Origin of the sequence: Pedobacter superstes, from assembly GCF_037622515.1 — a bacterium.
Taxonomy (GTDB): domain Bacteria; phylum Bacteroidota; class Bacteroidia; order Sphingobacteriales; family Sphingobacteriaceae; genus Paradesertivirga; species Paradesertivirga superstes.
In genome coordinates, this window is the sequence record NZ_JBBJCN010000010.1 from 1 (window position 1) to 56,860 (window position 56,860).

At 38.0% G+C, this 56,860-nt stretch carries 64 protein-coding genes; 40 read left to right on the top strand and 24 right to left on the bottom strand.

Going from position 1 to position 56,860, the window contains the following annotated elements:
- The 11 genes from WG906_RS18080 to WG906_RS18125 all read left to right on the top strand — a co-directional run.
- Positions 1-1,730, top strand: a 1,730-nt coding sequence (locus tag WG906_RS18080; protein ID WP_339994278.1) for a heavy metal translocating P-type ATPase, incomplete at its 5' end; no start/stop codon positions are given.
- A gap of 44 nt (positions 1,731-1,774) precedes the next feature.
- Complete coding sequence (locus tag WG906_RS18085; RefSeq protein ID WP_339994280.1) at positions 1,775-2,821, top strand: hypothetical protein; 1,047 nt, start codon at positions 1,775-1,777, stop codon at positions 2,819-2,821.
- Between the two features lie 19 nt (positions 2,822-2,840).
- On the top strand, positions 2,841-3,899 hold the full coding sequence (locus WG906_RS18090) for a class I fructose-bisphosphate aldolase (protein WP_339994281.1): 1,059 nt from the start codon (positions 2,841-2,843) through the stop codon (positions 3,897-3,899).
- 9 nt (positions 3,900-3,908) lie between these two features.
- Entirely contained in the window at positions 3,909-4,475 is a 567-nt protein-coding gene (locus tag WG906_RS18095) for a helix-turn-helix domain-containing protein (protein ID WP_339994282.1), read from the top strand.
- Between the two features lie 27 nt (positions 4,476-4,502).
- The gene (locus tag WG906_RS18100) at positions 4,503-5,057 is read left to right on the top strand and encodes a helix-turn-helix domain-containing protein (RefSeq protein WP_339994283.1); all 555 of its coding nucleotides are present in this window, start codon (positions 4,503-4,505) and stop codon (positions 5,055-5,057) included.
- 125 nt (positions 5,058-5,182) lie between these two features.
- Positions 5,183-7,438, top strand: a complete 2,256-nt coding sequence (locus tag WG906_RS18105) for a heavy metal translocating P-type ATPase (RefSeq protein ID WP_339994284.1) — start codon at positions 5,183-5,185, stop codon at positions 7,436-7,438.
- Between the two features lie 41 nt (positions 7,439-7,479).
- The gene (locus WG906_RS18110) at positions 7,480-8,256 is read left to right on the top strand and encodes an FAD-binding oxidoreductase (protein ID WP_339994285.1); all 777 of its coding nucleotides are present in this window, start codon (positions 7,480-7,482) and stop codon (positions 8,254-8,256) included.
- A complete protein-coding gene (locus WG906_RS19515; protein WP_431844492.1) occupies positions 8,235-8,486 on the top strand; it encodes a 2Fe-2S iron-sulfur cluster-binding protein in 252 nt (83 codons plus the stop codon). The genes WG906_RS18110 and WG906_RS19515 overlap by 22 nt, the downstream gene beginning before the upstream one ends.
- Before the next feature lie 112 nt (positions 8,487-8,598).
- Complete coding sequence (locus WG906_RS18115) at positions 8,599-8,805, top strand: heavy-metal-associated domain-containing protein (RefSeq protein ID WP_339994287.1); 207 nt, start codon at positions 8,599-8,601, stop codon at positions 8,803-8,805.
- A gap of 87 nt (positions 8,806-8,892) precedes the next feature.
- Positions 8,893-9,699: an alpha/beta fold hydrolase gene (locus tag WG906_RS18120; protein WP_339994288.1), complete on the top strand. Its 807-nt coding sequence runs from the start codon at positions 8,893-8,895 to the stop codon at positions 9,697-9,699.
- A 185-nt stretch (positions 9,700-9,884) separates the two neighbouring features.
- On the top strand, positions 9,885-10,358 hold the full coding sequence (locus WG906_RS18125; protein ID WP_339994290.1) for a hypothetical protein: 474 nt from the start codon (positions 9,885-9,887) through the stop codon (positions 10,356-10,358).
- 22 nt (positions 10,359-10,380) lie between these two features.
- Here WG906_RS18125 and WG906_RS18130 read toward each other — a convergent pair whose 3' ends face one another.
- From WG906_RS18130 to WG906_RS18145, 4 genes are all read right to left on the bottom strand, one after another.
- Positions 10,381-10,815: a hypothetical protein gene (locus WG906_RS18130; RefSeq protein WP_339994292.1), complete on the bottom strand. Its 435-nt coding sequence runs from the start codon at positions 10,813-10,815 to the stop codon at positions 10,381-10,383.
- A gap of 8 nt (positions 10,816-10,823) precedes the next feature.
- Complete coding sequence (locus tag WG906_RS18135; RefSeq protein WP_339994293.1) at positions 10,824-11,123, bottom strand: hypothetical protein; 300 nt, start codon at positions 11,121-11,123, stop codon at positions 10,824-10,826.
- 269 nt (positions 11,124-11,392) lie between these two features.
- Complete coding sequence (locus tag WG906_RS18140; protein WP_339994294.1) at positions 11,393-12,634, bottom strand: Y-family DNA polymerase; 1,242 nt, start codon at positions 12,632-12,634, stop codon at positions 11,393-11,395.
- Positions 12,612-13,112 carry a LexA family protein gene (locus WG906_RS18145; protein ID WP_339994296.1) on the bottom strand — a complete coding sequence of 167 codons (501 nt, stop codon included), beginning with the start codon at positions 13,110-13,112 and terminating at the stop codon, positions 12,612-12,614. The genes WG906_RS18140 and WG906_RS18145 overlap by 23 nt, the downstream gene beginning before the upstream one ends.
- Positions 13,113-13,674: 562 nt before the next feature.
- On the opposite strand from WG906_RS18145, the gene WG906_RS18150 reads away from it, so the two are divergent.
- From WG906_RS18150 to WG906_RS18185, 8 genes are all read left to right on the top strand, one after another.
- A complete protein-coding gene (locus WG906_RS18150; protein WP_339994297.1) occupies positions 13,675-14,631 on the top strand; it encodes an HNH endonuclease in 957 nt (318 codons plus the stop codon).
- Between the two features lie 190 nt (positions 14,632-14,821).
- Positions 14,822-15,247: a hypothetical protein gene (locus WG906_RS18155; protein ID WP_339994298.1), complete on the top strand. Its 426-nt coding sequence runs from the start codon at positions 14,822-14,824 to the stop codon at positions 15,245-15,247.
- 656 nt (positions 15,248-15,903) lie between these two features.
- Positions 15,904-16,857, top strand: a complete 954-nt coding sequence (locus WG906_RS18160) for an ArdC family protein (RefSeq protein ID WP_339994299.1) — start codon at positions 15,904-15,906, stop codon at positions 16,855-16,857.
- Positions 16,858-16,886: 29 nt separating this feature from the next.
- Positions 16,887-17,288, top strand: coding sequence for a PcfK-like family protein (locus tag WG906_RS18165; protein ID WP_339994300.1), 402 nt, complete (start codon positions 16,887-16,889; stop codon positions 17,286-17,288).
- A gap of 5 nt (positions 17,289-17,293) precedes the next feature.
- The gene (locus tag WG906_RS18170) at positions 17,294-18,640 is read left to right on the top strand and encodes a PcfJ domain-containing protein (protein ID WP_339994301.1); all 1,347 of its coding nucleotides are present in this window, start codon (positions 17,294-17,296) and stop codon (positions 18,638-18,640) included.
- Positions 18,641-19,104: 464 nt separating this feature from the next.
- A complete protein-coding gene (locus WG906_RS18175) occupies positions 19,105-19,440 on the top strand; it encodes a hypothetical protein (RefSeq protein WP_339994302.1) in 336 nt (111 codons plus the stop codon).
- A gap of 208 nt (positions 19,441-19,648) precedes the next feature.
- The gene (locus WG906_RS18180; RefSeq protein WP_339994303.1) at positions 19,649-20,011 is read left to right on the top strand and encodes a hypothetical protein; all 363 of its coding nucleotides are present in this window, start codon (positions 19,649-19,651) and stop codon (positions 20,009-20,011) included.
- A 567-nt stretch (positions 20,012-20,578) separates the two neighbouring features.
- Positions 20,579-20,824, top strand: coding sequence for a hypothetical protein (locus tag WG906_RS18185; RefSeq protein WP_339994305.1), 246 nt, complete (start codon positions 20,579-20,581; stop codon positions 20,822-20,824).
- Between the two features lie 145 nt (positions 20,825-20,969).
- On the opposite strand, the gene WG906_RS18190 is transcribed toward WG906_RS18185, so the two are convergent.
- Entirely contained in the window at positions 20,970-21,185 is a 216-nt protein-coding gene (locus WG906_RS18190; RefSeq protein WP_339994307.1) for a hypothetical protein, read from the bottom strand.
- 292 nt (positions 21,186-21,477) lie between these two features.
- On the opposite strand from WG906_RS18190, the gene WG906_RS18195 reads away from it, so the two are divergent.
- Positions 21,478-21,888: a thermonuclease family protein gene (locus WG906_RS18195; protein WP_339994308.1), complete on the top strand. Its 411-nt coding sequence runs from the start codon at positions 21,478-21,480 to the stop codon at positions 21,886-21,888.
- 57 nt (positions 21,889-21,945) lie between these two features.
- Positions 21,946-22,407 (top strand): hypothetical protein, encoded by a 462-nt coding sequence (locus tag WG906_RS18200; RefSeq protein ID WP_339994310.1) that lies wholly within the window; start codon positions 21,946-21,948, stop codon positions 22,405-22,407.
- A gap of 344 nt (positions 22,408-22,751) precedes the next feature.
- Here WG906_RS18200 and WG906_RS18205 read toward each other — a convergent pair whose 3' ends face one another.
- Both WG906_RS18205 and WG906_RS18210 read right to left on the bottom strand, forming a co-directional pair.
- Positions 22,752-22,973 carry a histone H1 gene (locus WG906_RS18205; RefSeq protein ID WP_339994311.1) on the bottom strand — a complete coding sequence of 74 codons (222 nt, stop codon included), beginning with the start codon at positions 22,971-22,973 and terminating at the stop codon, positions 22,752-22,754.
- A gap of 324 nt (positions 22,974-23,297) precedes the next feature.
- Positions 23,298-24,317 (bottom strand): PDDEXK nuclease domain-containing protein, encoded by a 1,020-nt coding sequence (locus WG906_RS18210; protein WP_339994312.1) that lies wholly within the window; start codon positions 24,315-24,317, stop codon positions 23,298-23,300.
- 427 nt (positions 24,318-24,744) lie between these two features.
- Between WG906_RS18210 and WG906_RS18215 the strand changes: the two genes are divergently transcribed.
- The 4 genes from WG906_RS18215 (at position 24,745) to WG906_RS18230 (ending at position 28,066) form a co-directional block, all read left to right on the top strand.
- Positions 24,745-25,815: a replication initiation protein gene (locus tag WG906_RS18215; RefSeq protein ID WP_339994313.1), complete on the top strand. Its 1,071-nt coding sequence runs from the start codon at positions 24,745-24,747 to the stop codon at positions 25,813-25,815.
- 1,306 nt (positions 25,816-27,121) lie between these two features.
- Positions 27,122-27,529 (top strand): single-stranded DNA-binding protein, encoded by a 408-nt coding sequence (locus WG906_RS18220; RefSeq protein WP_339994315.1) that lies wholly within the window; start codon positions 27,122-27,124, stop codon positions 27,527-27,529.
- A gap of 7 nt (positions 27,530-27,536) precedes the next feature.
- Positions 27,537-27,836, top strand: a complete 300-nt coding sequence (locus tag WG906_RS18225; RefSeq protein ID WP_339994316.1) for a hypothetical protein — start codon at positions 27,537-27,539, stop codon at positions 27,834-27,836.
- Between the two features lie 11 nt (positions 27,837-27,847).
- Entirely contained in the window at positions 27,848-28,066 is a 219-nt protein-coding gene (locus tag WG906_RS18230) for a hypothetical protein (RefSeq protein ID WP_339994317.1), read from the top strand.
- Between the two features lie 194 nt (positions 28,067-28,260).
- Here the strand turns inward: WG906_RS18230 and traN are convergent, their stop codons facing one another.
- The 13 genes from traN to WG906_RS18295 form a co-directional block, all read right to left on the bottom strand.
- Positions 28,261-29,181, bottom strand: coding sequence for a conjugative transposon protein TraN (traN, locus tag WG906_RS18235; RefSeq protein ID WP_339994318.1), 921 nt, complete (start codon positions 29,179-29,181; stop codon positions 28,261-28,263).
- A 19-nt stretch (positions 29,182-29,200) separates the two neighbouring features.
- The gene (traM, locus tag WG906_RS18240) at positions 29,201-30,382 is read right to left on the bottom strand and encodes a conjugative transposon protein TraM (RefSeq protein WP_339994319.1); all 1,182 of its coding nucleotides are present in this window, start codon (positions 30,380-30,382) and stop codon (positions 29,201-29,203) included.
- Positions 30,383-30,399: 17 nt separating this feature from the next.
- Positions 30,400-30,846 (bottom strand): hypothetical protein, encoded by a 447-nt coding sequence (locus WG906_RS18245; RefSeq protein ID WP_339994320.1) that lies wholly within the window; start codon positions 30,844-30,846, stop codon positions 30,400-30,402.
- A 58-nt stretch (positions 30,847-30,904) separates the two neighbouring features.
- A complete protein-coding gene (traK, locus tag WG906_RS18250) occupies positions 30,905-31,525 on the bottom strand; it encodes a conjugative transposon protein TraK (protein ID WP_431844493.1) in 621 nt (206 codons plus the stop codon).
- 8 nt (positions 31,526-31,533) lie between these two features.
- Positions 31,534-32,589 (bottom strand): conjugative transposon protein TraJ, encoded by a 1,056-nt coding sequence (traJ, locus tag WG906_RS18255; protein ID WP_339994321.1) that lies wholly within the window; start codon positions 32,587-32,589, stop codon positions 31,534-31,536.
- Between the two features lie 13 nt (positions 32,590-32,602).
- Positions 32,603-33,217 carry a hypothetical protein gene (locus WG906_RS18260; RefSeq protein ID WP_339994323.1) on the bottom strand — a complete coding sequence of 205 codons (615 nt, stop codon included), beginning with the start codon at positions 33,215-33,217 and terminating at the stop codon, positions 32,603-32,605.
- A gap of 19 nt (positions 33,218-33,236) precedes the next feature.
- Positions 33,237-33,668, bottom strand: a complete 432-nt coding sequence (locus WG906_RS18265; protein ID WP_339994324.1) for a hypothetical protein — start codon at positions 33,666-33,668, stop codon at positions 33,237-33,239.
- Positions 33,669-33,678: 10 nt separating this feature from the next.
- Complete coding sequence (locus WG906_RS18270; protein WP_339994325.1) at positions 33,679-36,180, bottom strand: TraG family conjugative transposon ATPase; 2,502 nt, start codon at positions 36,178-36,180, stop codon at positions 33,679-33,681.
- A 24-nt stretch (positions 36,181-36,204) separates the two neighbouring features.
- Positions 36,205-36,534 carry a DUF4133 domain-containing protein gene (locus tag WG906_RS18275; RefSeq protein WP_339994326.1) on the bottom strand — a complete coding sequence of 110 codons (330 nt, stop codon included), beginning with the start codon at positions 36,532-36,534 and terminating at the stop codon, positions 36,205-36,207.
- A gap of 5 nt (positions 36,535-36,539) precedes the next feature.
- Positions 36,540-36,785 carry a DUF4134 domain-containing protein gene (locus tag WG906_RS18280; RefSeq protein ID WP_431844494.1) on the bottom strand — a complete coding sequence of 82 codons (246 nt, stop codon included), beginning with the start codon at positions 36,783-36,785 and terminating at the stop codon, positions 36,540-36,542.
- 112 nt (positions 36,786-36,897) lie between these two features.
- A complete protein-coding gene (locus WG906_RS18285; protein WP_339994328.1) occupies positions 36,898-37,677 on the bottom strand; it encodes a hypothetical protein in 780 nt (259 codons plus the stop codon).
- A gap of 27 nt (positions 37,678-37,704) precedes the next feature.
- Positions 37,705-38,277, bottom strand: coding sequence for a DUF3408 domain-containing protein (locus tag WG906_RS18290; RefSeq protein ID WP_339994329.1), 573 nt, complete (start codon positions 38,275-38,277; stop codon positions 37,705-37,707).
- Between the two features lie 20 nt (positions 38,278-38,297).
- On the bottom strand, positions 38,298-39,053 hold the full coding sequence (locus tag WG906_RS18295) for a ParA family protein (RefSeq protein ID WP_339994330.1): 756 nt from the start codon (positions 39,051-39,053) through the stop codon (positions 38,298-38,300).
- A gap of 655 nt (positions 39,054-39,708) precedes the next feature.
- Between WG906_RS18295 and WG906_RS18300 the strand changes: the two genes are divergently transcribed.
- From WG906_RS18300 to WG906_RS18315, 4 genes are read left to right on the top strand one after another with little or no spacing between them, the layout of a single operon-like run.
- Complete coding sequence (locus WG906_RS18300; RefSeq protein WP_339994331.1) at positions 39,709-40,146, top strand: plasmid mobilization protein; 438 nt, start codon at positions 39,709-39,711, stop codon at positions 40,144-40,146.
- Positions 40,131-42,095, top strand: coding sequence for a relaxase/mobilization nuclease domain-containing protein (locus WG906_RS18305; RefSeq protein ID WP_339994332.1), 1,965 nt, complete (start codon positions 40,131-40,133; stop codon positions 42,093-42,095). The genes WG906_RS18300 and WG906_RS18305 overlap by 16 nt, the downstream gene beginning before the upstream one ends.
- A 26-nt stretch (positions 42,096-42,121) precedes the next feature.
- Complete coding sequence (gene mobC, locus WG906_RS18310) at positions 42,122-44,125, top strand: conjugal transfer protein MobC (RefSeq protein ID WP_339994333.1); 2,004 nt, start codon at positions 42,122-42,124, stop codon at positions 44,123-44,125.
- Positions 44,126-44,143: 18 nt separating this feature from the next.
- Positions 44,144-44,476 carry a helix-turn-helix transcriptional regulator gene (locus WG906_RS18315; protein WP_339994334.1) on the top strand — a complete coding sequence of 111 codons (333 nt, stop codon included), beginning with the start codon at positions 44,144-44,146 and terminating at the stop codon, positions 44,474-44,476.
- On the opposite strand, the gene WG906_RS18320 is transcribed toward WG906_RS18315, so the two are convergent.
- Positions 44,451-45,107: a M23 family metallopeptidase gene (locus WG906_RS18320; protein ID WP_339994335.1), complete on the bottom strand. Its 657-nt coding sequence runs from the start codon at positions 45,105-45,107 to the stop codon at positions 44,451-44,453. The genes WG906_RS18315 and WG906_RS18320 overlap by 26 nt on opposite strands.
- 229 nt (positions 45,108-45,336) lie before the next feature.
- On the opposite strand from WG906_RS18320, the gene WG906_RS18325 reads away from it, so the two are divergent.
- Both WG906_RS18325 and WG906_RS18330 read left to right on the top strand, forming a co-directional pair.
- A complete protein-coding gene (locus WG906_RS18325; protein ID WP_339994336.1) occupies positions 45,337-47,352 on the top strand; it encodes a DUF4099 domain-containing protein in 2,016 nt (671 codons plus the stop codon).
- A 59-nt stretch (positions 47,353-47,411) separates the two neighbouring features.
- Positions 47,412-48,890 carry a toprim domain-containing protein gene (locus WG906_RS18330; RefSeq protein WP_339994337.1) on the top strand — a complete coding sequence of 493 codons (1,479 nt, stop codon included), beginning with the start codon at positions 47,412-47,414 and terminating at the stop codon, positions 48,888-48,890.
- Between the two features lie 15 nt (positions 48,891-48,905).
- Here the strand turns inward: WG906_RS18330 and WG906_RS18335 are convergent, their stop codons facing one another.
- The gene (locus tag WG906_RS18335) at positions 48,906-49,232 is read right to left on the bottom strand and encodes a pentapeptide repeat-containing protein (RefSeq protein ID WP_339994338.1); all 327 of its coding nucleotides are present in this window, start codon (positions 49,230-49,232) and stop codon (positions 48,906-48,908) included.
- Between the two features lie 434 nt (positions 49,233-49,666).
- Between WG906_RS18335 and WG906_RS18340 the strand changes: the two genes are divergently transcribed.
- The 7 genes from WG906_RS18340 to WG906_RS18370 all read left to right on the top strand — a co-directional run bounded on the left by WG906_RS18340 (position 49,667) and on the right by WG906_RS18370 (position 53,102).
- Positions 49,667-49,879 (top strand): hypothetical protein, encoded by a 213-nt coding sequence (locus tag WG906_RS18340; RefSeq protein WP_339994339.1) that lies wholly within the window; start codon positions 49,667-49,669, stop codon positions 49,877-49,879.
- On the top strand, positions 49,866-50,084 hold the full coding sequence (locus tag WG906_RS18345) for a hypothetical protein (protein ID WP_339994340.1): 219 nt from the start codon (positions 49,866-49,868) through the stop codon (positions 50,082-50,084). Before WG906_RS18340 ends, WG906_RS18345 begins: the two co-directional genes overlap by 14 nt.
- 9 nt (positions 50,085-50,093) lie before the next feature.
- On the top strand, positions 50,094-51,029 hold the full coding sequence (locus WG906_RS18350) for a DUF3560 domain-containing protein (RefSeq protein WP_339994341.1): 936 nt from the start codon (positions 50,094-50,096) through the stop codon (positions 51,027-51,029).
- Between the two features lie 25 nt (positions 51,030-51,054).
- The gene (locus tag WG906_RS18355; protein ID WP_339994342.1) at positions 51,055-51,432 is read left to right on the top strand and encodes a DUF6876 family protein; all 378 of its coding nucleotides are present in this window, start codon (positions 51,055-51,057) and stop codon (positions 51,430-51,432) included.
- Positions 51,433-51,492: 60 nt separating this feature from the next.
- Positions 51,493-52,209 (top strand): hypothetical protein, encoded by a 717-nt coding sequence (locus WG906_RS18360; RefSeq protein ID WP_339994343.1) that lies wholly within the window; start codon positions 51,493-51,495, stop codon positions 52,207-52,209.
- A 4-nt stretch (positions 52,210-52,213) separates the two neighbouring features.
- A complete protein-coding gene (locus tag WG906_RS18365; RefSeq protein ID WP_339994344.1) occupies positions 52,214-52,537 on the top strand; it encodes a hypothetical protein in 324 nt (107 codons plus the stop codon).
- Between the two features lie 262 nt (positions 52,538-52,799).
- Positions 52,800-53,102, top strand: a complete 303-nt coding sequence (locus WG906_RS18370; protein ID WP_339994345.1) for a hypothetical protein — start codon at positions 52,800-52,802, stop codon at positions 53,100-53,102.
- A gap of 582 nt (positions 53,103-53,684) precedes the next feature.
- Here the strand turns inward: WG906_RS18370 and WG906_RS18375 are convergent.
- Complete coding sequence (locus WG906_RS18375) at positions 53,685-53,906, bottom strand: DUF2188 domain-containing protein (RefSeq protein WP_339994346.1); 222 nt, start codon at positions 53,904-53,906, stop codon at positions 53,685-53,687.
- A gap of 326 nt (positions 53,907-54,232) precedes the next feature.
- Between WG906_RS18375 and WG906_RS18380 the strand changes: the two genes are divergently transcribed.
- Entirely contained in the window at positions 54,233-54,574 is a 342-nt protein-coding gene (locus WG906_RS18380) for a hypothetical protein (protein ID WP_339994347.1), read from the top strand.
- A 4-nt stretch (positions 54,575-54,578) separates the two neighbouring features.
- Positions 54,579-55,583: a type II toxin-antitoxin system antitoxin SocA domain-containing protein gene (locus WG906_RS18385; RefSeq protein ID WP_339994349.1), complete on the top strand. Its 1,005-nt coding sequence runs from the start codon at positions 54,579-54,581 to the stop codon at positions 55,581-55,583.
- Positions 55,584-56,399: 816 nt separating this feature from the next.
- Here WG906_RS18385 and WG906_RS18390 read toward each other — a convergent pair.
- Positions 56,400-56,594 (bottom strand): hypothetical protein, encoded by a 195-nt coding sequence (locus tag WG906_RS18390; protein WP_339994350.1) that lies wholly within the window; start codon positions 56,592-56,594, stop codon positions 56,400-56,402.
- Between the last annotated feature and the right edge of the window lie 266 nt (positions 56,595-56,860).

Genomic DNA, 56,860 nt, shown 5'->3' on the forward strand with positions numbered 1-56,860 from the left:
AGATTAATCCGGGAATGATGACGCTGATAGCTGTAGCCATAACCGTGGCATACATATACAGTACGGCAGTTATTTTTGGCTTGGAGGGCATGGATTTCTTTTGGGAACTGGCAACCCTGATTGATATTATGTTGCTTGGGCATTATTTTGAAATGCGTTCTCAGATGGCTGCATCACGTGCATTAGAGTCGCTAGTGGCACTACTACCTTCAGTTGTTCATATAGAGCGAAATGGAACTGTAACAGACATTCCGTTGAATGAGCTTAAAAAGGATGATACCATTTTAATAAAGCCCGGAGAAAAAATAGCAGCTGACGGAAAGATAGTCGATGGACATTCTTCGGTAAACGAAAGTATGCTAACAGGAGAAAGCCTTCCTGTTGAAAAGCAGAAAGATGACCAGGTAATAGGCGGTTCTATCAACGGAGATGGTTCATTGAAAGTGATAGTTACGGGTGCTGGATCAGAAAGCTATCTTAATAAAGTAATTAACTTGGTTCAGGGGGCGCAGGCAACTAAGTCCTCAACAGAAAACCTAGCAAATACGGTAGCAAAATGGCTAACTTATGTTTCCCTGACTGTCGGTATCACAACGTTCATTTTTTGGTTTAGTAAGGAAGGGGATCTGGCTTTTGCCTTAGAAAGGATGGTGACAGTAATGGTGACATCCTGCCCTCATGCGCTTGGAGTTGCAATACCTTTGGTTGTCGCGATTTCAACCTCTCAGGCTGCTATTAATGGACTTTTGATCAGAAACCGTACAGCTTTTGAAAACTCGAGAAAACTCAGCCTCATAATTTTTGATAAAACCGGAACACTAACAGAGGGTTCGCACCAGGTAAAGCAGGTTATTTCTTTAGATGGGCAATATAGTGAAGATGATATCCTTCAGTACGCTGCTGCTCTACAGCAAAATTCCGAACATTACATTGCCAAAGGAGTCTTAAAAATCTTAAAAGAAAAGGGCCTAGAGCTTTGGGCATCTGAGAATTTTGGATATTTACCAGGTGCCGGGGTTACGGGAATAGTTAACGGTAAGAATATCGTAGCCGGAGGGCCAAACTATTTCAAAAAAGTTAATCAATCAGTTCCAACTATCCCCGCTAAGATTAATCAGGCATCAGAAACCGTGAACTTTCTGGTTATTGATGAAAAACCAGTAGGTATTATCACCCTTGCTGATACCATACGCCCAACATCGAATGCAGCTATTGCAGAACTTAAATCTATGGGAATTAAAACCTATTTACTTACCGGAGATAATGAGCATGTTGCGAAGTCGGTCGCTGATACCCTGGGAATGGATGGCTATTTAGCCAATGTTTTGCCTGATCAAAAGCAGGAAAAAGTAAAAGAATTCCAGGCAAAAGGTGAAATAGTGGCCATGACAGGTGATGGAGTAAATGATGCGCCAGCTTTAGCACAGGCAGATGTAGGTATTGCCATTGGTTCGGGAACGGATGTTGCGGCAGAAACTGCCGACATTATTTTGGTAAACAGCGATCCTCAAGATGTTGTAAGTATGATAAAGTTTGGAAGAGCAACCTATAGGAAGATGATTCAGAATCTTGTTTGGGCAGTTGGTTATAACGTTGTGGCCATTCCATTAGCAGCAGGTATCCTATATCCCTCATTTATGCTTAGTCCGGCAGCCGGGGCTGTTTTGATGAGCGCCAGTACAATCATAGTCGCCATAAATGCTCAATTATTACGAAGAATTTCTATTTAGTATGATAAACAATTATTCCTCCGCCTAATGTTTAAATTTAAGATATGAAAAGAGCCCTTTTTATTTTTCTGATGATTTCGATCTCTACTGTATCTCAGGGTACAGAGAATTTACCTGCAACTATCGCTGAAGGTAAGCAACCACAATTAAGTATAGATACGAAAGGTATTATAAGGATAGCCTTTGGCTTTGAGAATAAGATTTACTGCTCTACTTCGTCTGATAAAGGAGTAACGTTTTCAAAGCCTGCATTTGTAGCCGAAGTTCCAACGATGCATTTAGGAATGACCAGAGGTCCCCAAATAGCCAGTTCGGTTAACTATTCTATAATAAGCGCGATTGATAAAGCGGGCAAAATTTATAGCTTCAAACTAGATCATGCCTTGAAAAAGTGGGCAAAGATTGACTTAGTCAACGATGCTAAGGATTCTGCACCCGAAGCACTAATGAGTATAACAGCCGATAATAAGGATAACTTTTACGCTGTATGGCTGGACACCAGAATGATGGAAAAGAACAATATCTACTTTTCTTCATTATCAGGAAAGGCAACACACTGGAAGAAAAATATTTTAGCTTACAAGGGACCGGAGGGAAACGTATGCGAATGCTGTAAACCAAGTATTGCTGCCAAAGGCTCATTAGTGACGATAATGTTTCGAAATTGGGTCAATGGCTCCCGTGACTTGTATCTGCTTAAGTCTGCCAATCAAGGTAAATCATTCAGTGCGGCTCAAAAGCTTGGTTTGGGAACCTGGAAACTTAAAGGATGTCCAATGGATGGCGGCGGACTTGCAATAGATAATGCAGGCAATATTCATACAGCCTGGAAGCGTGAAGGCTCGGTTTTTTACTGCAAACCGGGAGAAAAAGAAAGAGAGATCAGTACAGGCAGAGGAGTAAGCATAACTACAACTGGTAATAAACCACTAGTTATTTATCAGGATAATGGTGTTGTAAGCTTGGTTTCCTTAGACAATCAAAAATTGTTTACCAATAAAGGAAGCTCTCTGAAATCTCTTGTTCTCCCGGACAATAAAATATTATGTGTTTGGGAAGATGATAATAAAATACGATTCAAAAAAATATAACAATAATAGATCTATGGCTATGAACTACCAAGAAATAACAAACTTGCTCTGCGACAAGGCAGATTACTTGCTGAATTATAAAAGTAAAACTATAGCAAAGGAATTGCTTCATATTCCCTCCCCTCAATTCTTGGACGAGATATTTGCTTTAAGTAATCGAAATCCGCAGGTTTTACGAAGTTTAAGTTCTTTATATAATCATGGCAGGCTAGCCAATACAGGATACTTGTCAATTCTTCCTATTGACCAGGGAATCGAGCATACGGCAGGTTCTGCATTCGCTGCTAATCCTATTTATTTCGACCCCGAAAATATCGTTCGGTTAGCTATTGAAGGTGGTTGTAATGCGGTAGCCACAACATTCGGGAATCTGGCAATGATGTCCCGAAAGTATGCTCATAAGATTCCATTTCTTGTTAAAATTAATCATAACGAATTACTTACTTACCCCACAAAGTATGATCAGATTATGTTCGGCAGTGTAGAAAGCGCATGGAACTTAGGAGCAGTAGCTGTAGGTGCTACTATCTATTTTGGGTCCGAAAATTCAAGCAGACAAATTGTTGAGGTGGCTGAAGCTTTTGAAAGGGCGCATCAGTTAGGGATGGCTTGTATATTATGGTGTTACACCCGAAATAACGGTTTCAAAAAAGACGATGTCAATTACGAAACAGCAGCTGATATTACGGGTCAGGCAAATCATTTGGGGGTTACTATCCAGGCAGATATTATTAAACAGAAAATGCCTGAAAGTAACGGAGGGTTTACCGCAATAAATTTCTCAAAGAGTGATGCGAGAATGTATTCAGAACTAGCCTCTGAACATCCGATAGATTTATGCAGATATCAGGTGGCAAATTGCTATATGGGTAGAGCAGGATTGATTAATTCAGGTGGGGAATCAAAAGGAGAGACAGATTTAGCCGAATCAGTAAAAACAGCCGTTATAAATAAGAGAGCTGGGGGAACGGGGCTAATCTTGGGACGAAAGGCATTTCAACGGCCTTTTGAAGATGGGGTTAAATTCCTTCAAAGCATACAAGATGTTTACTTGACTAAAGAAATTGATTTAGCGTAATAAACGAGCATGGAACTTTATATAAAAAATATGGTATGTGGCCGGTGTATAAAAGTTGTTCAGGAAGAACTCTTAAAACTTGGCTTACACCCGCTTAAAATAGAATTAGGAATAGTAAAACTGGAAGAGGATTGGATTGATCCTGTAAAACAGTCTGATTTAAGTGAGATATTGAATGAACTAGGTTTTGAGCTTCTGGATAGCAGCCGAACTAAGCTTATCGAACAAATTAAAAGCATTGTGATTAATAAAATCTATTATTCTGAAGGTCTCGATGAAAAGGTCAACTGGTCAAAGCTTATCTCCGATAAATGCTTTCATGAGTACAACTACCTCAGTACATTATTTTCTTCTGTTGAGGGTATCACAATCGAACAATTTATCATTAGGCAAAAGATAGAGCGGGTAAAAGAATTTCTTTTTTACGACGAGCTAAATCTCGGAGAGATAGCAAATAAACTGGGATACAGCAGTATCGCCCACTTGTCTGGCCAATTTAAAAAGGTTACTGGTCAGACGCCTTCAGCATTCAAAAAGTTGAGAATGCAAAGAAAAGCAATCGATAATATCACTTAGCTAGTTGAAAGATAATTGACTTAATTTATGACTGAACTTTATATAAAAAACATGGTTTGCAAATGCTGCATACATGTTGTTAAAGTTGAACTTCTAAATTTAGGGTGGACACCTACTCAAGTTGAACTAGGTTATGCGAAGGTTAAAGAAACGTTGAATGATGCTGAAAAAGCGGAGTTGGTCAATAATCTGAAAAAATTTGATTTAGATCTTATCGATACAAAAAGGAGTATTATAGGTGAGAAAATGAAAACCATCATTTTTCAAACGATACACCAGAGTGATTCTCTTTCACAAAAGATGGATTGGTATCACATCATAACAAGTCAACTTCCAGAATCATACACGCAAGAGCGCCTTAGCAGGCACTTTTCCTCATACGCAGGGAAAACCTTAGAAGGGTATATAATAGAGCAAAAAGTGGAACGAGCTAAAGAGCTGATTTATAGAAATGAGCTTCCTTTAGGGATCGTTGCACAAAAACTTGGCTATGCTAGCTTACCCCACTTGTCCAGCCAGTTTAAACAAGTAACTGGTTATACTGCAACTCAATATAAACGTCTGCACAAACACAAAGCTTAATGGGTGTGAAGTGTTTTCCAGGTCAGACATAAACATAAAACCTTTAAATTATATAATTCTTTCACTTAATCCTGTAAAGTTTCCGGGGTTGGGCGGTTGTAGCTTTGTAGAATAAATTGATAATTATGTCAACTACAACTATACTACAACACAAGGAAAAGAGCATAGGTGCTGCAAAAAAGACCTTTCCGTTAACAGGGATGACTTGCGCAGGATGTGCGATCAGTGTTGAATCAATGCTTAGATCTGCTAATGGCGTAATTGATGCGGGAGTTAATTTCGCTAATCAGACTGCCTGGGCTGAATACGATGAGACTAAAACCAATCCCGGTGAATTGCAAAAAGCTATTCGTTCGGTTGGCTACGACCTGATCGTGGATGTCGATGATCCTTCCGCTGTTCAGGAGGAGTTGCAGCTTAAGCACTACAATGAGGTAAAACATAGAACCATTTGGGCATCTATATTGTCTTTTCCGGTATTTATTATAGGGATGTTCTTTATGGATATGCCCTATGGCACATGGATTTCCATGGTTCTTACAGCCCCGGTTCTCTTTTGGTTTGGGAGAAATTTCTTCATTAACGCCTGGAAACAGGCCAAACACGGTAAAGCGAACATGGATACTCTGGTTGCTTTAAGTACGGGAATTGCATTTTTGTTTAGTGCTTTCAACACCATCTATCCGGAGTTTTGGCACAGCAGAGGAATACATGCACACGTTTACTATGAAGCAGCTTCGGTAATCATCGCTTTTATTTCTTTAGGTAAGCTTTTGGAAGAAAAGGCTAAATCCAATACGTCCTCAGCAATTAAAAAGTTGATGGGCTTGCAGCCAAAAACAGTACGGGTTATTCTGGAAGGTGAAGAGCAGGAAATCCCAATAGCCTCGGTTGAAATAGGCAGTGTTATCATCCTACGACCTGGAGAAAAAGTCCCTGTTGACGGGGCTGTTGTTTCAGGTACCTCTTATGTCGATGAAAGCATGATTACCGGAGAACCCATACCTGTTCAAAAGGAAAAGGATGACAAGGTTTTTGCTGGTACCGTCAATCAGAAAGGAAGCTTTCAATTTGTTGCTGAAAAGGTTGGAAGCGATACGCTACTTGCTCATATTATTAAAATGGTGCAGGAGGCCCAGGGAAGTAAAGCTCCCGTTCAGAAGTTAGTCGATAAAATCGCCGGAATCTTTGTTCCGGTGGTGATGGGAATAGCGGTCCTCACCTTTATTACCTGGATGTTAGTTGGAGGTGAAAATGCCTTTACACATGCTTTGCTTACTTCCGTAACTGTTTTAGTTATTGCCTGTCCATGTGCCTTAGGTCTTGCAACCCCAACAGCGATAATGGTCGGAGTTGGAAAAGGAGCGGAAAATAATATCCTGATCAAGGATGCCGAAAGTCTCGAACTAGGGCACAAAGTGAATGCGATCATACTTGACAAAACCGGAACCATCACCGAAGGAAAACCGGTCGTTACAGAAATGATTTGGGATACAGAAGCCGAAAAGAACGAAGATTACAAAAGAATTCTTTTTAGCCTTGAAATACAATCTGAACACCCCTTAGCTGAAGCCGTTGTCAATAATTTGAAAGAAAGCAATATCTCCAGTGTTTCTCTGAGTATGTTTGAAAGCTTGACAGCACGAGGCGTAACCGGAAGCTATGACAATAAAACCTTTTTTGCCGGCAATAGAAAATTGATCGACGAGAATTCGGTTGGAATTGCTCAGTCCTTAGCTGCTAAAGCTGATGAACTACAGCAAAAGGCAAACACAGTAATCTACTTTTCAGATAGTGAAAAAGTATTGGCGGTTGTAGCCATTGCAGATAGGGTTAAAGCTTCATCCAAGGCAGCTATAAAGACCTTGCAGGATATGAACATCGATGTTTATATGCTTACAGGAGACAATAATCAAACGGCAGCCGCAGTAGCAAAAGAAGTAGGGATATCCCAATTTAAAGCTGAGGTGCTACCTTCTGATAAAGCAGATTTTGTTAAAGAGCTACAGTCGAAGGGAAAAGTGGTTGCTATGGTTGGGGATGGAATAAATGATTCTCATGCTCTGGCGCAAGCAGATGTAAGCATCGCAATGGGAAAAGGCTCTGATATAGCCATGGACGTTGCTAAAATCACTTTGATTACCTCAGATCTGCAATCCATCCCAAAAGCTTTAAAACTGTCCAAAAGAACTGTTCAAACCATCAAGCAAAACCTCTTCTGGGCATTCATCTATAACGTTATCGGTATTCCTTTAGCGGCAGGCGTTCTTTATTCCTTCAATGGATTCCTTCTTGATCCGATGATTGCTGGCGCAGCAATGGCATTAAGTTCTGTATCGGTAGTGAGTAATAGCTTAAGATTAAGAGCTGCCAGATTATAGTCATGGAAAATAAGAATCATGTTTGGTACTTAAATGAAGTGGTGCAGGAAACTAACGATACTATCACTATTCGATTTAGCACTGGAGGAAAGCCGTTTCAATTCTTTGCAGGTCAGTTTGTGAATATTGGTCTTATTATAGACGGCGAACTTGTTTCGAGGTCTTATTCCCTTAGTTCGTCTCCAAACGAGCAACATCCTTCCATTACTGTTAAAAAAGTACCAGGCGGTGTGATGAGTAGCTATCTTCTTGATAATGCTCATAATATCTTGGAATGGGATATTGAGGGGCCTTATGGAAATTTTATCTTGAACGAACCCATAATACAAGATAAGTCCTTCTGTTTTCTGGGAGGAGGAAGTGGTATTACTCCCTTGTTTTCTATAATGAAAACCCTTAAGGAAGAAGCTCATTCTCCCCTTCATTTAATCTACGCAAATAGAAATGAGAACGACGTAATTTTTAAGGATGCCATAGAGAAGCTTGTTAATGATGGCAAAGCTAGGGTTTTCCATGCTCTCACAGGTGATGTTTCCTCTGATGCATATGGCGAAGAACTATATAAGGGTCGGTTGAATAAGTTGATTGTTAAAAAACTCATTAAACATAAGTTCACGGACCCTGCTAATGTGATTTTCTACATTTGTGGCCCTGAGAAGTTAATGGAAGTATATAAAGAAGCGGTGATATCGTTGGGTGTACACGAAGAACAGACCTTTTTGGAAAACTTTTCCCTTGAAGACAACAGCACTGATGAAGTACCCCTGCCGAAGGAACTACACGAGGTACTACTGCCGTGTATGAGTCTACGAGCCTGATTGATGTAAAGGCAGGCCAGAGCATTTTGGAAGCTGCCCTCGAGAACGGGCTCCCGGTAAAGTATTCATGTAAGAACGGTACTTGTGGTTCTTGCTGGGGTAGGTATTCAGACGGAGAAGTAAATATGATTAAGAATCACGCCCTGACTAAGGAGGAGGTAGAAGATAACTATATTTTGCTTTGCCAGACTTACCCAATGAACGATGAGGTCACCGTTCACGTAGGCTGAAAAATGCAAGAAATTATATAATTCTTTAAAGGGATTGTATAAAGAAGAAGGGCTGTAGCAGCCGTAAATTTGTATAACAAACAAAAGAGTTTAGACTTAAAATTCAAATAAAATGGAAGCATTAAAATTCAAAACAAATATCAAGTGTACCGGCTGCTTAGCTAAAGTAACACCAGCGTTAAACGAAACAGTCGGCGAAGATAACTGGGAAGTGGATTTGGAAGATCCGAATAAAACACTAACAGTGGTTGCAGATGCATCAGAAAATGAAATAGTGGCAGCTGTGAAAGAAGCTGGCTACGAAGCGGAAAAGGTTTAGGTTAAGTTTAGAAGAAAAGAAAGGCCCTCATTAGAAAGGGTCTTTTTTATTTCCTTCAAATATCTCGTCAAAACATCTCAATTTAAAATGGATATAACACATATAAGGTATTTTGGGGATGATGACAATCTTCTTTTCGCAAGCACTTTGGGATCAGGCCGAGCTATAGTTATGCTACATGGTGGTGGTCCTGACCGTCAAAGTATTATTCCATTCGCAGCCCTGCTGAAGGATAAATACCGAGTGATCTTCCCGGACATCCGCGGTTATGGGGAATCTCATTGCTTTGAAGAAGCAAAACATACCTGGGGTCAATATGCCAACGATGTACTTTCTTTGATTGATTTTCTGAGCCTTGATAGAATTGTAATAAGTGGTATGGGCCTGGGAGCTTCAATTGCTGAAAGATTCGTGATCCTTTATCCGGAAAGAGTGTCAGCTTTAATCCTAATCAGTCCTGAAACTTTGGATAAGGAGGGCGAGGGATCGTCGAACGAGGAAATTGAAATGTTGGAACGATGCAGTCAGGATGCCAGGCAAGACGGATTAATTGAAGCGTGGAAACCTTTTTTGCCTCATCTTGCGCCCTTGATAAACGTCATGGTGCAAGAGGCGATTCCTAGAACAAACGCTGAAAGCTTTGCTGCTGCGATGGCAATTGTACATAGCCGCAGACTGGAAAGTTGGAAGCAATTATCCAAGATCATTGCACCAACACTTGTCATACCTGGGAGCGATGTCAGACATGATTCTAGTATTGGAAGTCAATATTTAGATTTGATTCCAAATTGCTACTTGGGCAACCCTATAGATTGGCAACAAATTCAAACCGTAGATCAATTCGCTGAGCTGGTTGCCCCGCAAATTTTGAACTTTCTTAAACTTCTTAACTGATCAAAAACCTATTTTAGATAAAAATTGCAACAATGACTTTGACACCATTTTTTCGCAAACTAGGACTCACAGCACATATTACTTTTTCTGTCGGTTGGCTTGGTTCTGTAGCAGGCTTTTTGGCTTTGGCAATAGCATGAATTCATAGCGTCGACTCTCAATTTGTACGTTCGTCATATCTATCGATGGACCTGATTGCCTGGGTTATAATAATCCCATTTTGTATAGGATCTTTACTTACAGGAATTATTCAATCTGTGGGAACACAATGGGGACTATTTAAACATTATTGGGTTGTTGTTAAATTAGTGATGACTGTCATCAGCACCATAATTTTACTCGCCCATATGCAACCGATCAGCTATTTAGCGGAAGTCGCATCAAAAGAAGCACTTTCATATTCAGAACTTCGAGGCTTAAGGAAGCAACTAATATTCGATGCGGGGGCAGCTTTGCTAGTTCTATTGGTAACTATAACAATTTCTGTGTATAAACCCTGGGGCAAAACTCCATATGGGTTGCGCAGTAAAAATATAAAAGGAATTGATGGACAAAGTAAAAGGTCGTGGGGATTGTACGTCTTGCTGGGATTGATAACTATATTAATATTGCTTTTTATAGCTACACATTTAGCTGGGGACGGTTTTGGTCATCACTAGGCGCTTAACGCATCATGGTTTTTTAGGGTTGAGTCAAAGGTAATTCCTCAATTATTATAAAATTACCAAAGTCAATATCTTTTTTTCCAAAGCGTTTTACCTTCTCCTCTTTAATCACCTTGTTGTTAATTTTCCAACATATATTCCAATCTGGTTTTGCAGGGAAGATAATTGGAAGAGCCAGTTTCCCTGTATCTTTCTTAAACTTAGGCTTCCATATCCAAGCAGGTGCATGTCGATTGGACATATATGGCTCCACCGACCAAAGCTCAATAGATCCCGTTGCTTTAGTAAGTTTTCTTGGGTTATCATGAGGGACTAATATCTTATACAAATATTTGTCATTGGCAGAATTAAAAGATTCAAAATCCTTTACATCCGGATATTCTTTAAAACCTAATCGCTTCCAGGCTTTTATTGATTTGGAAGGTTGACAGTGTAATTGTACTACCGCCATGCCTTTCTTCAGTAGTTTAGTACACAAGACTCAATTAAAATTCGCCCATAACCCTGCCTTCTGTAACCAACTTTTATCTCGGTTATTCGAATTTCAGTTACACGTTCGTATTCATACCATGTTACAAACCCTATGACCAACTCATTTAAAATAATAATGGCAATTTTATTCTTAGAAAAAGAATCTTCAATACTGCCCCAATTACAGTAAAAACCTTCATGATAGAGCTCTTGCTCCTCAATTAACCAATCTTTGATGTTATCCAGTTGTTTGATGGAAGGCTTGAAGGATACTTTTAATTCACTCATTTTTGAAAATGGTTCTATTGTTGCAGAAAGCTTTAAAATTAGTGTTGGTACATTACAATACTCAATAAAAACCACCTTATAGGCCTGAATAGCGATTTCTGAATTTGTTGGTTAGCATAAGTACCTTATTCCCCCCCCTCTTCTTTGAAAATAAGTCCATTTATTCTATTAGGGTATTGATGAACTCTTATAAAGTGACTCAAGCTGAATTCTAAAATGTGAAAATGTATTTGCGCAGTCAACGACTGCACAAATGTTATTATAGAAAATTAATAAACTTTTGCAATATCTGACCAACTGGTAGTATAGGATGCGCTTAGAAATTCCCTTCTCATATTCCAGGCCTTTTTAAAACCTTCAGCCGCAAGTCTTACGGTTCCATGCCCGTAATGGGCATTCAGCTTGTCTAGCAACTGGCTAACCTGCTTATTTTTCTTACCCTTATACTCTTCAAATAAGTGTAGCTGAATTTCATTTTCAGGGATGAGACCTGTTGCAAACAGTTCTACTTTTAAAAATAAATAACCTTTACAGTAAATCTTTCTTAATCCTGAAACAGCGTGTTTAACCAGCTCGTTTGTATCATTCGCGGGGTGAGGCAGGGCAATTGAAATTCCCGGAAAGATCTGCGGTAGCTCTGTTCGAAATTTGTTTGTGATCAGCCGGACGTTTAATATCGTTGCACAGCTTTTATCCTGCCGTAATTTTTCCGAGAGCCGGTGAGCATAACTCGCGGTCGCTTCTTCTAATTCCTGGTAATTATCCGTGAGCTTACCAAAGGCTCTGGAAGTACATACTCCCTTTTTTCGTTCTGATTTATTTTCAAGATGGATGCTGCTTTTACCCCAGAGTTCATACCACATCCGGGCACCCTGAATTGTCATGGTTGTTTGTATCCAGGCAAGCGGTTTTTCGCGGAGCTGACCCGCTGTTTCAATTCCTTCAAGCAAGAGTTTCCTTAAATATGCCGGTCCTACTCCCCACAGATCATCGATCAAAAAAGCGTTCACGGCTTCCCTAATCTTTTCGTCGGTATCCAGTACGCAAACACCCCCCGTCTTTTTGGCAATTTTGTTCGCCATTTTTGCCAGCGTTTTTGTTGGCGCAACTCCTACGCTTACCGGAATGCCTGTATTCATGATCACGCTATTTCTGATGAGCTTACTGTAATCTTCAAGGTCCTCAAATCCGCTGAGGCCCAGAAAACATTCATCGATAGAATATACCTCAACCTCAGGAGTAAATCTGGCAAGGTTATTCATTACCCTTGCGCTCATATCTGCATAAAGCGTGTAATTTGAACTGAACTTTATAATTTTCCCCTGTGTGAGCCGGTCGATCTGGAACCAGGGGGTTCCCATTCTTATACCGAGATCTTTTGCTTCCTGGCTTCTTGCTATCACACAACCATCATTATTGCTCAGTACAACAATAGGCTTGTTCCGCAGTTCCGGTCGGAACAGACGTTCACAGGAGGCATAGAAATTATTACAGTCTACCAGCGCGAACATGATTTTTAAATTCGATTAGTGAACTATACACTCCTGTTACCACACCCCAGATCAGTACTTCTTCTTTTATCTCGATGGTTTTCTCATTTTCCCTTCCGGTGGTGAAATATTTCTTTTCACCGATGGCCAGTAATTGCCGGGCTTTAAATTTTCCATCGTGCCAGACTACCACAATGTTCCCTCCTCTTGGTTGCACCGATTTGTCTATTATCAGAATGGAACCTTTCTGTATCATAAAGAGGTTCATCTCGTCTGTTTCACTTTCCATAAAATATGTATTGATCGGATCCTGAACAATCCGGTCCAACACGTTTAACCTGTCCTCTTTGTAATCCGCTGCCGGCGACTGAAATCCTGAAACTTTTCCGGCATCTTCTAAAGGTTCAAACTCGATTTTTCGGGGCGTTTCTACATTCCTTAACATATCAATGAAATTGGGCTTTAAAATTACTAATATTTTTAGCAAAAAATCAGCCACCTTCTGTAACAAATTTTTAAGGGGTATGGAATGACCTTGGTTTCTTGTTTTCAGGGCAAAGGATCAAGAAAATAAAAAAAATTATTTTTTTTTGCTACGGAGTGGACTTTTAGAATTTTCCAGACTATATATAGATATAACCGGTTTGGTTATTCTTATGCTCAGGGAAGGATCATAAGATAATTAATTTCTACACCTACCATTTTTGGTAGGTGTAGACTAAGACGATGACGATTTTTTATTCGATTCGGTTTGCGTATTTTTACATCGTACGTACTACAAATCGCACTCCCCGGTAATCACCGGAAAATCGAATCACTGAAATCGAATTCTGAACATTTTAAATCACTCAGAAATGAAAAGATTTGATATTATCACGTTAATCATGGCATTCCTTTCCTTGGTTATCGCGTTTATTGAGCTGTTAATCCAGTTATAATAAACACACACTGAAGGGTTGCCGGTTAGATCGGCAACCCTTTTTTCTTTTTTGCGACTTTTTTCTTTTTTCATCGTTAAAAATATATGGAGTGATCAGTACTCTTATTTAATATTATCAATAATGAACCTTACACGAACAGACGAACGCTTTGCTTTTTTCGAGGGAAATTATCTGCCCGCCTTTCAATATATAGACCAGGGAATAATTAAGTATCTAGGCGATAAGCAAAATAAACAATGCCGCTTTTGCAAAAAGAAATCGCCGGAAACTTCCTTTAGTAACCTCGCTCATGCTATCCCCGAATTCACCGGTAACAAAACTTTGTTTTCGTATTACGAGTGTGATGCCTGTAATGCAAAGTTTTCTACACTTCTGGAAAGCCACATGGCAAATTATATGAACCTCTGGCATACATTTTCGCAGGTAAAGGGTAAAAGGGGCGTTCCGTCTTTTAAAACCGTCAATCAAAAAAAATCAAGAGTTGATATAGGGAGCGATCATATGAACGTCCAGGATCATGCCGGTGATGAGTTTGCTTTTATTGATGAGGAGGCTAAGACCATAACTTTTAAGGCGAATCGTGCCAGCTATTTTCCAATCGCTTTCTATAAGTGTTTAGTGAAAATGGCGCTAACAGTAATGCCGGAAACCGAGATAGTTCATTTTAGTAACACCATTGAATGGATCAACGAGCCCGATCATAATGACAGTCCGTTTAAGATAAATCCTCTCCTGGTATATTATGCATATGCACCGGGAATTCACCCCTTTGGGTGGCCGTCTTGCGGCTTGTTCAAACGAAGAATAAATCACAAGGAAATTGTTCCTTATATGTTTTTTCTTCTCAATTACGGAAATTTTTCATTTCAAATGCATATTCCAGTTTGTTCGATGGATGAACAGTTTCGGGGCACTCCAATGAAGGTAGCAGAATTGCCTACTTATTTAGAATTGAACAATGACGCGGGAATTTTAGCAAGGAAGAAGCTTGACTTAAGTTCCACCAAGCTTGTTAAGGGAGAAGTTGAAACAGTGGTGATGGGATTTGAAAAGTTAACCGAAAATAGGGCCCGATGAGGTAAGTACGCCTGAATAAATTTTTTTTGGGCGTTCCTTCGGACAGGCTCTGCAGGAATTCGCTCCCGCTTCCGTCTTTCGCTTTGCTTCAGACCAGCTTTATAAGCTGCCCCTCCGATCCTTAACGCTTTAACAAAAGTCCAATATAAAAAGGAAAATCTTTTACGTTTACTACCACATTGAATCTATCATGAAACATATTGCTTTACTTGCTTCCCTCCTATTTCTGACAGTTTTTAGTTTTGCTCAGGAATCCGTAAATAACTTCACTGTTAAGGACAATGAAATTATCTGGCAAAAGGTATATGACACTCCCTTATCCTTTCAGGCTTTAACCGATGTGATAAAATCCAGCGGACTTATCAATAACATTCAGGTAGCCGAGAATAAAATTTCAGGCGAGCTTAAACCTATCGATGCGGATTTTAAAGCTGCGGGTTATTCTGAAATGCTTACTCCTATGTATGTTTCCCGAAGTCATATCGCCGGGTTCCTGAACATTGATTATAAAGAAGGCAAATACAGGGTTACCTTAAGCAAAATTGAGCTTACCCAAAATACAGCGACGGGCTCTCTCAGTTGGGGGAAAAATCTACGCTTGATTCTTATGGCTTAAAGAACAGCAAGACGGAGTTTACTAACGGATTCAAAAAATCTCCAAGCATCATTCTGAACTATTCTTTTGATAAAAAATTCCACTTTAAAGCTGAACAGAAAAGCGACTGGTAGACACTATCCATCAGATCTAAATTACCCCTGCTCCCTTCCCGAAATCGGCTAATTTTTATCCCCTTTTTGACTACTGCTGCCGTCCTTCTTCGCCCCGGACGCGCCCTTTAAATCCGGTTGCTTACCTTGTTCTCATCTGTCCTTACAGCAGTAGCCAGCGCTCAATGCAGAATGTCAATTTCCTTTTTAACCGCTTCGCTCCGGGAAATTGCCATACAGCATTTTTAAACCCCATGCTCATTAAAAATTCTGTGTTCGCCCTCCCGGCCAGCTCCTCAAAATGTAGATAAAACTTTTTCTGGTTACCGCTACTCCGGATCCTGATGCACCCTATAATGTAGACGAAATCTTTCAAAACCTTTCTCCAGCTCGGCGCCGGCCGGAATCCTTTTTAGACAAATCAAAACAAAGGGTAAGTAAGGGGAAAAAAAATTTGGGTCGGGTAAAGTTGTTGAGAAATTAGCTATACAAAAACGTATAATTAACTATTCTATTTCGTATATTTACATAACGAAAGAAAGAGACAAAAAAAACATAATACCTATGAAAGCGAACGATAAATTAAACCAACTGGCAGAGCGTGTGACGGGCGAAATAATCGAATTACTTGAAAACGGTATAGTAGCATGGCATAAGCCCTGGACGGCTCACGGGATGCCTCAAAACGTGATAACTAAACGTAATTATGACGGCTTTAATGCTTTTTATCTTAATCTCATAACCATGAGAAAGGAGTATTCGGCTCCGTTTTTCCTCACCTTCAAACAGGCTCAACAGAAAGGCGGACATGTGAAAAAAGGGGAAAAGGGTTATTCTATTGTTTTTTGGAAAATTGATACGGTTTTAAAAGGCGTTACAACCGACGAAGAGACCGGGGAAGAGCAATCTAAATTTGGAAAGCGTTTTACTCCCTTTATCTGGACAGTTTTTAATATTGACCAAATTGAGGGTATTTCTTTTGATACCACCTTTAGGGAAAGAACACCCAACGAAATCATAGATGCCTGCCAACAGTTGGTTGACAATATGCCACATGCACCCCTAATCAGTCATGGAGGTAATGAAGCGTTTTATTCCCCATCCCTTGATATGGTGCAAATACCTGATAGGAATGACTTTAAAAATTCTGAACTCTACTATTCTGTTCTCTTCCATGAATTAATACACAGTACAGGTCATAAAGCTAGACTTGACCGCTTCGCAGAACAGGAAAGCCCTGCCCGTTTTGGAAATGCTGAATATTCAAAAGAGGAATTGGTTGCAGAGCTTGCAGCCGCTTTTCTATGTGCTCAAACAGGTTTAATTAATCAAACCATTCAATCATCAGCAGCCTACATCAAAGGCTGGCTCAAAGCCTTGAAAAACGATAAAAGCCTCATTTTATCAGCAGCTACCAAGGCAGGTAAAGCAGCAAATTTCATTATCGGAAATAATTCAGCCGAAGAAACAGAAACACAGGAAGATGAGCAAGGCACCTTTCAACGTGCCGTTGCATAAACAGATTGAATCAACATCATACCATCACCATGAAATCGACAGACGCATTTAAAAAGACCATCACCGAGCATCTTGAAATAGTTGCTCGGCAAGATTCCCTCTTCGCAGAAAAGTTTAATAACCCGAATAAAAATATTGATGACTGTATCACCTACATTCTGAATACAGTACAAAAAAGTGGTTTTGTTGGCTTTACTGATGATGAAGTTTTCGGAATGGCTATTCATTACTATGACGAGGAATCCATTGATATAGGTAAGGATATTAACTGCCACATGGTTATTAACCACCGCCCTGATCCTACCCTGGAGGAAATTGAGGAAGCTAAAAAAATTGCTTTACAGCAGTTGGTAGATGAACAAAAGAGGAAGCTTACAGCAAAACCGCTTAAAACGAAAGTAGAACTGACTGAAAACCCAACTTTATTTTAATTGCCATGAGACCAAAAACAAGACAGCAACACCGGGTAATAGAATTAAGTTCTAAGTTACCCAACCTAGAAAAAACAGTAACACCTTGGGCGTTTGAAAAAGTCATAAAACATTTAGCCTACCGAAATAAATCCAATACCTCCTGCTTAAGCTGTGGCCATGTGTGGAAGGGTAACGACATACACAAAAAAGATGTTTGTCCCTCCTGCAAACGCAGGGTAACGGTTGAAGATAGCCGGAAAAAGAAACTTTCTCAACTTGTTTACTTCGCAGTTATTGATACCTGTGATGAGTTCCAACTTAACCGATATTTTCAAATGCGTACCTATCATAAATCCGGACAAGAACCACGTATCTATTTACAGGAAATCGTTCAGCAATTTATGAAACCTGATGGCAAACATGAACTTGTTGCCAGAAACAGAGGTGGAATGAGTTATTATCAAAACCACAATTTCAGCGGAGAACTGGAAATCAGAGATAGAACTTACATGCATGGCAAATACAACATTTGGCCGAGCAAAATCTATCCGAAAATGAAATACCTGCCGATTTATAAACGTAACGGCTTTAAAGGAAATTTTGGTGAAAGTACTCCCTTTGATATTTTCAATTACATACTAAAGGACAGCAAAGCGGAAACCCTGATTAAAACGAAACAATATAGTTTGCTCGATGTGAGGTTTTCCTCAAAGTCTGAAAAGATTGAAAAATTCTGGAATTCAATTAAAATCTGCATTAGGAACGGATATATTGTAAAAGATGCCCTAACCTTTCTTGATTATCTACAGTTATTAGAATTCTTTAAGAAAGACCTCTATAATTCAAAATTTGTCTGCCCTGAAAATTTAAAACAGGTACACGATAAACTTGTGGCTAAGAAAAGGAAAATTGACAGGCTTATTCAGATTCAACAGGATAAAGAGTTTGAGGCACGAAGGGCATTAGAAAAACAACGTGAACGGGAGGAAAGAATCAGCCGGATGGATGCCGACCAGCTTGAATACGTTTCTACTAAGAGTTACTATTTCAGACTTCAATTTACTGACGGAGACCTTACAATTAAAGTTTTAGAGAGTGTTCAGGAGTTCCTTTTAGAAGGCGACACGCTTAACCATTGTGTTTTCACCAACGAGTACTACAAAGAAGAAGACTCACTTATCTTATCAGCAAGAATTAACGGGGTCAGCATAGAAACGATTGAGGTATCATTATCGGAATTAAGAATTATCCAATCCAGAGGTAAGAATAATCAACCGACAGCGCATAGCGAAAGGGTTAGGAAATTGGTACAGAAAAATATGAGGCACATTGCCAAGATTTCAAAATCGGCCTTAATGGTAGCCGCATAATTTCACTGGAATGAGTGATAATATCAATAAAATCATTACTTTTAAAATAACCATAATATCCGGTTGCCTGGCCTCAGGCACCGGATTATGACCGGGAAACAAATATCTACTACTATGGAAATCAAATTTCAATCCGGTGATGGAGTATCGTTTAATGATATTATTACTAGATCATATTTAATTTTAATGACGGCCGATTTTTAATAGCCGGTTACGGTTTCCCTGTTTTGCAGGGCGAACTTACAAAGGCATATCATGTAGAAAGGGAGGAAGATGAAACTACTGTCCATAGTAATTAAGGTATTATTCTGGTTGCTCTATCTCGTAGCAGACCTGATTTGGAAATGTGCGGTACTCCTCCTATCGATTTCTTTAACCTTGATAATCATCCTGTTTATTTCAGTCATAGGGAGTATGTTCAGCAGTTTGCGGAATGTACCAAGCTAATTTTAAAATTCAAGAGTATGTCAGAAGAAGATATCAAAGATGTAAAAGAGTTGTATTTAAGGAATTTGAGCCAGGACGAGAGTGCCGAGGTGAAAACTTTACAACTAATGTTCTCTGAAAAGACGGCAACAGGAGCAGCGAAGCGAGCGATGTTCAACTACAGCAAGCTTCATAAATCCTATACCGAAGCACAGCAGGAAATCAGAGATTTGAAAGCCAAGGTTCGGGAATTGGAAAATAATCTTCAAAACCTGAATTACGATGTGATTAAACATTTTGATTTGGAATTTAAACTCCAAAATTCCAAACGTTCTCTGTTAGCAAAAGTAAACGGGGAACCTACAAAGCCATAAAATAGTAGATAGTTTTAATCCTGGCTCGGTGATCAGCTGTTCACCGGCCAGCTCTATTTGTAGACGAAAATTTTGAATCTACCTTTCTGCAGATCTTCCGGAAGAAAAAATTTGTAGATGAATTGTAAATCTGCCGGAAACGAAGGATTATCAAATATTTTGTTTTTAATTTGAAGAATCCGTTTTTTAAAACCTAACAGTATTTTCAATGATTAAGGTTAAACATCCTTTGGATGATTGTAACACATCTCAGGAAAAACTTTTAAGCCAGTTTGATGAGGGTGAGAGGCGCTTCCATGAATTAATGTTTTCGTATGGAAACTCTGCCTATTTATATCATAGCAGAGCTAGAGAGTTTGAACCCTCGATGACCGATTTTTCGGAATGGCTGGAAGGCCTCGCGCAAAATATCCGAAAAGATATGGAGCAAAAAGGTTTTGAAGCCTGTAAGGGTGTACTTTCATTTACGCGTTATGTGAACGAAAAGAATGATATCGGTATGGAGGAATTTATACAGACACAAATGGGAGAAGAATATCAGGAATACAAAAATATAATCAATCCTGAATAACGATTCAATATTCTAATCAACGTAAATAAAGAGCTTTACAAAAACTATCTTAGTCTTTTTTCCAATCGCGGATCTTCCATATCTAAATTTTCGTAATTGCATTTGTAGATAAATTTTGAGGTAGTTTCTTCTGGCCAGTCGCGGATCCCCACCAGCGCCAAATTAATATGTAGACAATCTCTGGAATTTAACCTGGCTCAAGTTCAAGTCTGCTTCGCTGTTTTGTAGATGATTTGAAAATAATCTAACGACTGATAAACCAATAAGTTAAATAGCGGTAAAATCTTAACTTTGTATCATCGATACAATCTCTTTCCCAGGGATAGAGACTGTTAAATTTTATATAGTTAAGACTTTGCGTTAGCAAAAACTCGAAAAAGGAAACTGGTAATTTCAAAACACAACCGAGGAATAGCAAAACGCACATGCCGTTGGCGTGTGCTTGCTTATTTCGGTTGAAGGTATACCAGTACCTCTTTTTCGGATAAGTTAAGCAGCGCCATCTTTTTTTATATGAGATCGATTTATACATTTATTTTAATACAAATACCTTTTTACCTTATCTTAATGACTGATACCTTAAAGAATAATTCCTTTCCAGGATTCGAATATCCTGTTGAACAACTTTCAAAATATTGCAGGTCCGGAGAAATTTTCACCATCCTGCTACAAACCTGCGAAATCATCAATTTTACAGAAAAAGATGCTTTTTTAAATACAAAGGATAAGCAAGACCAGTTTGAAACCTGGTTGAAGAATCACAGGATAGTGAATATTAAAGAAGAAAGCGCGCATTTAAACAAGAAAAAATAAAATACACGCACCCAAATTATAAAAGATTGAGTATAATTAATTGTCCTTCCCAAAAGGACGTTTTTCATAGGTAGATGTAGGGTTGGACAATAGTTCAACCCTTTTTTCTTTAAAGAATTTTTATACATCCAAAATAAACTACCATTCATTTTTGAGTGCCGGATGCTATTCTTAGAAAATATCTTGCTAAAATTAAGAGAACGGCCATTACTCCTCCTATTACGGGATAAGGTAAATCCACACCACCCAGGAACAAACCCATTAGAGTGAACCAAAGGATTATAATCAGGATAGCCACTATAACAGAATTGGTATGTTTTCCAGTGAGCTTGTCCAATTTGCTCAGATTTCTATTTTCCATTATTTTTTCTTTTGCCCGCAACGATCTTTTTAAAGACGGTTAGCAAGCTGTTTATTAATATGCAAGTTGGGTATATGTATTCTACAAACACCGCCGTAATACCGCCGATCTATGGCCGGAAGTTGAAAGGTCGTAATCTCTCCCGGATTGGTAAACGACAGGGATATTACTAGTGTCAGAGCTGTTTTTATCGTCCCCTCTTATAATAGTATAAGGTATTCCCGATATCCAATCAAGCGCGAAAAATAGAACTGCGGATGATATAGCTATAATTCAAAGGAATTTTTTTATTTTGGTACTGATAAGTAAGTTTTCTTTTTCCCTTTGCTTTCTCTGCATTTCTTTCATAGCCTTTGCCTCTGAAATTCTAACGGGCAAAGTAGTTGCTGTGGCCGATGGTGACACCATTACCATTCTTAACAGTAATTTTCAGCAAGTTAAAATCAGACTGCATGGTATCGATTGTCCCGAGAAGTCCCAGGATTTCGGGCAAAAAGCCACCTCTGATTTATGCTATGGTAAAACGGTTGAAGTGCAGGCACTGGATACTGATCGATACGGAAGAACCATCGGGCTTGTGAAGCTTCCTGATGGGAAAGTATTAAATAAGGAATTACTTAAAGCCGGTTTAGCCTGGCATTATAAACATTACGATAAAAGCGCAGACTTTGCCAGTCTTGAAGAAACTGCCAAAAAAAAATAAAGTGGGTTTATGGGTGCAGCCTAATGCAATTGCCCCCTGGGAATTTAGAACGAGTAGATGAGTTTATTTTTGAAAAAAATCACTAACGGGATCAATAAAATTTATGGTGAAGACCCGTTAAGGAAAGCATTTGCCGTACATATTGTAAACTATATCGTCCATCTGGATAAACAAGAATTTGAATTTAATGTCAGGGACCTGGGTGTTTTCGCCCGTTTAAATGTTGATTATTTGGCGGCTCTGTTGGATGTGGAAGAAATTGACAGGCCTACTCCCTTATTTGAAGCTACCATGCTCATGCTGATGAAGACAAACCTGATTTTTGAAAAAGATTTGAGGTCTGGAAATGATTGGGAAAACACCGTTCATATCAGCGGTTATTCAATTTTTAAAACGATGCAGATGATTCCTGGCGGGAACCGCATGACAAAGGAGGGGAGCGCTCAGGGGGTTATTTATAAGTGTATTTTAACAAACGAATTCTGGAACGATTACGGGTTCCAAATGAATTTGAACTGAACCAAATGAAAAAAGCCTTAACAGGGTTAAGGCCTAATCATTAATTTAAAAAGAACGAATTATCTCGGGGCAAAGCTAAGATTTACAGATGTACTATCCCATCCCTTTTGCTATCTCATATTTAACAGTTATTTCTGAGGGATAGCCTGAATCATCAACCACTTTCAAACATTGAGCGTTCGTATTCAGCCTCAATTCAAGAGCTGCCTAATAATGGTAAAAAAATGTGTCCTGGTATGGTTCCCGATTTTTTTTAGCTTCTTCGATTAATTTTTTTTCAACTTCTGTTTCAGGTGTTAATCCGATCTTACATTCTGACCGGGTGAAATCAATTACAGTGTATTTCATTTACTTACACCTTTACTTCCAGGGCCGAATTTTGCGGTGAGTTCACCACCGTTTTTCAGATCAGTTACTTCTTTCCTTATTTCGGAAGCCAAACCTTTAATGTCCTGTAAAGTTTTTCTAACCCGTGTGCCGGCAGCATTGTTACCGCCATTGTAAAATTTGTCAGCGTCTTTTTCTACTGATGCAATGAGATCTTTGAGTTTATTATATTTTTCCATCGGATATTGTTTAGACCTGTAAGATGCAAAACTGCCTTTAATGTTCCAATAGGTTGAGAAGAACATTTTATCTACAATATATTGTTACTGCCAGCTGGAACTGCACCTTCCTGGAAAGAAAAATGTAGACGATATTTAGGGTTTCTGGATCCGGGTTCTGTTTCCGGAGAGGGCTTTCTGTAGATAGATTTAAGTCAGTTCTTAAAAGAAAAATCTCCAATCTGGGAGAAAGGAGATTTTTAACTAACCAATTATAAGCCATATGTTTATACCAGGTTTCCTGAAAGGTAACCCGGTACCCTTAAAATCTCTATCAAATTTTTTTCAAATCTCCTCTTTTCCAGATGTTTTATCCTGTTTTTCAATTTCCTTTTTTACTTCCTCGATAAGTTGTTGTTCCGTAGGGAGGTATAACCGGTACTCACTTGCGATAATGTGTGTATTATCTTCGGGAAGAGAAATTTTTACAACTGCATTATTCTTTTCGGCACAAAGGAGTATGCCAATTGTCGGCTTTTCAAAATCTTTCTTTTCAAACCGGTCATAATAGTTTACATACATCTGCAACTGTCCAATATCCTGATGCGTGAGTTTATCGGTCTTTATCTCAATAATAACAAAGCATTGTAATAACCTGTTGTAGAATACTAGGTCAATATAAAAATCGTCTCCCTCTATATGTAATCGCTTTTGCCTTGCGACGAAAGTAAAACCGTTCCCAAGTTCAAGCAGGAAATCATGAAGATGGGTAATGATAGCTTGTTCCAGGTCTCTTTCATAATAGGATGATTCCCTTTTGAGCCCCAGGAATTCAAGATACATCGGATCTTTAATAATCTCCCTGGCATTGGAAGCATCTTTTTCATTTCTGGCGACAGCTAAGACGCTTTCCCGATCGTTGCTTGCTAATAGCCTTTCCCAAAGACTGCTATAAATCTGGCGCTCTAACTGCCTTACGGTCCAATTATTTTTAACTGCCTCGGCACAGTAAAAGTCCCGCTTGTCCTGTGAATCCAGACGGATAAGCAGTTTATATTGACTCCAGCTTAATTGCGAATACAGTGTATTCGCATTTGGAAACGTCCGGTAAAACTGACGGAAAAGTTCAACCTGCCTTTTTGAAAAGCCGGTACCATATTGGGGTTCCAGTTGTTCAGCGATATACCTGGTTAAATAACTGCCATAATCAGCGCGGTCCTGCCCTCTCTGTTCCTCTTCAAATATTCTCTGACCAACATTCCAGTACATCAAAGTCCTTTCAAAGTCAATCTGCCGGATTGCCTTGTCCCGAGCATTCTCAATGATTGCTTTAAGATCTGAAATTAGTGATTGATCAGTTAGCATCTTTATAGTTATTGAGATTTAAAAAAAGCATCCTTACTGTTTAAAAGTAGAACAAATTTAACTTCTGGCCAATTAGAATAAACTAAAAGTCGTATTGTAGATGTTTCCAATATAGATACCCGGTGGCTCCCTGTTGGCCAGCCTAAAACTCCCTTTGAATTGTAGATGTTTTTTTACCAGGTAAGCGCTGCAGATCTGATCAGGCCAAGGGTATATGTAGATAATCCTTTTGATAGTGTTTTTTCTTATTTCCCCTTAATTTGAATTTTTTATAGGTAGATAACTATATTTTGGAACAATTACGTATAATATTATCATTGAATTTGTTAGAAATATACATTTTCGTATATTTACAAGACTGAATTTTATATCTGCCTGATGATATCACCAGTTGGATTTACAATATTATAAAAGCTAACTTAGCGTGATGGCCAAAAAGACCAACGTCATAAAAAAAACTGCGAAGAAGAAAGTTCCTATAGAACTTCCTGCGGTTATGACGAAGATTTATCAGCCAAATAGAATCACCAATGCTCATCTACCTTTAACCCTTACTCAATCGAAGATTTTTGCATATGTTATGCTACAACTGCAAAGCGCGATTAAGCCACAGATGAACGGATTGTCTTTTTTGCAACTTGACTTATTTGAAAAAGATAACCCTGATCTGGTTAAACTGATTGTACCTTTAAAGGAGATAGCAACAAGCGCTTCCCAATACCGCGATGTAAAACAAGCAATAAAGGATTTGGCCGCTGTTGTTGTAGCTGTTCCTTACAAAGACGAAAAAGGCAAGGGGATGGAGCGGATCACCGGTTTGATACGCGCCAACATTCCTGACAAAGCGGATTATAATTCAGAGATCCAAATTGAGATAGAAAAGCGTGTTGCAGAGGTGTTAGTGAGGATTGATAAGAACGACAATAATCTACCTGTTAATTATACTTCCTATTACTATGAAACCATATTACGAGCCAAGAGCGTTTATACTCCAAGGCTGTATCCTTTAATTGCCTCCTGGGCTAAAAAAGGTGGTTTTTCAATCTCTATGGATAAACTAAAGGAACATTTGAGTATTCCTGACCAATACCCCCGCTTCTACGATTTCAAAAAGAACGTTCTGGAGCCGGTACAAAAAGACATCTTTGAAAAGGCCCATTGCTGGTTTAACTGTAATGCCAAAGATTTCAAGACCATTGAGAAAAAAGAAGTGATGCTCAACTTCAAAGTTATTACACCTGAATTCCAGGAGGAAATGACCAAGAAGGATGAGACAATACTAGGAATGCTAAGATTACACTTTGGATTTAACAACGAACAAATCCGTAAAGTGGAGGAAATTCTAAAAGACCAGGAAATTAGCCGTCATGCTATCAATCAAAAAATTGTTGAGGTGGAGGACTTTATATTCCGCACCAATAGCGATCATACAAAAGAGCCTATTGAGAATAAGGCGAATTATATGTTAAAAGCTCTGGTGCAACAGTTCGGCAGTTAATGTTGTGTTTTTCTCGTTCATCCCTCCCCTCTTTCATGATATTTGCTATTACCCATTCAAGTTGAGATTTTCTCGTAAATGTTCGTTTAGAGCACATGAAGGCTAGTTAATCCATTCGAAAGTTGAGTTTTTCTCGTTAATATATAGGGTAAAAAAGTTGATATTTTCTCGTCAAACACTAATCAAAGGCACCTATCCATAGCATAACAGGCTATCCGACAGCAAAATAAAATGTTGAGAATTTCTCGTCAATTTCAAAATGGGTATCCGGAGCTAATTTCGAGGATTTTAATAGAAAATAATTGGCAGGGTAATTTTGTAAGAGCAGAAAACACGCACTTATTAACATTTTCGAGCTACGGGAGAGGAAATGTTGAGTTTTGCTCGTAATTCAAAAACGAATGTTGAGTTTTTCTCGTCTAAAATGTTGTGTAAAGCTCGTTTCTAAGTTGTGCTTTACTCGTTTTTATGTTGAGTTTTACTCGTAAAAAATCTTTATAAATTACAGTGTATCAATGCGTTGCGGAGGTCTACAATTATATCAATAGATTAAACAATTCTTTATCAATTATAAAAGGCATTTAGGTTTTGTGGACTTTTTGGACAAAATGGCAGGAATAAAGCAAATTGAAAAGGAAAAATCGATAATCCAAAGATGATAGGGAGGCGCGGGCCCCAAAATGTTGAGTTTTTCTCGTTACTAACCTCCTTCGATCGCGGTCTAGAAAAAGGAATGTTGAGTTTTTCTCGCAAAACCCCGTTTAAACGATTTACAGGGCCTTTTTTAATTTTGCTGCTGAATAAGGTATTTTTAGTCATTTTACTGCCTGAAGATCTAATTCACTTATTTGACGAGGTTTTCTCAACTTTTAAGCTCTGTTCCCACTAAAGATATTCAAAAGTTATCTAATAATTAAATCAGAACATACACTAAGGTCTTAAATCGACATTTGAAATTTATACGCCTTAAATTTCTTGGAAGTACTTATGAATATATACTATTTCGTATATTTAGAGTATTAAGAAGTGAAAGGAAACTGATAGTTAATAGTTGTTAAAAATCAGCGATTTAGCCAACCAAGTTCAACTGATTTTGTTAAGGGAAAATGGTGTATGTAAGAGTTGACGAGTAAATCTCAACTTTTCGCTTGTAAAGCTACTCCGAACCTTACTGCTGTAAGGCCCTCACTGGTTAGAAAGCCGGGTGTAAGTGAATGTAGAGAATCAGCTGAGCGCAGCATATAGGTTAGCAGGTTAATGTTTGAATTTTTTACCATTCAATGAACTAGATATAAAACTACCTATTATGAAATTTACATTCTTATTTACAGGAAGATTAACCCACGATGCAACAATCAAAAATATCTCGGGCGATAGAAACGTGTTGAACTTCACAGTTGCGGTAAACGATTATTATAAGAAGAAAGGTGATGATAGGTACACAAAGGATGTTAGCTACGTTGAATGTTCTTACTGGCGTAACCCTAGTGAATCGCAGTTACCGAGGCTAACTAAAGGTTCCCTAATTCAGGTTGATGGTTTCATTAAGGCCGAAGCTTATAATACTGAAGGTAGAGATGAACCGGTGGCAAAGCTCGTCTGTAAAGTAGAAGATTATGTTGTACTTGTAACCGGTAGTCAAAGTGAAGCTTCTTATTCACCAGGGATTGACGAGGTCCCCGAAAGTTATTATGAAGACTTAGAAAAGCAATAAGCAAAACATGAAGATTCAAGAAGTATCAAAGGAATCAAAAGATGAGAGATATCATAAGGCAAAGATATTACTGGAGAATAACGTAATTCAAACAGTTGATCAACTATATAAGGTGCTGCCAAAAAATGTTATCGCTAATGGTTTAGGAATAAATCCAATCCGTTTCAGTAATAACAGGTCAAAACATCCGGGTCAGTTTAAACTCGATGAATTGATCAGATTATCAGAATTAATAGAAACAGATTTAATGGTACTTGTGAACATTTTTAAATATTCTATCGATAAGGAAAAAGCATCTGAGAACTAATACCATAACCTATGGAACACACAGATAAAATTACACTAACGTATAATGATGAAATTATAAAAATAGAGGCTGGAGAATTGGCTGAAAAATACAGCAACCATCAACAGCAAAAAAACGAGGATATCAGTATTGAAGATTTCATAACTGAATCTTTAGGCTGCCAGATTCCAACGGAATCTACCCAAGAACTGGAAAGCTTTAAGAAGTTCATGACACTACAGGAAAAGTAAATTGTAGATAATTTTTACTCTGTGATTTCCGGCTCGGAACCTGATGGGTACCGTTAGGTTTTATTTTTGTAGATATAATAACAAATTATGTTATATGAGTTATACTTGTGGGAATCAAAAACTTGTGATAAGGTTTAGGTAGCTCCATAATAGAGGTATTATGGAGCATTTTTTTTTTGTAGATGATATAAAATCTACTTTAACACTTTCGCTTGAACAATATCCTTATTAGTAACATTAAACCTCAGATGCCTGCCACCATTTTTTTCGAACATTTCAACCTCCAATACTTTATTATCTGGAATGGTGAAGCGTTGTAAAGCATATACACGGTCTGTTGACGACTTTCCAAGTATAGATTCGCTGCTTCCTGGTGGGCTAAAAACATATAAAGGTGTTACTTCCAGCTCTTGCATCGCTGTACGCTTAGCCACCTCCTTATCTCTTATGTAGAATTTAACAAAATCTATATCGTAATTTAAATTCGATTTGTTCTTTATATACGTTTTATAGAAGATTACATCATCCTTTATGTAAACACCATGTAATGCGAAATGCATATCATTTTTTTCAGCAGACACATCCCGGATATTTCTGCCAGCCTTTGAAGCTTCTTTTCCTAGACGAGCGATTTCAGTTTCACTCATATTTACATCCTCAAATGAAACGATTGCCGAGCCACCTGTTTCCCCTTTTAATACGACTTTCCTACCAACGCCTGAAAAGTCTGAGCCGTTCATGGATATGTTAAGGGTTTTTGGAAAGGGCGAATAATTAACTATGTAAGAATAGTATTTCCCATCTCCTGTTACAACACTTAAGGTAGTCTCGGGAAACCCTTTTGAGTTAGCTTTAACTCTTAAGATATTGTCAACCCCTTCAGCTTTATCCGCTATGATGGACTCGCTACCCAGGTCAACATATTTTATACCCGCAGGGAAGATGATATGTGTTGTTTTATCATAAGAAACCAGTAAGGGATAAGAATTTAGTATCTGGCTATCTTTAAAATTTGATATCGGGGTTGGTGTTACTTGTCCACTAACCACAAATGAAGAAAAGGCAAAAGCCAAAAGTAGAGAGGCTTTTATAAGCCCGAGAGATTTGGATTTCATATCAGTGAGATTTTATTTACTATTTTAAAAAAACGCGGTAATTGGCTTTAACAAAAACCTTGACTTGCTTTGCCTTTTTTCCGGCAAGGGATTTCACAGCACCAATACCTGCATTTGCCGCTTCTACAGCAATTTGTCCGCCAGCGGTTGGAGCGACGATGGTTCCGTTACCAATACTTTGAGCACCATCTGCCATTGCTTCTTTGCCTGCGGTTCTGACTTGAGAACCAGGTATTGAAACACCCTCTATACCATCCACATCATAGACATTTAGATTTACGGGAAGAATATCGTTTTTATACCTGATGCTGGTTATTTCAATATTCAAGCGTTCTGCGCTCAAAGTAGCGGAACCATATACGAATGTATTTTTTGGTACCACAACACCATTAATTGAAATATCATTCAGCAGTCTTAGTTTAACTGTAGAACCGTTTACAACTGTTTGATCCTGGTGAATTGCAGCAGAGAGCGTATTTGAATTTGCGGCAGCTGCCTTCGTTCCTGAAGTATAAAAGGAGTTGCGCTTTTTGGGTTTATCCTGTCGGGTAGTTGTTAATGATGAAACTATTTTCTTCTCTCTACTGGAAGATACTTCCATCACATTTCGTTTTTGCCTCGATGATGCAGAATTGTTGGAACCACTATTTTGCATCATTTGTCTTTCTATCTCCTTTGTGTAAGGATTCTTAGCTAATTCCCGGTTTATATATTCTTCATCGGAAAGACCTGCCGTTGCTTGCTTTCTTTCCATTTCCCTGATCCGTCGATCAATCTCTTTCGCATTGCTTGCTCCGGAAGGGCTTTCATAAAACTTTGTAACCTTTTGGTTCAATTCAGTGGCAGCAGGATCATTCGTTGTCCTTCTCATTGCAATGTTGGAGTTTTCTGATTCAGGATCCTGCGTTTCATCGGGAAATGCATATTCGTCCAAAGCAGTTAACTTTTGCTGGCGTTCCTGTTCTCTTTCAGCATTCTTGTAAGCTTCCAATTTGTCGCTTACAATTTCTTTCGATTGACTTTCAGGCACTGAGGTATTTAAGCCGCTTACTTCCCTGCTATTGGATGCCTGCGTTATCGATCCTCCTCCAAATAGCCAAAAGAGAAACGTCAGTGTTGGCACAACAAAAACAGGTGCCATTAGAGCCATTTTTCGCTGATTTATAAATTCCTGCGAGTATTGATGTGGTTTTTCATTCATAACGGTAGTATTTGATGTTAGGGTTCCCAGATTCTGGGTATTTCATTTTCTTTTAAGGTGTCAGTTTTGGTAAACTCTTTAAGTTGTTTTAAAGCTCTTGCATCTTCCTGATCAAGAATTATTACGCTATCATTAGACTTGGCTTCTTCTGTCCCCGCATGTGGGGCAATGATTGTAGCTTGTTTGATGAAGGGTTTCTTTTCCGGCTGGTAATCCCAAAACAGAGAGGTAAGTGAGAATGCTATACCGAGGATGCAAAACAAACCCAAATATTTCATTTTAGCAGATTTGCTCATTTCCTTGTCTCTTTTGCTTAGGTAGTTAACTAGTCTATCCTGCTTTTTCCAAGTCCAAATTTTCAAAGCGGCAATCATATTTGTTTCTCCCTCCGGAGTCGGGTTGGAAGCAGTGGTGAATCTGTTTTCTGGTGATGTAATTAGCGCACTAATAATTATAAAGAGCATGACCAAAAAAATCATTATGAGTATAAAAGCGAAAGCAAAAAAGAATGTGGCCATGATATTAGCGTTGAACTGTGGTGATATCCTTATTTTCTTTTACTCTCCAACGCTCAATTAAGAATCCGTGAGGATTATTGTCGGACCTTTGAACATCCCTCAGGAAGCAATGACTTATTAAATTTCGGGTTGTAACAGTACTGCTTCGAATAATGGTTTGTGTTGCATAGGTCTGAGCAGAATAAGGAAAGTTCTGCATATCCAACTTTATGCTGTCTATTTGAATTTTCTGACTTACGTTACCCGCAATCAAATTATTGAAGTAACCGTTTTCAATCAGATTTCTGTATTCAGTATTTGCACTCTCATCGGCCAGGTATAAAGCCTGCCTGATGGTATAATCAATGGCTTTTTGATCGGGAGAAAGTGTGAAGAAAAGTTCATGAAATCTCTTTACATGATCCCTCGCTTCCACCGGTCGGTTCTGATTTACATCCTGGGCAAGAGCCAGCATCAAACTTTTTCCCTGATCAAGCACATAGATCTTTTGCCTCTGTTTATTGGCGAAATCGAAGGCCCAAACAACGGTAACAATACATACTATTGCACAAAGTATGATGAAAACAATCATCATCAGGCGCATTTTTCGAAATGAGCTTTCTATGGTTTCTAATGATTTGAACATAATCGTACTTATTTACTGTTATAGCCTTCTAAAAAATGTTTTGGGGCGTTCACTACATTGGAGGCTCCTGATGTTGCTCTTCCGGCTATAGCCCCACCAGCTGCGCCTCCTGCGGCACCGGCCACAGCCGTAGCTCCTCCTCCTACTGCGTTCATCCTTCCGAGTGCAGCAGCTCCACCGGTACTCTGAATTATAAAACTTGAAACTGTTGGAACTGTGCAATAACCAACAATGGCAATTAGCATGAATATCATATAGCCGGTATCTGTTGCATCGAAAGTACTGTCCATGTTTGCTTGCATATCTGCTAAGGACTTATCAAGCATTAGGACCTGGATTTTACCTACCATTGTTCCAAAAATATTTGACACCGGAAGCCATAGTGATATTTGCACATATCGTGCAATCCAGTTTGTCAGAGTCGATTGAAAACCGTCGAAAATTGAAAGTGCAAATGAAATAGGGCCTATTATTGCAAGTACGATCAAAAAGAAAGTTCGAATGGTATCAATCACAAGCGAAACGCCCTGATAAAGAAAGTCCAAGATCTCTCGTAGAAGATCTCTCACAGATTTCTTAATTTGATAGCTAGTTCTTTCCATCATCATTTCCATGCGCTTGCCGACGTCAGTTATTCCTAGCTTATCAAGTTCTGCTTGATATTCTTTATCATCAACTACATACAACTCACCATTACTTTCGTAGGCTTCTTTTTCAATTGCATCCCTTTTGGCTGTGTAAGCAGCGATATCCACATTCTGCTTCTCTACCATGCCTTCTGTCACGGTAACGACTGGGTTCATTATTCCATTTATTGAGGCTAACACTAAGGGGAATATTCCGATACAAAAACCTATCACGAAAGGGCGAAATAATGGATAAAAGTCTATTGGCTCATTGTTTGCCATATGTCGCCAAACACGATTAGCGATATAAAATATTGCTCCAATACCACCAATTGCACGTGCAATACCAATCAACTGACTGCAAAGTGGAAGCATCTCATCATATAAGCTTCTCAGAAGCTGATGCATACTATCCCATTGAATATCCAATAATATCATACTAAAGATTTAGTTATTTTGTAAGACCGTATAACCTCAGGACATTCTTTGTCTCGTTGGTTTTCTTAGCTCGCACATATGATAATTGAATATATTGGTTACTGTAATACTCAACTAGACTTTTGTGCCTTCTTGCTTTTTCGTATGTAGCATTGATTATATCGAATCGTTCTTTATCAGTTAAATTCATATTTGAGGCTTTAGCGCCCATCATCAAATCATCAACAATACTGGAGCTTTCCTTCAATAATTTCGTATATCCATTGCCAATTTCGACTAATTCAGTAGGGGAGAAATTTTTGTCAGTTTTCATCCTGCTATAACTATTGGTATAGACAGAGGCTATCTGGTTGATAGTTTGGAGTGTTTCATACACTTTTTTATAATTCTGAATTGTGGTACTCACTTTCTTCAAAGCATCATACCAAGCTTTTCCCTGATCAAAGATTTTTCTTGTTTCCGCTACACCTTTCACTAATTCTAGTTTGCGCTTAATGCTTTCAATCATATTTGCATATTGCTGGGTAGCTCTTTGAGAGAGACTGGCTGGATCTGCCACTACAATTTGGGCATTTACTTTAATGGAGAACCCGGTTACCATTAGTATTAGGATAATAAATTTTTTCATGGGTGTTGATTTTTAATAATTACTCTCTTCTTTCGTAAATCACTTTTCGATTATTATTAGAATTTAGAACATCGTCATTTGGATCATAAAAAAATGATTGCAAAGAACGCCCACTTTTATTTTTAGGGGTAATTATTACTTTTTCAACCATTTCATCTTTTTCATTTCTACCTTGGCCATTTTCTATCTCGCAAACCATTGCTTTACTTGGATCAGCATTGTCTTTGAATAAAAAATAAACTTTCCCGTCTTCTCTAGCTTCTAGAGTAAAAAAGTAATTCCCATTCGCCTCTTTCCATTTACCCAAATACCCTTTTAAATTTTTAGGCTTTTGGATTTCCGTAGCTACACTATCGGTACTTTCTTTGATAGCGTTACTTTGGCAAGAGTAAAGCAGGCTAACTGAGATAATGAGATAAACTATATGGATGCAGATTTTTACCTGTTTCATTTGTATTATTTTAACTGATTAATTTTTCTCTTTTAATTGTTGCCAGCTCCTTGATAGCCTGTTCAATGCTCCCTCCCTTCTTTTCTGATAAATTGAATAATGTTACTTTCTCAGTTTCTTCGGTGGTATATGCATAATACTCTTCGTATGATACTTCTGTGGCGTAAACAGCACTCTTCACACCACCCAGGCTTATAAATACTTCTTTATAAAGTCGTTTTTGGTCATTATTAAGGTTAATGCTTAATACCTGGTCTTTTTCCTTATCGCTCAACCCTAGTAGATTTTGGATCTCAGAAAACTTATTCATGTATTTACGCTGATCTAATAGAATTTTGCAGTCCGAGTTATTGATGATAGTATCCTTAACTATTGGATTATTGATAATGTCGTCTACCTCCTGGGTTACGACAATTGCTTCACCGAAGAATTTACGAACTGTTTTAAAGAGGTATTTTATATACTCTGCCATCCCCTCTTTTGCAATTGCTTTCCAGGCTTCCTCGATCAGGATCATTTTTCTGATTCCCTTCAGTTTTCGCATTTTATTGATAAAAGTCTCCATGATGATGATGGTGACAACCGGAAAGAGGATTTTATGATCTTTAATATTATCAAGCTCGAAAACTATAAACCGTTTATGCAGCAGATCCAGTTCCTTTTCAGAGTTCAGAAGATAATCGTATTCGCCACCGACATAGTAAGGCTCTAATACATTTAAAAAGTTATCAATATCAAAATCTTTCTCCCGGACATTTTTCTTCTTAAGTACTTCCTTGTAAGGGCCTTGAACAAATTCGTAAAATGTATTAAAGCATGGCTTTATGTTACTACTTTTAAGAGTATGGATATAGAGATTGACAGCGTTAGAAAGGGCAACTTCTTCAGCTCTGGTTGGTTCCTCATTATCACGTTTCCATAAGGTGAAAATCAGCGTCTTTAAACTCTCCTTTTTTTCTATGTCGAAAATGCCATCATCGGTATAAAATGGGTTAAAGGCTATTGGGTTATCCTCGGTATAAGTATAATAAACACCATCTTTTCCCCCTGTCTTTGCATGAATCATTTCGCACAATCCCAAATATGAATTTCCGGTATCGACGAGTACAACATGAGAACCTTGTTCATAGTATTGTCTCACCATATGGTTAGTGAAAAAGGATTTACCTGATCCGGATGGGCCAAGAATGAATTTATTCCTGTTAGTTGTAAAGCCTTTTTTCATCGGCTCATCGGAAATATCAACCAAAATTGGTTTTCCGCTCATGCGATCCACCATTTTAATTCCGAAAGGACTCAAAGAACTACGGTAATTCGTTTCGTTATTGAAAAAGCAGCAGGCCTGTTCGAAAAAGGTGTTAAAACTTTCTTCATTTGGAAAATCAGAGGCATTTCCTGGTATAGCTGCCCAAAATAAAGGCGCGGCATCCGTAGTATTATGCCTTGGCTTACAATCCATTGAAGCAATAGCGGAACTTATTAAGTTACGAAGCTCTTTTAATTGGCTCTTATCCTCAGTCCATATAAAAGCGTTAAAATGACACCTGATTGAGGTTCGATTATTTATTAGCGCTTCATTCAGGTAATGTCCTACGTATTCCTTATTGGCGTCATTTTCCCTGGAATATCTAGAAAGAGAATTCATGTGTCGGGCCTTTTTTTCTAATCCTTTCACTTTCTCCTGATGATCCTCGACAAATAAGTACTGATTATATATATGATTGCATGGCAAGAGCAAGCCAAGCTTACTGGCAAATCCTACTTTAAACTTACTTCTATCTGTACTTAAAGCATCATAACTCCTGTCTGTCCCAACCTCACCGGGCATATCCTCCAGGTCAGAAAGTGTAAACAGATTAAAATACTTGCTTCCAATTTTTAGATCATCGGTTAGGTCAATATCTGATAAAACAGTCTGATCCTCCTGTGTAACGCTGAGGTATTTTTCTATAATGCCGGCTTTCTGATCCGTTCCCACTATATCTTCATTTTTTAAGCGGGTAAGCTGCATTAAGCCACTATCATTCAAAAGAAATTCAATCTGACCTACTGCATTCATAAACTCTGCTATCACTTGTTTGTCCAGCATATCTTTGGGAACCAGTCTGCCTCGACTTAATGAATTGAAGGTACTTTGCACTTTCATTCTGTCAGGGGAGGTTTTTGTGAGAAACAGGTAGCAGTAATGATTCAAAAAAGGTCGTTCATTGAAGTGCCTTTCAAATGAACGGTTAAGAAAACTCAAATTTTCGCTTTCTAGTTCAGGCTTGTAATTTTCTTCTATAAACCAATCCTGTTTATGAAGAATAGAAAACTTAGGAAGGAGCTTTGCGGCTTTTACCCATGTCTGATGAATGTTTTCATAATCCTGTTCCGATAATGTAAACACCTCCGGCAGTTCAACCTTATAGGCAACGGTGATGTCTGCATATAAGCTGATTATACAATCCTGTTCAACTTTATAAATTGGTAGTTTTTTTTCCAGTTCTTCTGCTCTCAGCGCACGTATCATAAATTGAGATGTTTAGTAGATTATTCAGTTAGCCTGGTTCTCTTTATATTTAAAATAAGAGCGTACCCCTTTTCTAACAATAATAAATTTAGGTCGCGAGCGTCTGGCGCTGATCTTCATCAAGCCAAACTGACCATACTTATAATTCATTTTGTAAACGACCATAAATACAGCAGTAGTAAGGACTATGGCAGTAAATGCTATGGCATAGGAACTTATTCCGAAAAGAGCCATAATGGTAGACAGAAGAAATACAAACATCAAGCCCATAACCAGGTATGTTAAGTATTGAGCTTTAAGGCCTTTGAATTCTACTGTGGTGTCAACTTTCCGGTTGACTGGAAACCTTGCCATACATACTATTGAAAAAATGCTTTCAATACCGTTGCAACAATCACGAGAAAGATTGAACTGCCAAACCAACCTGCTGCAACTTTTTGTGTATCTGGATCACCGCTATTCCATTTAGAATAAACTTTAAAAGCGCCTACAAGTCCCATAATTGCTCCTGCGGCATACATAAGTTTTACAGCGGGATCAAAGTAACTCGTAACTTCATCAGTAGCGGCTTCTATCCCTGCAGCTCCCCCACCAGATTGTGCCATAACATTTGCAGCAACAGTAATTAGAGCAGCAGTGATAATCAGACTTTTCGAAAATTGAGTTTTTTCTAGATTTTTTGTTTTCATGGATACGTTATATAGTAGATTAATAAGATTAGGCCTGCCAGTTATTTACCAGATCGTCGATTTTATTTTCATCAAGTAAGGATGCTTTGGCAGATTTTTCTTTAATGTCTTCGAGGTCGAACTTTTCATTTTCATGGAAACTCAATCCATGACGTTCATATACTCTTTTCTTAATATCTTCCAATCCTTTGTTTAACTCAGGATTTTCATTCATCAAACTTCCCCAGAAGTCGTTTTCTTCAAGATTGCTGACTTTATCAATTAATTCTTCCTCAGCTTTTTCTTCAAGAATTCCATTAGAGGATTCAATAGCGACAGCATCTGCTACCAGATCAACGGTTTCAATCACCTCTTCGATTAATAAGCCTCCGTCATTAACTTCCAGTTCTGGATCTTCAAACGGCATAAATTCTTCTTCTAAATCAACATCAAGACTTTCAGCTTGAACCTCCGATAGAATTTCAAGATCTTCCGCACTCACATTTTCCGTTACTGCATGGATTTGTTCAGGTTGTTCTTCTGTTTGAAGTATTCTGATTTCGCTTATTAGTTGTTGCTCATTAGATGGCACTTTTAGGGGAAGTGCATCGATATTATTTATAGGTAAAATTTGAGCTGTTGGAGTTACCTGGTTATCAGGTATACCATTGATCGGTTGGATCAATGTGTTATCCTTACGTTTGCTCCCACTGGAAAACCTGGAAGCTAATTCTTTATTATAGTAAAAGAAAAATACGAAGGCGTAGTAAATGATCAATGCGGCCAGAATAAAAAGAAAATAATCTGACCATGAAATAGATTCCAGCATAGGTATTAATTTTAAAAAACATCGCTTCTATTCCTTTTTAGGTGCTACAATGTCTTTTAGTGTAAGATTGCCGATGATAGGTTCATCAGCATATAAATTCATGTGTTCATTGATGATGTTATTTAGATAGCTCGATATAGTAGAACCAGGTTTGAAGGCTACAATCTTTGATAACCTTTCATGATTGAATCCACTTACATAGGTAGCTGTCCGCTCTTTAATGATTTCTTTACTTGAAAAAAATTCATCAAAGTCTTTAACTTTTATAGTTCGTTTCTTCGAATTCTTATTTCCCGCCGTGTTTTGCTCTGTTTTTCCATTGATATCTTCATTAGGTGGTGTATGTTTTTCAGAATCTAAATTATTGATATTATCATTAAGATGCAAGGAATTATTATTATTTTTTTCATCAGGATTTTGATCGCCTGCCCCTCCCCTATTTTCCTGTTCGTTATTAACAATGTCGTTTTGATTATGTTCTGTTCTTGTTTGCTGTAAATTAGGTGTTTGAACAGATGATTTATTTCCAATACCAGCTATAAGACTTGCTTCATCAAGTTCTTCTAGTGCTGGTGGATTTGCTTTGTTTTGCTTTGCCATATCAATAAATATTTTATGTTTTATCTGATGATTTTAATTATCTCCTCAATAAGTGGTACTACCTTAGTATCTTTTATGTAGTCTTTGTTCATCGGGAACATTGTTGACCGAAAAGCACGTTTTCTAAATTTCACACTGCTTTCTAGTTGTGTGTTTAATATTTTCATCCCCCCCTCTTTAATAATATCGTTCGTAAGGCTATATAAATCTGTTTTTTCGCGCTTATCTACTACATTCCATAGGAAATGCATGGTTTTCAATCTAACCTCCACCCCTTCGAACTTTTGGCCCGCCTTCCCGATAAAATTGTGGTGTATTGAATTACCAAATTTCAGGTTGCTATCTATGACTAATTCATCTGCGATGATGGGAATAAAGAGATGATCCAGGGAAGCTATTGTTTTAAAGAAACCTTTGTCTTTTACAGTTCCCGGCAGATCCACAAACACGAAATCATATGGGGCCTCCCCTTCCTGAAGGTCTATAAACTTTTTCATGTCCTCCACCGCTTTCTCAGAAGAACTATCCAGGATAGGATAGGCTGGCTTAGAGAGCTTTTTAAAGGCCGCTAAATACTCCCGGTCGGATTTTATTAATTCAAACTCCTTAGCTCTTAAATCAACTATACTGTGCTGTGGATAATCACAATCCATAAAGCCAATTTTATTGTCATTAAGGAAATGGCAATAGGAAGCCATTAGGGTATTAAGAGTTGATTTACCGGTCCCTCCTTTTTGTCCGCAAAAACCTATGAACTTTGTTTCTTTCTTTTTCATACTGTTGAATTCAATATATCATGAAAACATTATAACATGAGTTTATGAAATCAATCATTAAATAATTATTTAATTAAATAAATAATTAAAGATTTCATGATGACTATAATTCATGATTTACTGACAAATATAAAACTTATTAACAATATTACAAGATGTTAATAAATATATAGTTCATGAGTTCACGAAAACATGTAACAAAGAACCCAATAATTATAGGTAACAAGATATATATAAATAAAGATTTCAAGTAATCAATAAATAAATAATACAAGTAATAATGAACTCAATAACTCAACTTTTATTTTACCTATTTGACAACAAGGCAACATGAAATATTGAATTCAATATTTCAAAGATTTTAAACATTGCCGAGAGGTTTTAGTAGTTGATATTTGAAATCATTATAACATGAATTCAATACAACAATAATTCAAACACTGGAATAGAACCTGTTTAGAATAGAGGTATTGCAATTGGTCTGGTTATTGCTTAAGTTTGGGTATGCGTCAGCATACAGCAAGATGTATTTTTGTATATACAAAAACCTTTGGTTTTTCTACCTCCAAAAAGATCTTGCACCCTTTACTCCAAAGTCGTAAAGGCTTGGCTAAATACTCCAAAGTCGTATTTATAAAGAATTACAGGGCTTAAAATGGAAAAGACTAATAAAGGTGGAAGGCCGAAAAAGGAAGACAAAGAAAAATCAATAAGAGGTTTTTTCTTTCGTATGAAAGAAGAGGAAGAGTCGACGCTTATGCGCCTTATGCAGCTGTCTGATTCTAAAAATAAAACCCGATTTATTAAGGATAGAGTTTTTAAAAATCAATCTTCCTATAATCAATCCTCAGATAAAGATCTTAAAAATTACTATTTAACTCTTACCAAATACCTTCAAGAGTATCATGCTATTGGAGTAAATTTCAACCAGCTTGTACGTAAAGTAAATAGCTTGAGCGAAACAAGCGGAATCAAATATGATTTGAAATACGAACTAAATGCAACAGTTCAGATGTTTGAAAAGCTCGCTACTAAACAAGAGGAAATATTAGACTTAACCTCAAAGTTGTATAAGGAATGGTCTGCAAAATAACATCCGGTAAAGAACTATTTGGCCTTCTTAAATACAATGAAACGAAGGTAAATAAAGGCGAAGCTGAGATAATCGGTGGCTCTAAAATTCTTGGTTCACATGCCGGATGGGATAAAATAAGCATGACTGAAAAGATGAATTCATTTGCCTATAACCTGGAAGCGAATCAACGTACCGAGAAGGTAACCTTCCACGTTTCCTTAAATCCGGATACATCCGATAAGCTCAGCAAGGAGCAATTTGAAGAAATTGCCCGCACTTATATGGAGCGAATGGGTTACGCAGAGCAACCATATTTGATATACAAACATCACGATATCGAGCGTGAACACGTTCATATTGTTTCCATCAGGGTAGATGATAACGGTAAGAAAATCAATTCTGATTTTGAAAAACTACGTTCAGAAGAGGTACGAAAGGCTCTTGAATTAGAATATCAGTTAACTCCTGCAGAGAGCAAAAGTAAAAAGGAAAAACTTGAACAGGTTCCTGTTTTTTCGAACCAGCTTCCTAAATATGGTAAGTCAGATACAAAAGCTGCGATAGCCGGTATTACGAAGACAATTATCAACGATTATAAATACGGTAGTTTTAATGAGCTGAGAACGCTTCTAGAGCTTAATGGTATAGAAATGCGTAAGATTGAAGGAACGCGTCTTGACGGCTCTGAAATCAACGGAATACAGTATCAGTTTATCGACCAGGATCACAGGTTGCTTGGCCATCCTATTTCAGCCAGTAAATTAGGCAAGGACCGGGGTGTAAAAGCTATTGAGACTCGAATTGAAAGAAACATCTCTTTATTAAATAATCGGGAAGTTAAAACCCGCTTAACCGGCATAATTGATAATTATTTCAAATCAAATACGCAACCCTCTATTGAAGGACTGAAGATTGAACTTGCAAAACATAAAGGAATAGCCGTATTACGTATAAACGAGAATGGTAAATTATATGGCGCAAGCTTCATAGATAATGAAAATAAAGCCGTTTATAATGGCAGCAAGTTGGGAAAAGAATACTCTGCTAATCGCCTGGAAGAACGGCTACAAGGTGTTCCTTATCCTGAACTCAATACTTATGAAAGAAAACTAGTTACTGCGATACAAAAGGGAAGTTTGCCAGATTTAAAGAAAGTTCCTATAGAAGCTATAAGAGCAAAAATGGTTCTTCCATTATTACAGGATCCGCAGAAGTTAAGTCTGCTTCAAGGACTGAATACGATGTATCTTAATAAAGTGATAGGAGGGGACCTTTCTGTTAAACAGCCAACTTTCAACCAGATATTGAGCAGGCTTATTGAAAACGGAATATTTGTGAAACCTATGGCCAGTAACGTTAATTCGTTTCAGGCCGGATACTATAAGCTCCCATTCAATGGAATGGTTCCGGTAGGGGAGGGGCTCTCCAAAATTTTAGCCGCGAATAACTATACTGAAAAGGAATTTATTGATACTCTCAATATTGCTTTTAGAAAAAACAAATCAGGTGAACTTAAAATATCACCTAAATTTGATTTAATAGTCAGGTTGAATCAGGCTAAAGTAGAAGTTAACAATGCAGGCAGCATCCAAAATACATTATTATATATTGATAAAATCAATAATTCCCTATATTTAGACATTCTTAAAAATTCTAATCTATCAGGGAAAAACACCAATGAAAAATTCACAGCCAAGGAAATACAGAAGATAATTAAAACGATTGCCGTATACCCAAGTGATAGTCTCAGACATCCAGCTTCAAAGGATTACAAAGATTATAGCACTGAAATGGGACCTTCATCAGGAATAAAGGCAATGCAAGGATTGAGGCCCGAGGATAGTGTCACCGGAGCATTCAATTTATTTGGAAGCTTATTAGAAAGTCTCATGGATGGAGTTCATGGGAAAAATGAAGAACATAAAGACGAGCCAACCAAACGCCGACGTAAGAAACGGAGGTGGTAGGGAGGCCCTAATCATCACCTACCGTTATGCATGAAGACCAAAAAGCGCTTCAAAAAATCATGGATTTTACGAGGCTAATCAGTATTGTATTTGTCCTTTTGAACATCTATTGGTTTTGTTATTCAGCGTTCCAGGAATATCAATTTACCTTAAAATGGTTTGACGGAGTTCTACTAAAGTTAAACCGGTCCACTGGTATTTTCTCCTGGAATCTTACTACTAAACTCATTGCCCTACTGTTTCTAGCTATCTCTTGTTTTGGCACTAAAGGAAATCCAAATCAAAAAGTAACCTGGTTCCAGGTCTGGAAAGCTCTTATTATAGGCTTCATTTTATTCTTCCTGAATGTTTTGTTATTAAAGCTGCCAACTCCGATCAGCATGAATGCAGTGGCCTATATTGCCACCACCATTGCAGGTTATATGTTTATCCTGAGAGGGGGTGCGCTGATCAGCCGCATACTAAAAAGTGAAATGATGGATGATATTTTCAATGAGGAAAATGAATCATTTCCCCAGGAAGAGCAGCTGATGGAAAACGAATATTCAGTGAATATTCCAACCGAATACCAGTTAAAAGGAAAAATAAGGAGGGGTTGGATAAATATCGTAAATCCATTCAGGGCGACAATGGTGCCAGGGACACCGGGTTCAGGTAAAAGTTTTGCAATTATAAAATCTTTCATTGAGCAGCATATCAGGAAGGGTTTTGCGATGTATGTGTATGATTATAAATTCGATGATCTGTCAAAATATACCTACAATATATTGTTAAGGAATTACGGAAATTTTAAAGTTAAGCCTCGTTTTTATGTAATCAATCTGGATAACCCTGAAAAGAGCAACCGTTGTAATCCGGTTAGAGCAGAATCACTTCATGATATCATAGATGCCTATGAAAGCGCCTATACGGTGATGCTTAACCTAAACAAAAGCTGGATACAGAAGCAGGGTGATTTCTTTGTAGAAAGTCCGATCAATTATCTTACGGCAATTATCTGGTTCCTGAAGTTATATGAAAACGGGAAATTTTGCACCTTTCCTCATGTAAATGAATTTTTAAACAGGAGTTATGATGAGATGTTCCCTATTTTAGGTTCATACCCAGAGATTGAAAATTACGTCAAGCCATTTGTATCAGCTTACGAAGGTGGTGCAATGGAACAATTGGAAGGCCAGATCGCCAGCGCAAGAATACCGCTTTCAAGACTTGCCTCCCCCCAACTTTATTGGGTAATGTCCGGGAATGATTTTGAATTGGATATAAATAACCCTGAGGAACCAAAGATCTTGTGCATCGGAAATAACCCTGATAGGCAATCCATTTATGGAGCTGCCCTGGGCTTGTATAATGCACGTTTAATTAAGCTTGTTAATAGAAAGGCAAAACTGAAGAGTTCCCTAATTATCGATGAATTGCCTACCATTTACTTTAAAGGTTTGGATAATCTCATCGCAACGGCCAGAAGCAATAAAGTTTCGGTCTGTCTATCCTTTCAGGATTTTAGTCAGCTCGAACGCGACTACGGTAAATCTGAAGCTACTGTGATCAAGAATACGATCGGAAATGTGATCAGTGGTCAGGTTCTTGGAGAGAGCGCAAAACAACTATCTGAGCGTTTCGGAAAAATATTACAGAAACGGCAATCAATTTCAATAAATAAAGACAGCACCAGCACTAGCATTAGTACTCAACTCGACAGTGTTATTCCTTCATCTAAGATTTCATCGTTAACTCAAGGAACATTCGTTGGTGCAGTAGCCGATAATATCGGTGAAGAGATTTCCCAAAAAATGTTTCATGCAAAAGTCCTGGTAGACATGGATAAAGTAAAAGAGGAGGAGCGAAACTTTGTTGATATACCAAATATTACTAATTTTAAGGACGAGCAGGGTGTGGATAGGATGGATGAAATTATCAAAGCAAATTATGTACAGATTAAGCAGGATATCGCTGATCTTGTTGCTAAGGAGCTTACCCGGATAAAACAGGATCCTAATTTAGCACACCTGATCAAGCAAAAGGCTTAAAATGGGGTAATCTCGTATATGAAGGAATTAAAAGAAAGTGAATTGGGTGTTGTTAAAGACCCTAAGGACTTTTGTAAAGTGGTAGGAAAAAGATTGTTTGAGCTACGTACTAAACACAACATTTCACAGAATAATATCGCAAAAGCCTGCAAACTCACCCAAAACATTCTATCCAGAATGGAGAATGGGTTTGCAAAATATGACAACTTTCTTGTTGTCTGCAATTACTGGGTATTGAAAGGCTATAATCTAAATTATCTTTTGGCAGAGGATAACAGCCCATATCATGAAATTATCCCAATTGAAGATTTAAAACAGGATATTTCTATTTACTTTGATCAGCCTGATTGACAACCTTAGGTTTTTCTTCATTAAAAAGGTCTAGTTTGAGATAGCAATACCGGTAGGGGTTTACTTCTTTTCCATTTTTTTTTATGATATAATGAAGATGGTTTCCTGTGCTTAATCCAGTACTGCCTACTCTTCCTATCATTTGACCCTGCCTTACCACTTCTCCCGGAATTACATTATATGCGGATAAATGGCCGTAAATGGTTTCAAACCCGTAACGATGCCTGATCTTGATGAAAACCCCCAGGTGATCCTTTGAATAGCCCGTAAATTCTATTATGCCCGTTGCAGTTGCGTATATCGGAGTTCCTTTCTTTTGGGGGATGTCAATGCCATTATGAAATTTCTTATGTCCGCTTACCGGATGCCATCTGTAGCCATAGGTACTGCTTATCGTTAATTTTTTATAGCTATTCTGAATCAATGGAAATACAGATGGAAGCTGTGATAATAGTACACTGTCTTTCTTAAGTATGCTTGCTATTCGGTAAATGTGTTCGTAATCGCTCACCATTTCAACCAAGTCATTTTTCTCGTTGTTGAATTCTATTTCATCCATTTGACGAATGGTCTGGATTTCCTCCTTTGAATACTTTTTCTTTTGCTGAGCGTTGACAGAAGAAAAACTCACAATCAATAAGAGTAGAACGACTTTACTTAATGGGTTATCATTCCTAGGCCAGCAGTTGAACATGGTAACGGTAAATGTAATCCGATAACAATTTTATTTCTTTTAGGTTTTTTAAAGAGTAGATATTATTGATATTATCAATAAGCCATAAGATTTTTAAAGCATTTTTAGGTAAATAAATATTCTTTTTAATATATTTGGTTATCAACCTACTGAAATATTCATTAATATGGAAAATCAAACTGAAAAGGCTGTACTTCCAGTATCAGACATAATTCAGGCTTTTTCTCTCGACCAGCCTCCCACCGGCAGGCAAGTCCCATCGGAAACCTTTATAGATCATCAGGGCTTCCTGATACCGGAACCATCAGATAATCTTTTGAGGCAAATTGCAAGTGAACAGGAACGCATCGCAATACGCGGACCTTTCGAATCATTTTCAATTCCTTATTTTCAAAATGATTTACCTGAGCAAAATGTCGGGGCGCTCGAAATCACTTCACCTCTTCAGCTGACTGAAGCCTGGCTGTTACAAACGAGAATTCCTCAACTTTTTGAGAATCCTAATACAGGCGAATATTTCAACTTTGAACAAAAGGTCAATGCGACTCTTATCGATTATATTAAGGATGAATTGGAGCCCGGCGACCGTCTTAAAATCTTAGAGGCCCTGAGAGAGGATTATTTAAAAAATAACAGAAATAGTTTCAATGGTGATAACTACGGAGATCTGATTCAACTGGCTACTACCGGTAAGGATGAAAACAAGGTCGATTATCATTATTTAAATGGGGTAGTATATTCCAGCTCAAATGATAATCAATTCCTTCCGGTGATGTACCACGATGCAAAACGTGAAGCTACAGACAGTTATGAACCCTCTAAGTATGTACCCTATAAAACCTTTATTAATGACATCCTGGAATACGAAAAACAGCCTGGAGCAGTTGTCATTTTACAAAACGAGAATTATGTAAAGGAACTTTTTGTACTTGATCGCGAAATTGAAATTGCTAAAGAATCAAATAAGTTCCAGGAAAAGGAATTTAATATCATAGAGTTAAACCCTAACATTAACCAGATTCGACTTATTGGAAAAGATGAAGAGAATAAGGCAGTGATTAGGACTCTTGAAAATAAAGAAGACGTTGAACGGTCCCTCGACAACAAAAAAGTTGCGGGTCTAAGCTTCAATGTAAACAAACATAGTTCCTTCTTTTCGAATTTTATTGGAAACTTCACCCGAAACTTCAAAGCAGGGCAGAACAGCCGCTTTCTGATTCTTCCGGTTGAAAAAACCACACATTTTTTAAATCAACTATTCGATCAATCAAGGTACATCCTTGCAAACCGGAAAAATATTAATCAAGCCCCTATTAAAACCTATTCAGAAATGGAAACTCCTACTAAAACTAATTCTCGTTTCAATTTTGATCAAGTGGATTGGAATGGCATCCAGCAAACTACCGGGATCACTGCTGACAGTCTGAAACAATCAGGTGATTTAGAACGCTTCTTAAACGGTCAGAAAACATCATTACTTAATCTCTCAGGGGAGCTTACAAGTAAGTCAGGTATTAAAATCAGGATGCATCAGCCGGCCAAAATCAAGCTTGTTGATGATGGCACTGGTAAACTTAATCTTGTAATTCATGGTGTTCGGCCTCAGCCCGACATCAGGAATGAATATTTAGGATATAAGCTTAATGAGGTAGACAAATACAATCTTAAAAATTTCGGAGAGATGGGAAAGGTTGTAGAATGTATTGACATTCAAACCCGCCAGCCGTTTGCAGCAGTAATTGGTATTGATCCGGAAACTAAAGAAATGGTGAGCATGAGGGCAGACCGTCTTCCTAAAATGATTCCCGACAATTTGAAAGGATTAAATCTAACTGATGATCAAAAGAAATCACTTGCCGAAGGAAAACCTACCCTTATTGCGGATATGATTGACCGTAAGGGCGAAAAGTTTACTTCTCATGTTGTAATCTCTGCCGGTAAACAGGGCCTCGATTTTCGTTTCAAAAATGATGTTCCGGTTTTATCAATTCCGGAAACCGCGATTCAACAAAATGTTACTGAACAGCATAAAGTTCAGACAGCTCAAAACGAGCAGGGTAATAAAACTGAAAAAACAGTAAAACAGGAGGTTGAAACAGGCAAGCCAACTGAAAAAGTAAAAAGCGGTAAACAAGCTGGTCAAAAGGAGGGCGAAACCAAAAAAAAAGGTAAAAAATTATAATTGCTAGGTTTTTACAGGAAAGGGGGGGAACCCCTTTTTTTATTTTTTCTATCTGCCATATGAAAAATGAAATGCTCACCTTCCAGGATTTCCGGGAGCGGATCTCCATCATCGAATTAGCAACAGCCTATGGTTATGAACTACAGCCTGAGAAGGGTAGGGGTATGCCTGTTTTTTACAATTCCCGCCATGATGATATGATTGTTATTGTCAACCCAAAGGATCCGGCAAATCAAGGTTTTTTTAATGAACGGGATAAAACAGAAAAGGGAACCCTTATTACCTTTATTCAGAATCGCCTGGGCGATATCTTTCCATCGGATAATTCGAAATCTAAAAATTCAAATGTAAACGCTGTCCTTTATAAATTTTTAGACTTAGACCCTTTCACAAGGAAGACCATTCAGGAAAAAGTAAAGGTGCAGGAGCTTTCAAACGTTGATCTAAAGAACTACGATTTCAATTCTCTTAACCTGCAACCGCTGAACAATACTGAGTTCCTGTTGTCGAGGGGTATCAAGCCTGAAACGCTAAATGACCCAATTTTTAAAGGAGCTATCAAAACAATGGTCAGCAAAAGTGATTACGGTACTTTCTATAATACTGCCTTTCCTTATTCCATGTTTGATGATCAAAAAACAGAAGTCATTGTAGGTGCCGAGGTGAGAAATATGAATAATTTCAAGGGCCATGCCGACGGGTCCAATAAAATTAATGGACTTTGGCATAGTAACCCGATAGGGAAGGTTTCAAATTTCCTTCTTGCTGAAAGTGGCGTGGATTGTCTTTCCCATCACCAGCTAAATCCTGGAGATTCAAAGATGTACCTAAGTTTGGGCGGAAGTTTGAGTTTAGGACAGCTAAATACTTTTTACCAGTTAAAGAACCTGTATAAAGACACAGCGCCGATAATTACTCTTGCTAATGATAATGATCGACACGGTGCTAATTACGACCTGCAGGCTATATCAGACCTTTTATCCCCTTACCTTTCAACACAGTTTCTTAGTTCCCCTAGGGGAACTAAGAAGATTGCCATAGGCGCTGTAAAGTCACCTAATGGTGACCGGTTCATAAACCTTATCAGCTTCGCTGACAGTCTAATTAGCCGCTTAAACGGTTATAATAATGATGTCAATGAAATAGCCGGTAAAGAGAAATCACCTTTGCTTCAGATGGAAATTAAACGAGATAAATTCATTTATGCATTTGAAAAAAACCAGCTTAACATTACTTTTCCGTATGACAACTATGCTTTAAAGCATTTGAACCAATCTATTCTGGACGTATCCGGTTTTAACCAGATTGTTAAGATTGATAAGCCTATTTTAAAAGACTTTAATGACGACCTGAAATTGTTGCAGGGAATTAATATGATTAGAAAGTCGGATAATATGCCTGAAATGGATTATGCTCAGTTCAAGAAAGAAGTTTTTAACGATACCCTTTCAAAGGATTATCTAAATTATTGTTCCAACTTCATTAACGAGAAATCGAGCAAAAAGCAGGAAGCATCGCGAGTTAGCATCAAGATTTAATAGAGATAGACTGATTTATTTACCGTAAAGTTCCTTTATTTCTGCAAGAAGGCCCTCATCAAAAATTGCTGCTTCGATATTTGCGAATTCAAATGCGACAAGATTAAGTATAGCATTCGTAAAATCAGCTCCGTCAAGATTAGCAAAAGCAAAGGAAACTTCACCCGATAAATCGCATTCAACAAACAATGCGCCTCTTAAATCAGACCAGTCAAACTTAGTATGTCTAAGATCTTCGCCACTGAAATTAACTCCTCTAAGATCACAATCTGAAAAGTCGCTAAGGTAATAATCATGATCGGCATCAAATTGTATTGATCGCAGGTCCCTTAATTCTCGCATGATTTAAAATATTCTAAGTTCTAAAATAACAAATCTATTTGTATTCGGGCGTTCCCAAAGGGCGTACCATTCCAGAGTACGCTTCGCTTCCGTCCTAAGGACAAATTTTTCAAATTTCCTTCCATGCTACTAACGCATAATTGTAGATAAAAAAAATATCAATTAAGGCCGGCCAGTCCGGATCCCTTCCAGCTCCAACCAGGCAATGTAGATAAATCTCAATAATTGACCTTCCTCAGGATCCTATGCACTGGTAAAATAATATGCACTGGTAAAATAAGTAGACGATTCTTAAATCTTAGGGAAAGTAAGGGGAGAAAAAATTCGGTAGGTAACAAAATGTTGAAATAAAATATATACTAAAACATATATTATAATATACTAATTCGTATATTTATATAACGATTGAAAGAGACAAAAAAACAGATACCGCCATGAAAGATCACTATAACCTCACCCTTCAAATTGAGATTTTAGCCGACCCGGACTATTCTCCCGAATGGATTAATTCAGAAGCTCAACTTGCTTTAAATAAAGCCTTACAGACCTTAAAAAACCCGGTGTTTGATTATTTACACTACTCCATTAAGGTGCTAAGTAAAGAAAAGGTTGAAAACACTAATACTGCTACCAATGAAAACAAATAATATTCTTTCCCGACTGATGAAAATGAGTTGGGAGATTCAACGGACTAAAAAAGTAAACCGTTCAAAGGCTTTACTTTCTGCCTGGGTAATTGTTCAGAACACTGATTTAACAGTATTCTACCTCGTTGAACGCTACTCAAATAAAAGAAATACTCACCTCAACCGGGTATATCCTGAAAACTTGAAACTGTCTTTAACCGCTTAATCTACCCTTATGAATTCTCATTTTCAAAATTTCTTTATTCATAATCTTGAAACGGAAAAACTAAATATCCATACGACCAAAGAGTTTTATTCTAACCTTTCAAAGGAACAACAGAAAACCATTAAACAATTCTGCTTATGGAGCAGAACATCAAATTGCTGGATTTCAAAAGGCAAGGCCGAACATTGCAACCGTCTGATTGACCAGCTTGTTGAAATGAGTTTTGTTTATCTCGGACAGGAGGGAGAGCGCAAATCGTTTGCTGAAAAAATTGAAAGTAAACAGGTACGGGCAGAGAACAGGGCAGAAAGGGCAGAAGCACAAGCAGAAAAAGCAGAGCAGAAATCAGAATCACTTTATACCCTTGCAAAAAGTATGGCCGCCTTTATTCCTTTTGGCCAGCCTATACTCGTAAGTCATCACAGTGAAAAGAAAGACCGCAATTTTAGAAACAAAATTCATAACACTTTTGGAAAAGCCTTTGCCGAGGGCGATAAAGCCGAATATTTCAAACAGAAAGCGGAAAGAGCGAGAGCTACCGCAGACGGAGCCAAGTTTTCAAATCCCGGCTATCTAAGCTTAAGAATCCGTGAAGCGGAAGCAGATATCAGAAAATATCAAAGAGGGTTAAAGGGCAAGCTTTATGAAAGTTCACCTGAAAGAGAGTTGGATGAGGCAACAAAAATTCACTTTAATAAAAAAATAGAAGAACGAACAGAGGAGCTTGATTTCTACAAGCACTGTTTAGAAACTTGCGGCAAACTTGTTTTCGACAAAGCCAGCCTGAAAGACAAGAAATTCATCAGAATCAAAAAAAGCTGGTTCGAAATCTTAAGACTCAACCCGACTACCATTTCAGTTTACAATACAGTTTTCCCCGAGCGTTCCAGCCAAGCAAAATACCCTTTAAAATACCTCTATACACAGGTAGAAGAAGCAAAATAATTAGTAACCCTTAAAACTATCAACTATGGAAATCATCAATGTCAATAACGAATTAAGAGAATTTTACGGTTCTGAACAATGGTACAGACACCCGGCTACTAAACTTCTTTATACTGATGGCGTTCAATATCTGGCCGAAAAATATGAGTGTTACTGGCTCATAGATTCAATTCTTTCCTATAATATAGGCCCGAACGCAATTTCTCTGACGGAGGATTTTCAAAAGTGGGAACTAACCAGAATAATAGATAACGAGGAGGAAACAAATCGTTTCTGCCTGACCTGCGATGATGGAAGAGGGAACATTTTAGTTACCCAGGCGATTCCACTTTCCGATTTCGAGGGTGATAAAGTAACTCTTTATTTTACTAATGACACCCTGCTTTTACCTAGTGAGAACTAACAGGAGGGGGGCAACCCCTTTTATTCTTCAATATCCATTTCTATAAAATTTCACTTCATCATGATTAGGGACTTAGTCAAACCAATACTTGCCATTCCCGCTTTCCGGCTGGAAGACCTGATAACGGAGTTTCAATATAATTTATCAAAATACTCCTATGTTGATTTGTTCAGCCTCCTGAAAGACGAGGAAACAGACCTGATTTTCTTAACTGTTATTAGAGCGGCCATAAGGGCGAAGGAGAAAAAATCAACTTTTACTCTTACTCTGGAAGCAGCCGAAAAAAAAGCCGCACAAGTGCGGGTTAACCGACGAAAAAGGTTCGTCAGAAGAATTTATAACAGAACACCTCTGTTTGCTATCCAATACATAAGGGAACGTTACCCTGATTATCGCCATGAAGATTTGGCGTTCGATTTACTTCTTAAGAAAAAGCCGGGTTCTTCCTTCAAGAGTAAACCATCCAAAAATGATTTTCGTTCCTCTCAACTTCAAAAGCTGAAGGACCTGATAAAATACGAGGATCCTCAAAGCCTTATTTATCATAAAGCTTGTACCACCATTGCATTAATGCTTCAAGCCCAAAAAAGAAAGGAATGCATAACACTTACTGTAAGATTGGGCGGGGAGCTAAAGGGATATTATTTCAAATGGAATACGCTGGAAAGGGTGATAAAATCCTTCCATGCTATGGCTAATCAAAAAGGGATGACCCATGAGCGATTAGAAGAACTCAAACACGAATTGATAATCTCATCGATGTACTCAAAATTTTAAGAAGATGAATTCACAGGTTATATTAGGCAAGGAAAGAGGCAAAATCGTACTGATTGATATTAATACACAATTAAAATGGGCAAATGAGACATTTGATAACCCAAATGATGCTGAGCGATTTTGCGAACAGAACGAGTTAGAATTACTGGAGCTTTTTGAGCATTACGCTTTACTACCCGAGAACGTTCAAAATTTATTGCTGGATTTCGGAGAATGTGAAGATTACGATGATTGCAAAGCACTTATTGAAATACTGGAAACAGTCGGCTATACAGCGGATTATGGTTTAGACGCTGAACCCTATCATTTAACAAAGCTTTTGGATTAATCAAATTGTAGATGATAATTCCTGCAGACAGGGGAGGATCCTGCAACCGGCCAACAGAAATTGTAGATAAAGGAAGGCTGAAAGCAGCTGCGGCCAGCTCGTTCGGAAACAGTATTTGTAGATAAATAACACAATTAAAATTCGAAGTACACCTTTATTTCCTTTTAAAATGTTTAACTGGGCCCAAGGTGAATCTCTAATGAATCCATTATATATGTTATTCCTGAATAATCGGTATATTTAGAATATCATTACCTTTTACATGTACTTATTAGGATTCGTTCAGGCCTCCAAACCCGAGGCTCTTATCAATACAACCACTTTCAGTTCGTTGGAAGAATTATTAACCTGGCTGAATCAGTTTTTCAATAATTCAGATTTTTCTATAGATAATCCCATTACAAAAGAGAAATTACTTGAATCATTAACTGCCAAAGTTCCTGTTCAGATTAATATTTCCGGCCATGATGCTGCTTTGGTTTTTGGAACTCGGGAAGTGATTGAAAATTCGATAACACGTTTTGTAAAGACAGATGTATTTGATACACGAGATCTTACCAAGTGAGGAGTACGAAAGGTGTAGTCATGAGGGAGCAGCGTCAGAGAATTCACAGACAGAATATTAAAAATCTGGAAAGGCGTATTAGACGGTACTGGCTGGTTTTTGAAGTAAAGGTTGCCACGGTTTTGCTTGCCTACTTGATTATCAGCTCATATATCGTATATCAGTGGTATTGTCAAGCAGGGTTATTTTCAGCTTTCGTTATGTCCTGTGGGTTCGTGGTTGCTTTCCTGAGTCTTATTGTTTTACGACAAAGCCTGGTGCATCGAAGTAAAGATCCTGAATCTCTACCTTACTCCTTATTAGGTTGCGCTTGCCTATTAATTATAGTAGCCGTTCTTATTTATTTAATTGAAGCTTAACAGCTGATAATTAAGAAATCACTACCTCGGAATTTGCTTCCCATTGCCTTTCATTCAGCTATCGTACTCAAATGACGGCTTACAAAAGGCAGGAAAATAATAAGATAAATTCTTCAAGGATCATTCAGGGCGGATAGCGTAGAGAGAATATTAAGTTGAAAAAGTAATCGTGCGAAGTCTTTAATTAAAAAGGCCCTTAACCGAAATTAAGAGCCTTTTAATTTTATCCCTTTGGAGGATGCGGGTCATTCCCGTAACTGTTCCTCTCCCTAATTTGGCCGTTAGGTCGATGCACAATCATTTCTGAACCCTGGTTCTGCGCAATGCCTCTTGCAATCTCTCTTGCTGCTCCTTGCGTGTCTGCTGTCCGTGTAACTCTCTCATTACCGGCACCTCTTACCGCCCAACTACCGTTGTGCGGTACTACATGTTGATTTTTACCCATATGTGTGTTATTAATTGTTTTAACGTTATCCCCGGGTTTCCCCCCGGGGAGTATTACTACTTTTTGATTGTTTCCTTAACTGTTGTCTTCGGGTGTTTGTCCGCATACTTTTTTGTAACGAACTCCCCTGAACCTGCATCACGATGAACTGTTTTCTTTTTCGACATTTAAAATACCTCCCTTCAATGAAGAAGTTAAATAATGAACTCCTTTAAAACAAATATACAACTTTAAAGTTGTAATATCAAATATATAAAACTAAATATTCAACTTATTCGTAAAATAAATATTGAAAATTTGAGTTTAACTTGTAAGTTTGTGGCCAAATGTCAGCGAAGGCCGAGGTAGAACAGTTTTTGAACGATTTCAAAGCCAAGCTTTCCGTGTTTGGTGTAATCTTCACGAACCGGGAAAAAAACTTTAATACTCTGGTAGTCCTGGAGCTTACTACAGCGAACAGGGCTCAGCTGCTGGAGGAACTAAAAGTTGACGATTATTATAAAGGCCCGACCCAGGACTATAATAATGGCCCCGAATTATGGGAATTTGGCAAGAAGATAAAGCAAAAAGAGGTTTATATTAAGATTACAATTGGACAATCTAATCGTCCGGTAATTTGTATTTCATTTCATATTGCTGAGAGAACAATAAAATATCCGTTTAAATAAACATATGGAAAGTCCCTTCACAGGTGGAAAAGTAATGCTGCTTAAAGAAAAAAAGCAGATTGAGTTCCGTAAAGACCTTTTTGAAATCACCCAACTATTCTATAGATGTGTCGATACGGGAGAAGAGTTTTCTACGGATGAGGTTGACCAGATTAATTTGAACCAGTTGTACAATCAATATCGGGTCAAATACGGTATACCTTTTCCCGAAGAAATAAAAGAGATTAGAGAACAGTACGGGCTTTCGGCATCGAAAATGTCGGAGATTCTTGGGTTGGGTACTAATAGTTATCGCCAGTATGAAAGCGGTGACATTCCAACAGTCGCTAATGGAAGATTAATACTTGCGTCAAAAGACCCGGGAGAATTTATAAAATTCCTAGATGCGAGTGAATCTCTGTTGACTCCTAAGGAGTACCTCAAGTTCAAAAACACTGCTTTAGAAATCATTGAGGAAAAGAAGGCGAACTTTTGGAACCTTTTATTTTTTGATAATATCTTCACCTATTCCAAGCCCTCTGAGTATAATGGGTATAAAAAGCCTGACCAGTATAAGGTAGCAAATATGATTAGCTACTTCTCGCAATCTCTGGATGATCTCTATAAGACCAAGCTAAATAAACTTCTTTTTTACAGTGATTTTCTTTGCTATAAGATGTCGGGGTATTCTATCAGCGGGATTGCATATAAGGCCATTCAGATGGGGCCAGTTCCTGCAGAGTATGATAAGCTTTATATCAAGCTGACTGACGAAAATATGGTCGATCTGAAGTTTGTGCCTTTTAGAAATGGCAACTATGGGGAAGCTTTGAAAGGTAAGGTTTTCGACCAAAGCATTTTCGAGGAGAAAGAGCTGCAAGCGATGAATGCGGTTCTTAATAAGTTTGGAAAGAAAAGCACGAACGAAATGGTTGAAATCAGTCACCTGGAAAGTGGCTGGATTGAAAATGAAGAAAGCAGGGATATGATAAGCTATTCTAAATACGCTTTTGAACTCAGCCAGATTTAGAAGTTTCCACAATCCGGCCTTTACTGTGGATAAAATATTTTAATTGGCCCATGGAGGTTAAGTATCTTTGTATCTGTAGTTAAACTACTATTTCGCCTTTTGTAGTAGTGTTGAAAAGGCAATAGCATAGCGGTAGCCATTCCGAATCAAAAACAGCACTTAAATTAGTTATCTAAACTGTCTTATCGTTAGTGTATGCGATGTCTCAAAGTGACAACATACGACCTGCAAGACGAGAGTAAATTATTAGACGGGCTGAAATAAAAGTTGATGAGTTTATACACTTAATCAGGCCTGGGAAAGTCCAGGTGCAGGGGTTTCAGATTGATAGCTATTCAGGCGAGGCCATTTTTTGCCGTTTTCTATTTTCACTCATTTTTATTAATAAAAGTGAACAGATTTTAAACAGTTTTTGGTTTTGACTGAGGCCATCTATGCATTAGGAGAGGAAGATAAGGACCTGCTCTATATACTTGCAGGGATTTAGACTTCCTATGCGCCGAGCCGAACGAAATGGTTAAATATTAAGGTTTTTTATGGGCTTGTGCCGGTCGATTATCAAAAAGCAGACAGGTGACTTTATTTCCGGCAGCTGTCGCGATAGGAGGGATGAAGTGATAAAGGAAATAAGCCAGCACTAAAACTGCACACCATTTTAGTGGATGCCTCTTAATCGACGGCTTAAATATATCTAGTACCTCTTTCATTGCTTACAAATTTCGTAGGGAATAAGCTTCTCCAAAGGACAGCAAAATCGGAACCTGGTAGGTAGTCGAAACTTCGGCGGATTCTGGGCCGAATATTTACCGCTAATACTCATTTCCTGAAATTGTTTCCACCAAACAAGCCTACTAACCCTGAGAGAAGATTTGAGAATAGTGCATTGGTACTTTGTCCCGAATCGCTGGCTAAGCAGCTCATAACAACGTAGGCAAGCAGTGTGATTATAAAAAGTAAGGCTATGATAATATTAACGGTGTGCTTGCCGGTTAACTTGTCAAGTTTGCTCATGTTTGAATTTCGATTATCCATGTCTATTTTCCTTCACTAATCTTCAAAAAGGTGGCTGACTAATAAAGGACAGTGTCTTTACAGTCAATGAAGGCCCCTTTTTGCTATATCCTCGAAATGACTATTTGAGTTACGCCGAAGTATCACCCAATTAAGAGAGCTTATTCTCTAAGTAATAGAATTCGTTGGAAACGATAAACGACAGCTTTTCGGTACTATCGGGAAGCAGAGATAATAAAGGGAAAGACTGTCATTTAGGGTAAGTA

Excerpts from the sequence above, each read along its gene's own strand:
- WG906_RS18230 (WP_339994317.1), top strand. The coding sequence starts at position 27,848 with ATGGAACACACAGATAAAATTACACTAACGTATAATGATGAAATTATA.
- WG906_RS18115 (WP_339994287.1), top strand. The coding sequence starts at position 8,599 with ATGGAAGCATTAAAATTCAAAACAAATATCAAGTGTACCGGCTGCTTA.
- WG906_RS18335 (WP_339994338.1), bottom strand. The coding sequence starts at position 49,232 with ATGCGAGAATTAAGGGACCTGCGATCAATACAATTTGATGCCGATCAT.
- WG906_RS18140 (WP_339994294.1), bottom strand. The coding sequence starts at position 12,634 with ATGTTCGCGCTGGTAGACTGTAATAATTTCTATGCCTCCTGTGAACGT.
- WG906_RS18105 (WP_339994284.1), top strand. The coding sequence starts at position 5,183 with ATGTCAACTACAACTATACTACAACACAAGGAAAAGAGCATAGGTGCT.
- WG906_RS18295 (WP_339994330.1), bottom strand. The coding sequence starts at position 39,053 with ATGAAAAAGAAAGAAACAAAGTTCATAGGTTTTTGCGGACAAAAAGGA.
- WG906_RS18305 (WP_339994332.1), top strand. The coding sequence starts at position 40,131 with ATGGTCTGCAAAATAACATCCGGTAAAGAACTATTTGGCCTTCTTAAA.
- WG906_RS18355 (WP_339994342.1), top strand. The coding sequence starts at position 51,055 with ATGGAAATCATCAATGTCAATAACGAATTAAGAGAATTTTACGGTTCT.
- WG906_RS18130 (WP_339994292.1), bottom strand. The coding sequence starts at position 10,815 with ATGGCGGTAGTACAATTACACTGTCAACCTTCCAAATCAATAAAAGCC.
- WG906_RS18285 (WP_339994328.1), bottom strand. The coding sequence starts at position 37,677 with ATGCTGGAATCTATTTCATGGTCAGATTATTTTCTTTTTATTCTGGCC.
- WG906_RS18275 (WP_339994326.1), bottom strand. The coding sequence starts at position 36,534 with ATGGCAAGGTTTCCAGTCAACCGGAAAGTTGACACCACAGTAGAATTC.
- WG906_RS18375 (WP_339994346.1), bottom strand. The coding sequence starts at position 53,906 with ATGGGTAAAAATCAACATGTAGTACCGCACAACGGTAGTTGGGCGGTA.
- WG906_RS18330 (WP_339994337.1), top strand. The coding sequence starts at position 47,412 with ATGAAAAATGAAATGCTCACCTTCCAGGATTTCCGGGAGCGGATCTCC.
- WG906_RS18370 (WP_339994345.1), top strand. The coding sequence starts at position 52,800 with ATGTACTTATTAGGATTCGTTCAGGCCTCCAAACCCGAGGCTCTTATC.
- WG906_RS18290 (WP_339994329.1), bottom strand. The coding sequence starts at position 38,277 with ATGGCAAAGCAAAACAAAGCAAATCCACCAGCACTAGAAGAACTTGAT.
- WG906_RS18300 (WP_339994331.1), top strand. The coding sequence starts at position 39,709 with ATGGAAAAGACTAATAAAGGTGGAAGGCCGAAAAAGGAAGACAAAGAA.
- WG906_RS18085 (WP_339994280.1), top strand. The coding sequence starts at position 1,775 with ATGAAAAGAGCCCTTTTTATTTTTCTGATGATTTCGATCTCTACTGTA.
- WG906_RS18360 (WP_339994343.1), top strand. The coding sequence starts at position 51,493 with ATGATTAGGGACTTAGTCAAACCAATACTTGCCATTCCCGCTTTCCGG.
- WG906_RS18120 (WP_339994288.1), top strand. The coding sequence starts at position 8,893 with ATGGATATAACACATATAAGGTATTTTGGGGATGATGACAATCTTCTT.
- WG906_RS18155 (WP_339994298.1), top strand. The coding sequence starts at position 14,822 with ATGAAACATATTGCTTTACTTGCTTCCCTCCTATTTCTGACAGTTTTT.
- WG906_RS18160 (WP_339994299.1), top strand. The coding sequence starts at position 15,904 with ATGAAAGCGAACGATAAATTAAACCAACTGGCAGAGCGTGTGACGGGC.
- WG906_RS18215 (WP_339994313.1), top strand. The coding sequence starts at position 24,745 with ATGGCCAAAAAGACCAACGTCATAAAAAAAACTGCGAAGAAGAAAGTT.
- WG906_RS18150 (WP_339994297.1), top strand. The coding sequence starts at position 13,675 with ATGAACCTTACACGAACAGACGAACGCTTTGCTTTTTTCGAGGGAAAT.
- WG906_RS18245 (WP_339994320.1), bottom strand. The coding sequence starts at position 30,846 with ATGCTCTTTATAATTATTAGTGCGCTAATTACATCACCAGAAAACAGA.
- traM (WP_339994319.1), bottom strand. The coding sequence starts at position 30,382 with ATGAATGAAAAACCACATCAATACTCGCAGGAATTTATAAATCAGCGA.
- WG906_RS18205 (WP_339994311.1), bottom strand. The coding sequence starts at position 22,973 with ATGGAAAAATATAATAAACTCAAAGATCTCATTGCATCAGTAGAAAAA.
- WG906_RS18265 (WP_339994324.1), bottom strand. The coding sequence starts at position 33,668 with ATGAAACAGGTAAAAATCTGCATCCATATAGTTTATCTCATTATCTCA.
- WG906_RS18185 (WP_339994305.1), top strand. The coding sequence starts at position 20,579 with ATGACTGATACCTTAAAGAATAATTCCTTTCCAGGATTCGAATATCCT.
- WG906_RS18325 (WP_339994336.1), top strand. The coding sequence starts at position 45,337 with ATGGAAAATCAAACTGAAAAGGCTGTACTTCCAGTATCAGACATAATT.
- WG906_RS18280 (WP_431844494.1), bottom strand. The coding sequence starts at position 36,785 with ATGGCACAATCTGGTGGGGGAGCTGCAGGGATAGAAGCCGCTACTGAT.
- WG906_RS18180 (WP_339994303.1), top strand. The coding sequence starts at position 19,649 with ATGATTAAGGTTAAACATCCTTTGGATGATTGTAACACATCTCAGGAA.
- traK (WP_431844493.1), bottom strand. The coding sequence starts at position 31,525 with ATGTTCAAATCATTAGAAACCATAGAAAGCTCATTTCGAAAAATGCGC.
- WG906_RS18220 (WP_339994315.1), top strand. The coding sequence starts at position 27,122 with ATGAAATTTACATTCTTATTTACAGGAAGATTAACCCACGATGCAACA.
- WG906_RS18345 (WP_339994340.1), top strand. The coding sequence starts at position 49,866 with ATGAAAACAAATAATATTCTTTCCCGACTGATGAAAATGAGTTGGGAG.
- WG906_RS18190 (WP_339994307.1), bottom strand. The coding sequence starts at position 21,185 with ATGGAAAATAGAAATCTGAGCAAATTGGACAAGCTCACTGGAAAACAT.
- WG906_RS18390 (WP_339994350.1), bottom strand. The coding sequence starts at position 56,594 with ATGAGCAAACTTGACAAGTTAACCGGCAAGCACACCGTTAATATTATC.
- WG906_RS18125 (WP_339994290.1), top strand. The coding sequence starts at position 9,885 with ATGGACCTGATTGCCTGGGTTATAATAATCCCATTTTGTATAGGATCT.
- WG906_RS18350 (WP_339994341.1), top strand. The coding sequence starts at position 50,094 with ATGAATTCTCATTTTCAAAATTTCTTTATTCATAATCTTGAAACGGAA.
- WG906_RS18380 (WP_339994347.1), top strand. The coding sequence starts at position 54,233 with ATGTCAGCGAAGGCCGAGGTAGAACAGTTTTTGAACGATTTCAAAGCC.
- WG906_RS18365 (WP_339994344.1), top strand. The coding sequence starts at position 52,214 with ATGAATTCACAGGTTATATTAGGCAAGGAAAGAGGCAAAATCGTACTG.
- WG906_RS18210 (WP_339994312.1), bottom strand. The coding sequence starts at position 24,317 with ATGCTAACTGATCAATCACTAATTTCAGATCTTAAAGCAATCATTGAG.
- traN (WP_339994318.1), bottom strand. The coding sequence starts at position 29,181 with ATGAAATCCAAATCTCTCGGGCTTATAAAAGCCTCTCTACTTTTGGCT.
- WG906_RS18315 (WP_339994334.1), top strand. The coding sequence starts at position 44,144 with ATGAAGGAATTAAAAGAAAGTGAATTGGGTGTTGTTAAAGACCCTAAG.
- WG906_RS18100 (WP_339994283.1), top strand. The coding sequence starts at position 4,503 with ATGACTGAACTTTATATAAAAAACATGGTTTGCAAATGCTGCATACAT.
- WG906_RS18090 (WP_339994281.1), top strand. The coding sequence starts at position 2,841 with ATGAACTACCAAGAAATAACAAACTTGCTCTGCGACAAGGCAGATTAC.
- WG906_RS18095 (WP_339994282.1), top strand. The coding sequence starts at position 3,909 with ATGGAACTTTATATAAAAAATATGGTATGTGGCCGGTGTATAAAAGTT.
- WG906_RS18135 (WP_339994293.1), bottom strand. The coding sequence starts at position 11,123 with ATGAGTGAATTAAAAGTATCCTTCAAGCCTTCCATCAAACAACTGGAT.
- WG906_RS18200 (WP_339994310.1), top strand. The coding sequence starts at position 21,946 with ATGAGTTTATTTTTGAAAAAAATCACTAACGGGATCAATAAAATTTAT.
- WG906_RS18165 (WP_339994300.1), top strand. The coding sequence starts at position 16,887 with ATGAAATCGACAGACGCATTTAAAAAGACCATCACCGAGCATCTTGAA.
- traJ (WP_339994321.1), bottom strand. The coding sequence starts at position 32,589 with ATGATATTATTGGATATTCAATGGGATAGTATGCATCAGCTTCTGAGA.
- WG906_RS18170 (WP_339994301.1), top strand. The coding sequence starts at position 17,294 with ATGAGACCAAAAACAAGACAGCAACACCGGGTAATAGAATTAAGTTCT.
- WG906_RS18225 (WP_339994316.1), top strand. The coding sequence starts at position 27,537 with ATGAAGATTCAAGAAGTATCAAAGGAATCAAAAGATGAGAGATATCAT.
- WG906_RS18270 (WP_339994325.1), bottom strand. The coding sequence starts at position 36,180 with ATGATACGTGCGCTGAGAGCAGAAGAACTGGAAAAAAAACTACCAATT.
- WG906_RS18340 (WP_339994339.1), top strand. The coding sequence starts at position 49,667 with ATGAAAGATCACTATAACCTCACCCTTCAAATTGAGATTTTAGCCGAC.
- mobC (WP_339994333.1), top strand. The coding sequence starts at position 42,122 with ATGCATGAAGACCAAAAAGCGCTTCAAAAAATCATGGATTTTACGAGG.
- WG906_RS18385 (WP_339994349.1), top strand. The coding sequence starts at position 54,579 with ATGGAAAGTCCCTTCACAGGTGGAAAAGTAATGCTGCTTAAAGAAAAA.
- WG906_RS18260 (WP_339994323.1), bottom strand. The coding sequence starts at position 33,217 with ATGAAAAAATTTATTATCCTAATACTAATGGTAACCGGGTTCTCCATT.
- WG906_RS18175 (WP_339994302.1), top strand. The coding sequence starts at position 19,105 with ATGTCAGAAGAAGATATCAAAGATGTAAAAGAGTTGTATTTAAGGAAT.